The organism is Desulfogranum marinum (assembly GCF_016918565.1).
Taxonomy (GTDB): Bacteria; Desulfobacterota; Desulfobulbia; order Desulfobulbales; family Desulfobulbaceae; genus Desulfogranum; species Desulfogranum marinum.
In genome coordinates, this window is the sequence record NZ_JAFFQD010000012.1 from 1 (window position 1) to 57,671 (window position 57,671).

Here is a 57,671-nt window from a genome sequence, read left to right on the forward strand (position 1 = left end):
TCAGCAAAGCAAGGGGGTAGGTCGGCACTACAAGCCTTTTTTGCATCCTGCTAACGCAACTTCAAGAGGTTACGCTTCAAAACAGGGCGAAAATAGTGAAATCGGAGGTCGAACTGCGAAAGTCGGGTTAATCAAGGCGAGTTGGATGTCTACGAGCTTCTGGTGGAAAATGTTTTCTCGAATGCTGTAAGGCTTGAGCAAGAGAGGATTGCATATCCATGGGTTATGAAAGTGGTAAATGAGTTGGTATGACAATGTGCACAAAACGTGTGCTTCCAGTAAAGTGTTCCTTGCGTTGTCTTACTCTGTTTTTACTGTCCTGATTCCCCTGTAATATGCACTGAACCAATACAGAGAAATATTCCAGGCAAAAGATGATTGAATGCCTATACTTTTAGTAAAGGTTGTTGATAATAATATTCTTTACTAATTGAGGTGCCTGATGGACAAAGCCGAACACTTACGACAGGCCAAGATTCTTTTTGCTTCCGGTCAATTAAAGAAAAGTATAGCTGCCTTTACACGTGCCGAGCAGAGTGGGTGTGACACGATTGATGTTTGGTTGAGCAGAGGTGCTGCTCAAATGGCTCTGGGTAAATATCATGAGGCAAAGGAAGATTTTACCCGTATACTTGAGCAAGATGCCGAACACGAAAGAGCTGCGTATTACCGTGGGGTAGCGCTTGCTGCACTTGGGGAGTACGAAAATGCTATTAAAGACCTGACATCCGCCCTCATCAAAAACAACAACCGGGGAATAGCGCACCTGGTCAGGGGGGTAGCCTATGCTGAGCTGGGGCAAAAGCAGAATGCGATGTTGGATATAAACAGCGCATCGGCCTTTTCAGATGCTGAACTTACTAGTTTTAAGAATCTCTTTGGTGATATTCCTCTCCCATTGCAAAATACGGAAGCACTTTTGGCCGAGGAAAACGCACCCTGGAACAACCTGTTAAGCAAAGAAGCTGCCGGCAAATTGCTTAATTTGCTGCAGTAGACGCTGGCTGACCATTACACAACTCTAACCCAAGGCGCCTTGGGTTAGAGCGAACAACGTTTTTTTAGTTTGATATGGTTGCTGCGTTTTCAGTGGCAGTACGGCCAGCACGTACTTGCCGGCATCCTCAAACAAGAAAAAAAAGAAAAAAGAGGCAACTTCAAAAAAGTAAACAAATTGCTCATTCTACGGCAATCCAGCCACCTGCGACCTATGCCACGGCAAAGCAGTTACCTCTTCCGCATAAGGTTGCTCCCCCCTATCTGAGTTAGCAACGATGAGTGACCACGGGGTATGTTTCGGTTTTTTCTGATGTGGTGGGAATTTAGTGGACACTTTCTTAAGAGTGAAATAACAATTCTTGAGGAGGCCATTCATGACCAAGCAGAAAAGAAATAAGGGCACAAAATAATGTAAAAATGAGCTGTAATGGTTGTGGAGGAGCAGGGGTTCCCAATGGCTGAGGCCTCAGGGTGTCGAGGTATCAATGCAAACCTGAGCAGTCAATGGCTCTTTACAGGTTGGGAAGATATGGGGAGCGCGCGGTTTGTACGCTATTACAAAGGAAATGATATAGAACAATGAGTGATTGTATACAAGTAACCGATGATTTGGGGCAAGAAATTACGGTTCCTTTTCCCCCGCAAAGAATTATTTCGGCTGTTCCATCAACCACCGAGTTTTTATTTGATTTAGGGCTGGGAGACAGGGTGGTTTCGCGTACCCGGTTTTGCAGATATCCTGAACAAAAAATACAACGATTACCCAATATCGGTGGGCCTAAAAGCCTGGACGAAGAGAAAATCGCATGGCTTAAACCAGATTTGATTTTGGCAAACGAGGAGGAGAACGATCAGGCGCAAATCGAAGCTTTAATGGAAAAATATTGTGTGTATGTGTCCAAAATCAGAAACGTGGAAGACGCCTACAACAATATTGTGAAAACGGGTAAGATTACAGGATGCGAAGCAAAAGCGCGTGAAATGGTCAAGACGATTCAAGCCGATTTTACAGTAATCCCGAAAAGAGCAAAAAAGATGAAGGCGTTGTATCTGATTTGGAAAGATCCTTACATGTGTGTGAGTCGGGATACTTTTGTTAACTCGATGCTTGAAGTATGTGGTTTCGAAAACTGCATTACTGATGGAGACGCACGTTATCCTGTTGTAACAGCTGAAACCATAAAGGGGTTGAACCCGGAACTCATTTTGCTTTCGTCAGAACCTTTTCCCTTTGCAGAAAAACATAAAAAAGAGTTTCAGCAGATTGTGCCGGGAGCAAAAATTGAATTGGTAGATGGAGAAATGTTTGCCTGGTACGAATCTCATTTGCTCCAAGCCGGTGGGTATTTTACTGCATTGATAAAGAAAATTCACTGACAGCTACTTACGTGTAGCTCTTGTTCAACGTCTATAAAGGGTAAGACGGGGGATAGGTTGAAAAAAATACTCCTCTTACCGACTACTGGACAGGGCGAAAGAACGTGCCGATAACCAATCACGCTGTTGCTACAAAAGTACAAGCGCCTTTTTCCATTGAAGACTCATCGTGGGATGCGTTTCCCTGGAAAGACCTTTCATCCAACCTGATGCAAAACCACATGGGAAACAAACCCGTTCATTTCCCGGGGGTGGAGGTGAAGGTTGCTTACGACAGTATGGCAATATATCTGCTCTTTCGCGTCGAAGACAGATATGTTCGCGCAGTCGCTCGGTCACATCAGGATGATGTGTATAAAGATAGTTGTGTCGAATTCTTTTTCACACCTGGTCCAGACGTTTCCCAAGGCTACTTTAATATTGAAATGAATTGTGGCGGAACCATGCTTTTTCATTTTCAAAAGGCACCGGGGAAAAAACGAATCATTATGCCTGTAAACGAATGCAACCAAATAGCTGTAGCGCATTCGTTACCCAAAAGAGTTGATCCCGAAATAAAAAATTTTGTGGTGTGGACCGTTGCGTATAGAGTTCCTCTTGTTTTGCTGAAAAAATATTGTGATGTGGTTAAGCCGGCCACGCAATCTTTTTGGCGGGTCAATTTTTATAAGTGTGCTGATAATACCTCACACCCGCACTGGTTGACATGGGCACCGGTTGAGCTTCCGTGCCCGAATTTCCACCACCCTTCTTCATTTGGCTTTTTATATTTCAAATAAAACAGTAAAAAAAGCCGAGTTTTTCAACGTCAGGCAGGCTGGTTGCTGTTGCCGCTTTTCGCGTTGTTTTTACCTCTAAGGGTAAATTTTGAGTATAACTCCGCGATTAGCAGTAAATGCGATTACTCAAGAGGCCATTGAGTGATTTGTTACATTGCTAATGAGTGGCTTTCGAGCAACGTTTTTTTTATAGTCGGTTCTGGTATCAGTTGAACAAAGCGGGATGTGTGTAACTGCAACGTAATATGTGGTATTTTTTTAGATAAAGGAAAATGAATATGATTGAAATACAGGGCGATACAGTTGTTGTTGATAAGGAAACAACACGTTTGGAAGGATTTCGGATGGAGGATACTGTCAAGGCCCCGGTTATTATACTGTTTGTTAATGAAGAGGAACCACAGATGGTGCCATTAGAAAAAGGAAGTACGGTACCTGTCAAGGTAAAGTCAAAAAACAGTGAGGCTGAGATTCAGGTGATTAGTTACGAAGAGATAAAAGCGACGTTGGCAGCACGATAAAGATGCGATGAGTGTAGCGCATCCACCAATTTCAGGCATCGGGTTCCGCGTGGATGCGCTGTGCTATCTCACCCTACGCACTGGACGGATCGTGGTCGAAAATGGGGTCCCGGTTGAGCTGTTCCTCCAAGGAGCCGGCAGAGTGATAAAATCGGTGATCGCCAGCAGGTAACAGCTTTTAATTTTTTTACCCTATAAGGCTGTCTTGTATACTGGCCTGTTCGCCACATTTTGCTGAACAGTTACCAGAAAATATTGATTTTATCCAAAAAACTGTCACTCCTCAGGTAGTTGCTCGAAAGCTTCGCATTTTGCTGAGCAGTTCATCATAAATCGTCGAAAGTTTCTTGCTTGGATTGCTCAGTATTTTTTCCAGCATCTTCTGTCGAGCGCATGGCAGCGGCTCCGGCAGCTTTGGAAATTTGGTGTTGGACTTCCGGGGTGATCTGCTCTCTTTCCTGGGTAAATTCAGGCAGGTCAACAATAACCTTACGATGAGCATAGTGAATTCCCTGGGCATTGAGTGCTTCGCTGATAAGGCGATAGGCTTCTCGTCGGATTACAAAATGGGTGCCGGGCTGGGCGGTGAATTTGACTCTGATCGTCATCACGGAATTGGTTATTGCCCGGACTCCCTGCGATTTGAGCGGTCTGATAAAATCTTTCCCATACTCTTCGTTTTCGAGCATTTTCTGGCCGACTTTTTTAATGATTTTACGAATCTTATCTATCGGCGCATCATAGGGGAAATCAAGGTTGAATTTAACTATAATACCGCCGCGCATATAGTTGGTGATAGCGCCAAGGTCAGAGTGGGGGACAATCTGCAGCATACCTCTGTGGTGCCTTATCATGGCGTTGCGTAAGGTTATCGTTTCCACTGTGCCGGAGACTGTACCCGCTTCAATATACTCTCCCACCCGAAAGGCATCATCAAGCAGATAAAAGAACCCGGAAAACATATCGGCAACCAGTTTTTGGGCACCAAAGCCGATTGCAAGGCCTATCACTCCTGCACCGGCTAGCAGTGGCGCTATATCAACCCCGGAAGAAGAGAGCACTGTCATGCTTACCATAACGACCAGAATGGTGCCGATAAATTTGCGTACCATGGGCAGCAAAGTGTAGGCGCGGCCACGTGAAGCTGCACTCCCCCACTCGTCATCACTGCTTTCCACGTCTTCCTCACCTTCTGGAATAGATTCTTCAATTTTACGCTCAATCCAGCTGCTGATAAACTGCCATAGAAAAATTGCCAGTGCCATGATGATGATTGTATCCAGCATGATAGCGGCCAGTTCTGAAAAAAGAGGGATACGGATGTCCCAGAGGTTTGCTATCCAGACCATCATGAGGATCACCAGGCCACCCCGCGCAACGCTTTGCGTTTTTTGATACAGTTCTCGGCTCTTTTGGCGTTGCAGGCGTTCTCCCTCATTTTTTAACGGAACTGAGGTAGAGCTTTCCTGGTCAATATGAAGAGCTTTCATGGTATAGAGTACCAGCCACTGAACAAGTCTGTCTGCCACTATCCACAATGGAACAATGAAGAAGCTTGGAATAAATGCACCCCTTCGGCTGAAGCTTGGGTCGGCCAGGTCGTTCAGGAGCAGAAACCAGAGAAGGATGAGGTAGGTGATAGCTAAAATGTGCCAGAGAGCAGCGAACTGTTTTCGGCCCCAGGAAGGGGGACCGTTTTGCTGGTTGTTGTTTTTGAGGATATGGTCACGGACTTTTTTTCTGATAACAACAACCGTGATGGCAGTTGTAAGAAGCAGCAGACTGACGCTGAAGAGCTGCAGGAGCCTTACTGTCGCTATATCAGCCTCAAGCCGGCGGAGAGTAACGGCCAGCATCAGGGTGATGGTTATGTAACTGAAGGCTCCCGTCATTAGACGGTGAGCAGTTTTTGCTACCGCACAATCAGCAGGAAAAAGACGAAATATTTTATATTTAGGGGAAAAAATAATGTGAGAAAGAATATTGATTGTCCTGATAATGGTAATCGCAATCAAGGTTGCAAGAAAAAAGAACTGAACGTACGAAGAATCCGTCCAGATGAAGAACATGAAGGAAAAGTAAGCCGAGCCAAAAAAAATAAGGACTCCCAATGCGCTGGGTAATACTTGCAGAGCAGCTGCAAGGAGCTTTTCAACGCCCTTTATGTTTGTAGTGTTCACCTCCGGCGCAGCTATGAAATATTTTGAGAGGAAAAAAAATCTGCATAGGGCTTCCACGATAAATCCTATGGAGATGAAGAAAAGCACCCACAGAGCACTTTGTGTTGCGCCTGCAACGGTTCCAAAGGGACATAGCTTGATAAAGACGTGTTCCAGATCAGGGAGGATTTTTGGAGCTCCGGACCAGAGCGTTCTGAACTGGCTTTCCTCTTGGTCATGCTTTTGCGAAAGTGTTTTCAGGAGGTGATGGAACAGGCTTCCCGGTCCTTTTATGTTTGTCCCTTCAGGCTGCAGAGATTGAGCATCTTTTTGGAGTTCCTGGATGAGCAGTTTCCTTACCTGTTCGTCACTGAGACCGGCCATCATATCCGTGACCGTGCCTGTATCCGTGGTTGTTACTTGCTGAGATGCCGTTTTTGGTGCAGTATTTCCAAGTTGTGCCGCCGCACCTTGCTGGTAAGGGAGTAACAGGATACCAGCGAGCAGGGTAAAAAGAAATATATGAGGGAAATACAATCTTTCAAAGGTGGTCAATGCTTTTGTCCTCTTTGATGGTTCTACCTGAATTTTTCATGAACTTTTTGTTTTTAAACTCAATTAATTGATATTATTGCTTAAAGAGTAACCATTACAATTAGTGGTCTGTTTTTCGTTTTCAATCAAAAACTTCCCTCTTCGAGTCAATAGCTTTTTCCGCAGGGTCTACCTTATAAACCACTTGCGGTAGTTTACTACCGGAGTCTTCGCTGTCTGCTGCGTGGTTTGTGCCTTGCCCTGCAAAAATCTTTATTGATGAGAAATCCGGGTTGATTCCTGTTGGCGGTAATGGCAGTTTCAGCATACACTCTTTTAGTGTTAGCTTTGGTATAAATAGTACAGAGAAAGGCTTTTTACAGTGCAATGAGCTACTCCGGCGGTTCTTCGATCTGTTTAAGCAGCAAACCACCGATCACAAACAGGGCTAAAATACACAATACACCCCATCTGGTGTCGCCTGTTAAGCGTCCAACAAGGCCCATTAAGAAAGGTCCGCTGATTGCGGCAAATTTACCAAAGACATTGTAAAAGCCAAAGAATTCAGCACTTTGTTTTGCCGGGAGCAGCTTTCCGTAATAGCTTCTGCTCAGGGCCTGGATACCACCCATGGAAGAGGCGACTAAAAAGGCAATGCACCAGAAGGTTGCGGTTTTCCAGAAAAGATTGTGTATATCAGGGAGGAAGAAGGCGAGCAGGGTGACCAGGGTATAGACACTGATACCTGTAAGCAACATGGTTTTAGTCGAGAAATATTCGGCAAGTCTACCGTACAGCAAGGTAAAAGGAAAGGCTACAATCTGGATGAACAGTAACATGACAATCAACATTGTTGGGCCGAATCCAAGGTCGCTCCCATAGGCGGTTGACATGCTGATAATGGTACCAACACCGTCTATGTAGAAAAAATAGGCGCTTAAAAAAAGGAAAATTTGTCGATGACGGCGGATTTGGCGAAACGTCCGAGCCAGGCGTCGAAAACTGTCGCTCACAGCTGCCGCTACCGGGGGAAGGTAATGGGTTTGGCGGAGGTTTTTTAAAGCCGGTACAGAAAGCAGCAACCACCATAGGGCGACGATTATAAATCCTATTTTTGTTTCCTGTGTGGGTAAGCCTCCTGTGTCATCAGTAGCATGTAATATCAGGCCGATAATGGCAAGAAAAGGAAGTACGCTTCCGATATACCCCCACGCAAACCCTCTTGCAGAAATACTATCCATTCTCTTGGGAGAGGTGATGTCTGTGAGGAAGGCGTCATAGAAAATGTTTGCCCCGGCCCAACCGACCCGCGCACCTATAAACAGGAGCAGACAAAGGACCCATTGTCCCTGCTGTATAAACGGTAACCCCAGGGTGAAGAGAAGTCCGAAGAACAGAAAGGTGGTGAAAAAGATTTTTTTTCTGTCGCGGTAGTCAGCCAGAGCACCCAGGACTGGAGCGAGCAGGGCGAGTATCAGTGAAGCTGCTGAATTGGCGAAACCCCAGTTTGCTGTGGCCACAGCATCCGGTTGGCCTGCTGCAGCAAACTCTTTAAAGAATAATGGCATGATAGCGGTAACCATCACCAGGACAAAGGCTGAGTTGCCTACATCGTAGAGTATCCAGCTTCTCTCTTCTCGAGTAATTCGCAGTTTGTTTGTCATGAACCGTTTATAGCGTTGATTGCTCTTGACCCGCATTCTCATGAATATTGTATTAAATAGTATGATTACAAACTTCGACTACATTCAGCAACGGTCTGTTTGTCTTCGCCCGGATTTTTCATGAATATTGAGTCATTTTTTAAAAAACAAGTAATTTTAGAGTCATGCAGTTAAAGTTGATGAGAAATAACGGCTGGGGATGGTCAAGTCATCATACGGTCTTGTTTTACCGGTATGGTATATTGGCTCAAAGAAGGGTATTTATAAAGGATTGTAAATCATGTGCGGCATGATTGACTACTACCTGCAATTATTTGCACAACTACCTGTCGGTGGTGATAATGATAAGTGGGCTTTGCCCAGCAACTACCGTGCTCCCCATGCCCCCCTTTTGTTGCTGATCGTCTTGGATATGTTTGCAAAAGGAAAAATAACCCGTAATTTTATTGTTCCTTCACCGGAGCTGGAAGAACGCTTTTACAATGCACTCCTGCTTTTTACCGGTGATATTGGAAAGGATGATTTTGGTGAAACATTTTATGGGCTCAAGCATACCGGATTATGGGATCTGGTGCCAAAGGCTGAGGCCAAAGATGATAGTTTGCTGGAGGAGTATGTAACGAATTGTCTGCGAAAATATTATTGGGGCGCAAAATTACCCGAAGAGCTGTATCCTCTTTTAGTAATGGAGACATCACGGAACAAAGTGCGGCAGGTGCTGCTGGAAACATATTTTGCAGAAAACGTGCAGGGCGGGTTACGGTTATAGGGATGGAGACCAGGCTTTGGTTCGTTTTGCCTGTGCAGAGAAAAAAGAGTACGCTGGATGCGTGATTGTTCTTTATCTATCGGAGATAAACAGTTGAAGAAAAATTGTATTTTTTGTTTTGAGATGCCATGACGCCTTTTCTCTTGTCCCAGATATTGGTCGGGATGGCGATATGTACAGACTTGCTTTCTTTCCAAGGGAAAGGAAGAAAACATATCCTTGTTTGCCTGATTATTTCTTCTTCTCTCATTTCTCTTCATTTTGTTTTGTTGGAGCATTGGACCGCTGCAGGCCTTGGGCTCCTGGCCGGTATTCGTTTTGTGACCAGTTATTTTACGACCTCGAAGAAGGCAATGTCGGTTTTTGTCTGTTGCTCTCTGCTTATTGGGATCGTCACGTATAGCGGCGTGCTGAGTTTACTCAGTTGTACCGGGGCCATTTGCAATACAGTGGGATCGTTTTGCAGCACAGATCGTCGCATGCGTAAAATAATGTTTCTAGGTACCTGTTTCTGGCTTACGCATAATATTTTAGCCCATTCCCCCACTGCAGTATTGCTTGAATGTCTTTTTTTGAGCAGCAATATAGTTGGTTATTATCGTTATTACGTTGTTCGTCCTGCTCAAACCGGGACCTTCTCTCATTGAAATAATTACTGGAATTATGCATGGCACGTTCTGAGGTACATCCTTTTCATGATTTTTTACAGTGGCAGGTCTGGCCGGGTTCGTATAAAAATCCTCCTGTAGACGGTAATTTTCCCTGTCCTGATGGTATAGCTCTTCGGATTGATAAACAAACGGCTATCGTCTCGATGGGCTCCTGCTTTGCTCGTGAGATCAAGAAGGTTTTGGTGCAGCAGGAGTACAATTATATAGTTGAGGAACGTGATAATCCTGCCTCGGCCCATGCAAGTGCGGCCTGGGAACGCACCTATAACTCTTTTTCAATGCGCCAGATTTTTGCCTATACCTTTGACCGTTTTACGCCACAACTCAGGTGGTGGAAAGTGCCTGGAGAAGATAGGGTGCAGGACCCTTACCGGCGGATAATGCTCTACGATTCTCTTGAGGAAGCGCAGGTTGATTTTGCGGCCCATGTTGCAGCATCGCGGCGGGTTTTGAAAAGGGCGGAAGTCCTTATTCTTACCCTTGGGTTGACTGAGATATGGGAGGACACCGAAGATGGCAGTGTCATCTGTCTTCCCTCTGGTCCGTATCCTAACAACGGCGGGGATATGTCACGATATCGTTTCAGGGTATCACGCTACCAGGAAAATTTGGATAATCTGGAGTATATTTATTCTTTGATGGCAGCCCACAATCCGGAATGTAAGATTGTAATTACGGTTTCACCGGTACACCTGTGGGCCACGTTTCGTAAGGATTTGGATGTGATCAGTGCAAGCTGTAATTCCAAGTCGACCCTGCGTGCCGTAGCCGACGAATTTGTCTCAAAATATGACAATGTTTTTTACTTTCCGGCCTTTGAGATGGCAACTATCTACACCATGCTGCAGGGCAAATCCTATTTTGCAGATGGGAAGGAAAATTTTCACGTCAACCGAAAAACAGTTCAGTTTATAATGGATCATTTTTTTAAATATTATAATCCCCAGTAGATCTAGCTAATCGATTGGTAATGCAATTTGCCAGAGCAAGCCTTTCTAACCGGAATTTCTCATGATCATTTTGTCATTTTCCGAAAAGATTAGTAATTTCAAGTTGATGTTATTAAAATCAATCAAATGTAAAATTAACCAAATGCTCATGAGAAATCAGGCAAAGGAGAAATAATGGTTACCTCAATAATTCTCATTAATGCAGAACGATCGAAAATAAATGACTTGGCAGAACAACTTGCGGATGTGGAGGGTATTTCCGAGGTGTATTCTGTCAGCGGTTCCTATGACCTGGTAGCTATTGCCCGCATAGGTACAAACGACGATCTGGCAGAGTTGGTGACAAACAGAATGTATAAGCTGGAGGGGATTGAAAAAACAGAAACAATGCTCGCTTTCAAGGCCTTTTCCCGGCATGACCTGGAGCGTATGTTTTCGCTGGGCATGTGAAAAATCTTAATGCAATAAGAGGGAAGGATGAAGGTCAGGAACAGCAATTATATGCAAGATGTGGAAACGGTGTTTCGAGAAGCGACCTTTATCCGCGAACTGGGGATAAAACTGGTCACTGTGGAGCCTGGAAGATGTCTGGCTGAGGTGGAGGTGATCCCGGCCCATCTGCAGCATTTACATCGCGTACATGGGGGTGTTATTTCGTCCCTTGCCGGCCATGCAGCTCTGGGAGCCGCCATATCCGTTGCTGCGGAAGGTGATGTGCTGGTAGCCCCGGAATTTACCTTTCAGATGTTTCGTGGTGTTGACTCAGGTTTGCTTCAGACAAAAGCTCAGGTGATCAAAGGTGGTGCATTGTTGATTTTTACAGAGGCTGAGGTGTTTTATAACGATGCTGCCGGTGAGCATTTGATCGCTAAAGGAAATTTTACATTCACCCGTGCTCGATAGTGGTGTTCGTTCATGGCATGGAGAGGTTGGTAGGGGACCACCATTTTTAGCTGCGGAGACAAGTATAGGCTTTGAAAGTTAGTTAGAGGTCTGCAACAGGGCCGAGCATTTTTTCCTGACACGTTTTGCAAAGCACCTTTTCTGTTTCCAGTGCATGGAAACAGTTCATACATCGTTTTTTTCTGTTTATACTGGAATTTTTACCTGGTTGTTTTTTGGTGTGGAGCAAGGTGCGAAGAATGTTCATAGGTATGAATGGCAAAGTGTTGTTGTCTCGTTTCATTTATCTGGAAAAAAGAAACGGTGGTGTTTGTCTATGGAGACAAGTATTAAGGGTGTTTTTACTGCCTGTCAACCTGAAACCCTTCTTCTGGAAAGCTAATTTGCGTTTTTCCTGTTTTTGGGATTATTGAATGTGATCCAGAGTGTGGAGAAAGCGAAGACAGCGCTACCAGTAGCGGCGGTTGCTGGTGAGGCAGGGAAAAGGGAAGTGTCATGTGTTGCTTTTTTTAGTTGGCCGCATTAGTCTGAAAAGACAGTTTTTTTTGTCAATAATGGACATGCTTCGCAAGAGGTAATGTGTCAGTAAAAAGGAGAACTCTATGCCGGGATGTAATATATTCAGTCAGGAACATCAGATGTTGCTCGTCCATTTTTTCGGGAACGTGACTGCCAGTGACTTGGAATTGCAAGCTGTGTCAGTTCTCTCTCACCCCGATTTCAGCGAAAGCACCAAAGAGTTGATCAGTTTTGCAGAGGTAGAGAGTTTTGCGCCGGATGTCGATATGGAGCGGCTCGCTGACATTGTGAACATCAATAAGGAGCATATTGAGAAATTTCCGGACATCAAAGTTGCCTTTATCGCCCCAGATGCCCTTTCCTTCAATCTTGCCAGAGTCTACCAGGAAACTACTGAGGGGCACGAGCGTAAAGGCGAAATGAAAATTTTTACCACTAAACAGGAAGCCGTTCAGTGGCTGGGGGGCAAGAGCAGTCAGTGGGATATGCTTCTTGAGCGTGTATCAAAAATGTGTAGCTTGTAATTGGTACTGCTTCTTCTCTTTTCCTCTGTCCGGCTTCGTTCCTCCCGGACAGAGGCTCTCATCTCCTGCCATCAGTTACTTGCATATAACTCTTTTTTCTTTTAGGATGTCCGCTTTTGTATAATAATCGTTGCTGCCGATTGTAAAGCGGCTTTTTTTTGAATTGATATAAAATACCATGAAACCCATAGAAAACGCCCTCAAACCCTCTTCTGCTATTTTATTAATCCACTGCCAAGATAGTAAAGGGATAGTCTCCTCGGTGAGCGAATTTATTTTTAAGAATAACGGTAATATAATGTATCTCGATCAGCACGTAGATACATCCCAGGGCGTTTTTTTTATGCGTATTGAGTGGGAATTGGAAAAATTTTCGATTCCGGATGAGAAAATAGGGGAATATTTTGATACGCTTATTGCCCAAAAGTACAATATGCAGTGGAATCTGCATTTTTCTCAATATGTACCCAAGATGGCATTGTTTGTGTCAAAGCTGCCCCATTGTCTGTACGACCTGCTTTCTCGCTGGAAATCCGGTGAAATTGAAGTCGAGATTCCTCTTATTATCAGCAACCATGAAGATATGCGGCCTGTTGCTGAGCAGTTTGGAATTCCCTACCACCATTTTTCCGTTACTGCCCAGAATAAAAAGGAAAAAGAGCAGGAACAGCTTGAATTGCTCGCAGAGCACGATATAGATTTTATAGTGCTTGCCCGGTACATGCAGATCCTTTCCGGCGATTTTGTTGATCATTACCAGGGAAAAGTAATCAATATTCACCACTCCTTTCTTCCCGCTTTTCCCGGAGCCAAGCCATACCACTCAGCCTACGAGCGAGGGGTAAAAATTATCGGGGCAACCAGTCACTATGTAACCGCAGATCTTGATGGTGGGCCGATTATAGCCCAGGATGTTATTCAGGTTAGTCATGCCGATTCGGTTCAGGACTTGGTGCGCAAGGGGCGTGATCTTGAAAAAGTGATTCTTGCCCGTGCGATCTGGCATCATTTGAAACGGCAAACGCTGATTTATCAGAACCGGACTGTCGTCTTTACCTGAACTACGCGTCATTTCCTTCGTAACTATCAGCAGCAGCATCTGGGCACGATCGAAACGCTTTGCATACTGATTAAAACCAAATCGATTCGCTTATGCCTGCATGGAGCAGTGCTTATCAGTTACAGCCCTCAGAAAAAGGCATTTTTGTGATTTTGGCTGATAAGTGACTTGCCCTTGACGATTCTTATTCTTGATTGTCGGTAGTACCAGATTCAAAGGCGTGAAATTCAAGAGTGCCGTCATAGAGTTGAAAGCTGCCGCAATACCTGCCAGGGGTGTCCGGCATTTCTGTTGCTGTTGCGTAGAGGGTGACGGTGCGTTCTTGGTCATCTAGTTCCGGATCAACAAGTGCCCACAGTACAGGTGAGTCGTCACCTTTTGCCTGGACGCTGAGGATTTCACTGCCTGCAGGTAATTGAACGATTTGCGTTTTGGTTGGCTGGAGGTGGTATCTGCGTATTGTTTTCATTCGTGGATAGAGTGGTTGGAAGAAATTTTTAAGAACATACGATTACAGTACTCTATACCAGAAAGTGGTGGGGAATTGTATTGGTTAATCTACCCTGTGCTGCAAGAGATGGGTAATGATGTATATAACCTGGATCTCACCACCTATCGTAACCTGTGTCCAGCTTGAAACTAATTTTGATGTAACTCTCTTTGAATGTGGACAAAATCCTTGTTGCGGATTTTGACAGTTCTGGTATCAGTGCATAACTATTGTTCAGGAAATTTACTTCCTCTATAAAATTCACTCTATCCCTTTCTTATTTTACGACCCTGTAGGATATTATTATGACTTTTCCAATCGATTTATCAGAGTATACCCCTTTAAAATTTACCCTTACCCAAGAGGGGATGAGTGCTGAGCAGAGAGCAACCCTGGAGAAGAATATCTCTATTGTTCGCGACAGCATCGTGTTTTTTACTGCCTTGGCCAATACCAAAGGACTCGGTGGTCATACCGGTGGCGCTTTTGATATTGTCCCTGAGCTGTTGATTGTTGATGGATTTATGAAAGGCTCTGATTCATGTTACCCCGTGTATTTTGATGAAGCCGGTCACCGGGTGGCAATACAGTACATTATGGCCGTGTTGAATGGGTATGCCGCGCCTGAGTCACTGCTCCATTACCGTGAATTCAACCAAGGTTTATATGGTCACCCGGAACGTAATGAGAAAGACGGTGTCTTTTTTAGTTCAGGCCGCCTTGGTCACCTGTGGAGTTATGTTAATGGAATCGCGGAAGCCAATCCTGGCAAGACCGTATTCATGTTTGGCAGTGACGGTTCGCAACAGGAAGGTGATGATGCCGAGGCAGCCCGTTACGCAGTTGCCCGCAACCTGAATGTTAAATTGCTTATTGATGACAACGATGTCACCATTGCCGGTCACCCTACGGAATATATGAAGGGGTATGACGTGGTAAAAACACTCGGCGGACATGGCTTGGGTATTAGTGATTGTGCCGGAGAAGACATTGATGCCTTGTTTACACATATCCAAAAGGCCATTGCTACCGCTGGGCCGATCGCAGTGGTTGCCAAGCGATTAATGGCGGTAGGAATTGACGGTATCGAGGGCCTTCCCAAGGGACATGATGTCATTCCTGTACCAATGGCCATCGATTATCTGAAAGGCAGGGCACAGGATGCGGCAGTTGCCATTCTGAGTCAGGAGGTCGAGAAAAAAGAGAAAACAGAATATCTTGGCAGTACTCCCGAAACCGGGAAGAACCGAGATGATTTTGGTAAAGTAATCTGCGAACTCCTTGGGGATGTGGAAGACCCGGCAGCAAGCGTGCTGGTGGTCGACTCAGACCTGGAAGGCTCGTGCGGGCTGCACCATATTCGTAAAAATGTTCCCCAGGTATATGTCCATGGGGGCATCATGGAGCGCAACAATTTTTCCGTTGCAGCTGGATTTGGCGCTACCCCAGGCAAGCAGGGGATTTTCGGTACTTTTGCAGCATTTCAGGAAATGGTAATCTCGGAAATTACCATGGCCAGACTCAATCAGGCCAATGTACTTGCCCACTTCTCCCATTCCGGGGTTGATGATATGGCTGATAATACCTGTCATTTTGGGATCAATAACTTTTTTGCGGACAACGGACTGGCTGAACACGATAATACTAGGCTCTATTTCCCGGCTGATCCGCTGCAGCTCAAGGCGGTGCTTAACAAGGTCTTTCATGATAGTGGGCTGCGTTTTGTCTTTTCTACTCGTTCGGCTACTCCGTTTATTTTAGATGAAGCGGGCAATAAGCTGTACGAAGACTATAGCTTTACCCCGGATAAAGATGAGGTTATCCGCGAGGGGGACCAAGGGTATATTGTTTCCTATGGTGAGATGCTCTACCGCTGTCTTGATGTAGTGGAGCGTTTAAAGCAGGAAGGGATTAATGTCGGCCTGATAAACAAGCCGGTACTCAATGTGGTTGATGAGGAAATGGTGGCTAAGCTTGGCAATAGCCCGTTCGTGCTGGTGGTCGAGACCCAGAACGCCAAAACAGGACTTGGCAGTCGGTACGGCAGCTGGCTGCTTGAGCGTGGTTTCGCTCCTGGCTATGGTTATATGGGAACCTGGAAAGATGGTGCAGGCGGCCTGTCTGAGCAGATTCCTTATCAGGGAATGTCCGGTGCGGATATCCGTGAAAAGGTAATGGCGCTGATGAAATAAGTTCCAGCAACCCTGAGGAAAAATAAAAAAAGCGAAGTCTCTTTCAAAGAGGCTTCGCTTTTTTTATTATATCAAGCATGTTTTCCGGTTAGTTACCGGACAACATGCCTGAGGAATTTTACTTAACGCGGCTGGTTGGCTGCCACATATTCAATCATTTGGTCAGGGGTTACAATCGGCCCCACGGTAGCTTTTAAAGCAACAAGGTCCCTTCTCCAGGTCATCAGTACCCGGAAAAAAGCGTCGTTCATCCCTTTTTCTTTGGAGAATTCGGTGATGGACATGTCAACCCGTTCAATCAGATTAACAACATACAGTGAGAACTGTTTAGTGTACACTTCTTTACTGTATTCCTTATTGATAATTTCTGTAAAAAGCCCTTTCAGGTCTTGATATTTTGGGATCCGGCCAATGGGAGTCCATATTGATTCTACCTTTCCCTGGTGCATTAATGCCATGATACGCATCCATACTTTGGTATCGCGCTTCTCGCCGATAAGTCCATCCGACTCACCAGGTGCCAGGCTGCCTCGGCCACTTTTATGGAGCCAATAATTAACCTGGAAGCCGGAGGGTAAATTATCTTTGTTGATGGCAGGGTTTTCACCGAATGCCTTGTAGTGGTTTATGTAATGGGCAAGCGGGCCAGGAAAAAAGGCCTCGTTGGCAAAAGGAGATCGTTTTTCGCTGCCATCGGCTCCAATCTCGGTGGCGGTGGTTGCAGAACGGATAATAGCGCCATGGACAACGGTGCTCATCCAGTCGTGGGCCATGACGATTGTCGGCATGGTCGTGTAATCCCGCCCACCGAAGAGAAGGCCGCTCAGCTTCACGCCTTCGGCTTTTTCTGTTGCTGTATCGTAATTTTCAAGGGTGTCAAGAGTGATGGTAAAACGTGCATTTTTATGGGATGCCGCAGTGCCTGACTGTGAGGACCACTTTCCTAAATAGTTGACACCACTTGCAGGAAGCGGCTCTCCCATGCCGTTCCAGTAAGGTTTCCCTTCGGAGATCAGCAGGTTGGAAAAGATGACTTCATTTTCTTCTCCCTTAAGAACCTTTAATGTTTCCGGATCATCTTGCTGGTTTACTCCCTCAATAATACCAAACATGCCTTTCTCGGGATTGACTGCCCGCACTTCACCGGTTTTGGAGTCAATGAAAATTTTGGCAAGGTCATCACCAACCAGGTGGGTTCCGGTCATAGCTGTACCGGTTTTCCCGCAGCCCGATGGATAGGCACCACCAAAGTAGACAATTTCATCCTCCATTTCAAACCCGGCAATGAACATGTGCTCGTCGAGCCGTTCGCCGAAATAGTTGCGGATATTATTCATATTCGCAAAGCGGTGATTAATTTTTTTCGGGGCAATCGAGTTGCCTGCATACTGATTGTTGGAGCTATAGGATCGAAAACGCTCAACATCCATATAGATACGTCTGTTGTTTAAATCAGCTGAAACATTGGACTCCGTAAGTCTGCCGGCGCTGTGATAGTTAACGAACATGTATCCTTTTTCGGCAACATCCTTTGAAAAAGCAGCAGGCTCCATCATGCGGTAGAGTAAAAATTCGCTGTGGGTAACATAGAAGGAATCTGTTACCTGGAGGGTAGGATCTGAGACCGGACTGCCTAGTGGCCCGCGAGAGATGAAGGAAATAACCATCTCTTTATTTTTCATGATATCGGTTATGATATTACGAGCCTCAACCACTCCCGCTTGAAGTTCTTCTTTTTTTTGCAGAGAACTGATTTCCGTATCTGTATAGGCCAAATATTTAGTGTTGGCTGTATCCCTGCCTTGGTCGTTGGGGCCGTCAAAGTGGCAAGTATGCTTTTCTTTAGCGAGCTGAAACTCTTCACCGATCTGCAGTGCCTTTTTACGGATATAGTCGATATCTTCTGCTGATCCTGTATTGATGAAAATGGAGTTGGGGCTCATCCTGGTAGCACCGTTATAAATCGGTACAAGTACCTCGGAACTGCATGCCCTCATTTTTTCTTGATTGGGTGCATCCATTAAGCTGATGAGGTAGGTCCTCATCATTTCTAACCGTGAGATATCTACATCCATTGTGTGTCTTCTGTAGCTAGTGTCGGCAGTTTTCATATTCATGATTGGCGTAGTGATATGTAGAGTATTATTTCGAGATGCATAACTGAAATCTAATGCAAAAATTACATAAATATTACACTCTACAGAAAAATACTATTCTTTTCACCGATCAATTTATAAAAAGCATGAATTTCCAGATACAAATGCACCGAAGAAGTGTGTTTTTGTGGTTGAGCTGCAAACAATCGAGACCGGTAGGTCAGGTTGGGATCATCTCTTTCTTTTGTTGTGAACAGCAAAGAAGCAGCGAACAGCCTGTTCGGCAGCGAGGGCGAGGAGGGTTTCGCTTCTTTGCATGGCTTGCTCCAGGGAAAGTGGTCCCTGGCATATGGAAAAAACGGCATCCAGTCCCTGTTGGTGCAGGTCTCCCAGATTTTCGCCGATTGATCCGGCCAGGGCAATACAGGGAACGCCCTGTGCTTTCGCTCGTGCTGCAACTCCTGCCGGGGCTTTGCCAAAGGTTGTCTGGATGTCGATTTGCCCCTCACCTGTTATTACCAAATCCGCGTTGGCCAGCTTTCTGTCCAATTCAACCAGATCGAGGATAAGATCTACTCCAGGTCGCAATTCCGCTCCTAAAAAAGCGTATAACCCTGCGCCAAGCCCACCGGCTGCACCGCCGCCGGCAAGAGAACGGACCTCGATTCCCAGATCCCGTTGAATGCAGGCCGCAAGATTTTCCATTCCCTCTTCAAGTTGATCTGTCTGTTCAGGGCTTGCCCCTTTTTGAGGTGCATACATCCTCGCAGCTCCTGTGGGGCCGGTTAGTGGATTGGTCACATCGCAGGCAACGTCCAAACGGATATTTTTCAGGCGAGAATCCCGAGCATTGCAGTCAATATGTGCAATGGATGAAAGCCCCCCGCCGGTGAGTGGAACCGGATTCCCTTTGTGGTCGAGAAATTTAATGCCGAGTGCGGCTGCGGCACCAATACCTCCATCATTGGTGGCACTCCCGCCAATGCCGACCAGAATGTGGGAAGCACCGGTATCCAGGGCTGCTCTGATAAGTTCGCCCGTACCTAAGGTGGTCGTTCGGGTAGGGTCACGTCGCGAGCTCGGAAGAAGAGCAAGGCCACTTGCCTGCGCCATTTCGATGGCCGCTACGTTGCGACCAGGGGCGTGGCAATAGGAGGCAGTAACCGGAACAAAATCAGGGCCGGTTACTGTCACATCCCTTTTTGTTCCCTGAAAAACTTCCAAGGCAACATTAACCAGTCCGTCTCCTCCATCTGCAACTGGAACCTGTACAATTTCCGCATCAACCAAAACCCGGTGGACGCCGCCGGCAATAGAGGCTGCGGCAACTGTTGCAGAAAGAGAACCCTTAAAAGCATTGGGGGCAACGACGATTTTCATGATATTTGAGTGCGCTGTTTGCCGGTTATTGGTGAGGTGAAAGGCCTTGTATTGGCCATTTTATAAAATTTTACTGGGCTATAATGGGGAATATAATCCCGCCTTCAGGGATACGTTTCCATTTCAATTCGACCGGAAATGGCTCAACGTGCCATATACTGCGGCAATACTCTTGGATAGCTCGATCTGAGGAAAATCTGCCCATGCGCGCCACATTAAGAATAGACATGCGAGTCCATATCTGATGATCCTCAAATACGGAACCGATTTTGTCGTGGCAATTAATGTAGGACTCATAATCGGCCATGAGCAGATATCGGTCATTGTAGAGCAATTCGTCAATGACCGGTTTGAAAAGTTGCTGGTCACCATGGGAAAAGTGACCGCTGCTGATGAGGTCAATGGCCTTTTTCAGCTCTGGATTCCGGTTATAGTAGTCCAGGGGGCGGTAACTGTTTTGCACGAGATCCGCTGCCTCTTGCACGTTGAGTCCGAACAGGAAAAATTGGTCGGTGCCGACTTCCTCACGGATTTCTGCATTAGCACCATCAAGGGTACCGATGGTCAGGGCACCGTTCATGGAAAATTTTATATTGCCGGTCCCGGATGCCTCTGTTCCTGCAAGGGATAATTGTTCGGAAAGATCAGCCACAGGAAAAAGGTTGTGTCCTGTTTTGACGTTATAATTGTGGACAAATATGACCTTGAGCCTGCCTCTTACATCCGGGTCGCTATTGATGACGGCAGCAACTGCATTGATCAATTTGATTATCAATTTTGCCATCCAGTATCCCGGTGCAGCTTTACCGCCAAAGATAAAAACCCGTGGTGGAAAGAATTGTTCAGGATGCTCTTTGAGACGGTTATACAGAGTGATTATGTGGAGCAGATTGAGGTGCTGACGTTTGTATTCATGGATCCGTTTGACATGCACGTCAAAGAGGGCATACGGGTTGAGAGTAATCCCCAGTTGTTTTTTGGCAAGCTCGGAAAAAGCTTTTTTATTTTCCAGCCTGACATTGTGCCATGCTTTACGGAAATCGGCATCGTCTGCCAGGGGGGCCAATTGAGCAAGTTGCTCCAGATTTGTTATCCAGCTCTCTCCTATGGTTTTGCTGATCAGGTTGGAGAGTCGATGGTTTGTCACCAACATCCATCTTCTTGGCGTTACGCCGTTGGTGATGCCTATAATTTTTCCAGGCCATAACCGGTTAAAGGAGGCCAGGGTTCTTTCTTTCAGTAACTTGGTATGAAGAGACGAAACCCCATTAATAGTATGGCTGCCAACGCAGGCTAGGTTGGCCATCCGCACATAACGCGGGCCTGTTTCGTCAATGATAGAGAGTTGGGTGACTATTTCCTGGTTACCGGGAAATTTGAGCCGCACAGTGTCAAGGAAACGGCGGTTTATTTCAAAGATAATTTCAAGGTGACGTGGCAGTAATGAAGCAAATAGGGGCAGTTGCCATTTCTCCAGCGATTCGGGAAGTAAAGTATGGTTGGTGTAGGAAAAGGTTCTGGTGGTAACATGCCACGCCTTGTCCCATTCCATGAGGTGGACGTCAACCAATAGGCGCATCAGTTCGGCGACAGCTATGGCCGGGTGGGTATCGTTAAGCTGCACTGCAAAACTTTGGTGAAAACTGTCCAGGTCGTCATGGTTGAACAGGTGGATACGGAGCATATCCTGCAGTGAACAGCTGCTAAAAAAATACTGCTGCTCAAGACGAAGCCGTTTGCCTTCATATTTTTTATCGTTGGGATAGAGGACTTTGGTGATGTTCTCTGCACTAATTTTTTCTGCAACAGCGCCAATATAGTCGCCAACATTAAAATCCTCGAAGTCAAAGGATTTAGGCGCTTCTGCACTCCACAGGCGCAGAGTATTCATCGTGTTGACCTTGTATCCGGGAATAGGGGTATCGTAAGGAATGCCGCTGATAACGCGGGCAGGCAGCCAGCGGATGCGGCGGTTACCGTTTTGATCATGATACGCCTCAGTACGGCCTCCAAATCCTACTTCCTGGGCCAGGTCTGCTTTTTTTATTTCCCAGGGATTGCCCCCCTGCAGCCAGCGGTCGCTGAGTTCCACCTGCCAGCCGTTTTCCAGTTCCTGATCAAACAAGCCGAACTCGTAACGTATCCCATAGCCTATGGCGGGGACTTGGAGAGTCGCCAGTGAGTCCATAAAACAGGCTGCCAGTCTTCCCAGCCCACCGTTGCCCAAACCTGGTTCTTCTTCAATCTGAAAAATGGCATCGAGGTCAAGGCCTGTTTCTGCAACTGCCTGGCGCATTGCATCCAGAAGATCCATGTTTATCAGGTTGTTATGCAGGTGTGGCCCCGGTAAATATTCTGCCGAAAGGTAGGAGACTATACGGGAATCGTCTTCAAAGTAGACTTCCGAGGAGTTGATAAAAAGGGGCTGCATCCGGTCTCTAAGCGTATAGGCTGCCGCCAGGTAGTAATCGTTAAGAGAGACGGAGCGGGTGGTTTTGCCTAGTTGATAAAAGAGTTTATACGCAAGGGCACGCTTGAGTTTGTTGATGCCTGTGTTGTGGTTGTTAGGAGCAGGTAGCAGCTGTAGAGAATGATTTTTGTGTAGATCGTTCATGGGAAACCGCCTCTGGTCGCTTTTTTCGGAAAGTGCATTCTGCCATGGGCTATTGCAACTCTCGAAGGTCGATGATCTCCATCTTATGGTTACGATTCGGGTTTTCCGGGGAAGGGCCTTCGGTTTGAATAATGCAACTCCCCTTTAAACCATACTTAACCGAATAATCACGGGCATAGTCGGTCCAGTCTGTAGGATGATTAAGTTCATAAATGGGGAAAACACCATAGCTGAAAATAAGCTCCTTAATGGTTTTTTTGTTGGAACTGACTGCAAGTATCCATGTCGGCAGCCGAAAGCGGGAGAGTCTTCGTGCAGTCAAACCACTGTCTGTCGGCGATAAAATGGCTGCAACGTCATCGGTTTGACTGATAATGCTTTTGACGCTGCTGGCAATATAGTCCACCTCTTTGATATGGTTGTAAATAGGTTTGTCCGGAACTCTGGCGTAGTTAAGGCTTGTGCGGTGGGGTTCTGTGGCAACGGCAATACGGACCAGCATCTTGGTCGCTTCCAGCGGATAATTACCCATAGCTGATTCTTCCGAAAGCATGACTCCGTCGGTTCCGTCCAGAATTGCATTGGCAACATCGGTAGCCTCGGCCCGCGTTGGGCGACGGTTATTGGTCATGGATTCCAACATCTGGGTAGCGGTGATGACCGGCTTACCAAACAGGTTTCCTCTAACCGTAATTTTCTTTTGAATCATGGCGATTTCTTCAATGGGTATTTCCACCCCAAGATCGCCCCGTGCAACCATGACCCCGTCGGAGGCTTCAAGTATTTCATCGATTTTATGGTAAATCGATGACCGCTCAATTTTAGCAATGATAAAAGGGGCGTAACCCATTTCTGTGGCAGCTTTTCTCACCGCTTCTATGTCGTCGGCATCGTTGACAAAGGATTGGCTGATAGCATCGACTCCATTATCAAGCGCATACTGCATACATGCTCGGTCATGTTCGGTAAATGCGGATACCCCCAGGTCGATTCCAGGCAGGTTCAATCCTTTTTTGGAGCGGAGCTTGCCGCCCACCGATACAATACAGTGCACCTTTTTTCCCTGTATCTCTTCTACCCGCAACTGGATAAGACCATCGTTAAGAAACAGGATATCGCCTTGGGTTACGACCTGGGGCAGCTGTTTAAAGGTAACGGAAACCTCCTCCCAGTTGCCGATGATTTCTTCTGTGGTCAGGGTGAAACGAGCACCTATTTTAACCTCAACCGGTTCTTTGACCAAGTTGCCGATCCGTATTTTAGGGCCAGGGAGATCAGCCATGATGGCAACTCTTCGGCCTGTTTTTTCCGCCGCAGCTCTTATCCTGCGGATAATTTCGCCATGATTTGCAAAATCGCCATGGGAAAAGTTGAGCCTGGCGATGTTCATACCTGCCTTAATCATTTTCTCGAGCATGGCGGGAGAGTCTGATGCAGGGCCAATGGTACAGACGATTTTAGTCTTGTTATTAGGTATAAAGTTATGGCTCATATGTTTCTCCATGTTTCTGAGTCTCTTCGTGAGAGTGCGTAAAATTATAAAATGTGGAGTTGCATCTGCAACAAGGCAATTCTTTCCTGCTTGTCTGCATTTTAGTACAGTGGGATTAGATTGTTGTTATCATTTCGTCATGAGCTAATCATCGATTCTTCAATCGGCGACGGGGGAGAAGGTATGAGCTAGCCATCTCGCACGCAATCTTGATCCAAAGTACACAAACGTACATACCATAATTACCATTGTTGAGAATACCAGCGCAATAGGTCCCAGTTTTTTTAAGGGAATTGAAACGTGCTTTTTTTTATTTCCCCGCAGGCCCATAATTGACTGTGGTTAACGTTTAAGATACGATGGAACATGTTTGAATTCTGGTTTTTTTTTGTAGAAGAATGGCGGGACATGTAATTTATGCGGAGGTGATGGTGCCATCTACTTATAGTAGGTCAATGTTGTTCAAGGCTGGGATGCTGAGCGTACTCTTTTTTTTGACGGCGCATGGCCAGGCATTTTGCCGGCAAGTAAATGTAGTTACAACTGAATACCCACCCTTTAATTATACAGAAAAAGGTGCTGTCAGTGGGATTTCAACCAAAATAGTCAGAGCACTGCTTGATAGCTTGGAGATAGACACGGAAATTTCTTCATACCCTTGGGCAAGGTCCTACAAAAAGGCCTTGGAAGAAAAAAATGTTCTCATTTATCCTCTTGTCAGGACGCCTGAGCGTGAGGGAGCTTTTGAATGGATTGGTGTTGTTGCAACAGGAAAAACCTACCTCTATTCATTGCAGGGAAGGGACGATATCGATATTCAGACTCTGGATGATGCCAAAAAATTTTCCATCGGCGTTTTACGTAATGCCGTTCGTTTTCGTCACTTGAAAAATAAGGGCTTTACCAGGCTGGTAGAAGACACCACTCCACGTGCAATTGCTCAGAAGCTTATCCTTGGCTGGATCGACCTTTGGGCGGCAGATGAAAATACAGCGCATTATACCCTCTCCATGATGGGCCATGATCCTCATAGCCTTGTAGAACGACGTTTTCCTTTGGATATTGAGCTTGATGGTTATTTAGCTATTTCAAAAAATTCAGAGAGAGAGCTGGTTGAGTCATTTAAAAGTGCATTTCTTCGGCTACAGGCATCTGGTGAGTATGAAAAGATGATAAAAAATCTCATTCGTGTAGTGCAAAAGTAAGCAGTAGTGTATTGATTCTCTTGAAATAGCGCCTGGGTTGGTGATGAGGCTTTACCCGACAGTCTTTCTAAGGCCGGTAGGTGGTGTTGTTCAGAGTGGGATGGATTGACAAGTCCATGAATTTTAGGAATTAGCCTACGTATCGTAACCGTGCAGGAAACATGACAGACTTTCACCTGAATCGTCGCCATTGTATTATCATACTCCTTGTTGCAATTTCATTTTGCATAAGTTCGATAGGATATGTCGTGGGCCAAAAGCGCGTTGATAAGGAAGATTTTAAAACACATGCCGTCTTTTTGGCCGATGATATATGGGCGCTCAATGCCAGTGGTGCCACAGCATATTTACAATTGGCACTAAAAGCCCAGCACTACCAGTCGCTTGCTATTTTGATTCCTGGGGAAAAGGATTTTTTGAAGGTGGTTTCCCGACCGCTTGAAGGAGTTTCTAAATGGTTGTTTCAAATAGGCATGATTTGGACCAAGGAACTTGAGCAAAATATTACTCATAGCGGTATGAGCATTGGTAAGTTGCATGGCGTTAAGTATGTGCAAGTGGTCTTTCCACTGTTGAATATTTTGTGTCTACACCTGCTGTTGTTGTTGATTATCATCATTATAGATTCTCTTCTCAGGCGCAGGGCAATCCTTGAACAGTTGGTCCTCGAACGAACAAAGAATTTGCGGGATAGCGAGAGGCGTTTTCACGATTTGGTTAATCTCCTCCCAGAGATGGTTTTTGAAATAGATACTGATGGAAATATAACCTATGCAAACAAAGAGGCACAGTGCCGTCTCGGGTTTAAGTGGGAGAAAACGGAAAACCACAATTTGTTCAGCTATATTGTAGAGAAAGAAGGTACCACTGTCAGGGAAAGGTTTCAAAAAGCGTTGCAGGATGGAAATACCGATTTGAAGGAGTTTAAGGCAAAAGGGGGGGATGGGACCTCGTTCCCTCTTCTATTGTGTGCCGCATCAATCACGGATGGTGAGCATATCGTCGGTGCTCGGGTTATTGGTATCGATATTACCGAAAGGCATCGTTTGGAGGAACAACTGCTTAAAGACCGGAAGATGAAAGCTATTGGTCTGATGGCCGGTGGCGTTGCCCATGATCTCAATAATATTTTGTCCGGTATTGTCAGTTATCCTGAACTGTTGCTGTTGGATCAGGCGAAGGATAGTCCTTTGAAGGGGCCTCTTGAAACTATACGAAAGGCCGGTATGGATGCCAGTGAAGTAGTTGCTGATTTACTGACGGTTGCCAGAGGGGTAATTGCGGAAAGAGAAGTTGTTGCTCCGAATGACTTAATCCGCGAATATCTGGTTTCTCCTGATTTTCAGGAACTGTGTACGCGACATCCTCTGGTATCCATTGAACCTGTTCTTGATTCCGAGTTGTGCAATATCGCTTGTTCTGCAATTTATGTGCGTAAATGTCTGATGAACCTGGTCACCAATGCTGTCGAAGCTATCAGCAGGCACGGGATTTTACGTATCAAAACCGAGAATAGGGTAGTCACAGCGCGAGAACAGGAACAATGGCAGTTGCCCAGCCAAGGCCAATATACAAAGATTACGGTCAGTGATACCGGTGTTGGTATAGCTCAAGCTGAAATTCAGCACATCTTTGAGCCTTTTTATACGAAAAAAGTCATGGGAAGGAGTGGAACCGGCCTTGGTTTGGCGGTTGTTTGGAACATTGTTCGTGATCATGGTGGGACTGTTAATGTGCGGAGTTCGTCGGCGGGAACAACTTTTGACATGTATTTTCCTAGTGTTGCCGAGCCTCGTGTGTCTGCTGCTACTGAGAGAGACTGGCGGGAGTTAAAGGGCAAAGGAGAAGCGATTCTGGTTGTTGACGATGAGCCTCGACAAAGAGATGTAGCGACGAAGTTGTTGCAATCACTCGAGTACGAAACATTTGTTGTAAGTTCGGGAGAAGAAGCCCTGAAATATTTGACAATCAATTCGGTGGATGTGCTGTTACTGGACATGTTAATGGCACCTGGTCAATATAACGGCAGGCAGACCTATGAAGAAGTGCTGAAAATGCATCCGGGGCAAAAAGCGATTATTGCCAGTGGCTATGCAGAGGATGAAGATGTTCGTGTTACCCTTGAGATGGGGGCTGGAGGTTTTATTGCCAAGCCATACACTCTGGAACAGTTGGGCACGACACTGCAAACAGTCCTCTGTGCTTGATATTAGATTGACAATGCAATGGTGCGGGAAAAACAGTGGAGAATGTGGAATATATGCAACGTATAACAAAAATCGTATCATACATATTTTTGATGAGTATCCTGTTAGCTCCGACAACTCTTTTTGCCAAGGAAAAAATGTATTGGATGGAGGCTGTGGCGCCGCCATTTTTTATTCACGAGGGGGAATTGAAAGGGCAGGGATATGAAGATCTCATTACCGACATTCTCAATGAAAATTTGCCCCAGTATGATCATGTTTCTATGCAGGCAAATATTTCCCGTCATTATCAGCAGTGGAAACAAGGTGAGCCTGCCTGTAGTCTCGCTATGTATAAAACAGAGGAAAGGGAAGAATTTGCGCTGTTTTCCATTCCCAGTGTTTTTACTCTGCCACCAGTGCTGATCATAAAAAAAGAGCAGTTTGCTGCCTTTGGTGGCAAGAAGACCGTGAGCCTCAAGGATGTGCTGGCCAGTAATAACTTTATCATTGGTCGGGCAGCCAAGCGTTCATACGGGCCGGCCTTTGATGAAATCCTGAACACCTATGGGAACCAAGACAATCTCTTCTCCTATGAAGGCCCTGAACTGTCGTTAAATCTTTTTAAGATGCTGTTGGCTGGTCGGGTTCAAGCAATGCCGGGGCTCCCGGAAGAGGCCATGTATCTTGCAGAGACAATGGGGCTCAGAGACCAGATTATGACCCTGTCGGTAAAGGAAAACCTTGTTGATCATGAGCCCATGTTGACCTATGTGGCCTGCTCCAAAAATGAGTGGGGAGCAAAGGCGATCGCAGCCATTAATAAAGTGTTAGAAGAGCAACGTCCTACCGAAAGATACAGGGCAGCCTATGAAAGGTGGCTCGATGAAAGCAGTGTTGCAGAGTACCGAAGAATGTATAAGATGATATTTTTACAGGCAGATGAGCAATATGCCACCGAGTAAAAAAACACAGACAGTGTTTATCTGCTCTCAATGTGGATACGAGAGCAGAAAATGGCTTGGTCAGTGTCCGGACTGTTCTGCCTGGGACACCTTGAGCGAACAGCAGCAGGTCCGGCAAAAAGCTTCACGTGCAACATCACGTAAACCGGAGTCCCTGCAGGCGGTAAAGGAAAAAGAAACCACACGTCTGGTGACATCCATTCATGAAATGGACAGAGTGCTTGGCGGCGGTATAGTTCCCGGCTCCATGATTTTAATCGGCGGCGATCCCGGAATAGGTAAATCCACCCTGATTCTTCAGCTGCTTGCTGCCCTTAGCGGACAGGATAAACAATTGCTCTATGTGACCGGTGAGGAGTCAGCGCAGCAGATCCGCATGCGGGCTGAAAGACTCAAGATTGACAGCCCTCACATCTATATATCCACTGAAAATTGCGTGGAATCCATCATTGAGCTGGCTCGTGATATGCAGCCGGTACTCTTAGCTGTTGATTCGATTCAGACGATGTACAGTGAAGAAATCGGCTCTGCTCCGGGGTCCGTCACCCAGGTACGGGAGTCCACAGCTCGGCTTCTGACCCTTGCTAAGAGCCGTGATTTGCCGGTTCTGTTGGTGGGACATGTGACCAAGGATGGCTCTATTGCCGGACCGCGTGTGCTGGAGCATATGGTGGATACGGTTCTCTATTTTGAGGGGGATCGGGGGCAGGTGTTCCGGATTGTGCGTACGGTCAAGAACAGGTTCGGCTCGACCAATGAAATCGGCGTGTTTGAAATGAAGGAAAATGGTTTAGCCGAGGTTACCAATCCTTCCGCTTTATTTCTTGCAGAGCGACCCGTCAATGTGCCGGGTTCCGTTGTGATGCCCTCCATCGAAGGGACGCGGCCGATTCTGGTTGAAGTACAGGCTTTGGTGAGCAGATCGAGTCCCGGCAACGCTCGTAGAACAGCCATTGGTGCTGATCCGCAACGTTTGGCACTCTTGACCGCTGTTTTAGAAAAGAAACTGGGCGTGACCCTGTTCGATCATGATATTTTTTTGAATATTGCCGGTGGAATACGGATTGATGAACCCGCATTGGACCTGGGCATGGTAGTGGCACTGCTGTCTAGTCTCTTTGAAAAGACCATTGATCCTGCAACGGTTGTTTGCGGTGAGGTGGGGCTTGCTGGAGAAATTCGGGCCGTGGGGCAGATGGAAATGCGGCTGCGGGAAGCGGAGCGGCTTGGGTTTTCCACCTTTATCATGCCTGAATCGAGTATGCGCCAGATAAAGGGAGCGGGAAAAAAAAGGATGCGATGTGTTCCGGTGCGTACCGTGGATGGACTCGCCGATCATCTTTTCCAGGGAGAGTAAAAAAAACCATAGTGCTTGCCTCAGATGCCCCTGTTGTTTATGGTATTTCGGACTTTTATAAGTGAAAAAAAGAGGACTGTATGGATTTTAAACAACATTTTGAGAAATCATGGCAGGTCTTTACCGCCTTTCTCCCTTCTCTACTCATTTCCACCGTCATTTTGCTCGGTGCCTCCATGCTTACCCTTGGTATCCTTGCACCGGTTCTGACTGCCGGATACATGCAGTCACTACTCCTGGCAATACGAGAGGGAAGAAAGCCGGAAATCAGGGACCTGTTTGCTGAAATGCATCTTTTCCTCCCGCTGATCGGCTTTGGAATTCTGATCGGGATCGCGGTTTTTTTCGGGTTGGCAATGTTGGTTCTGCCAGGGCTGGTTGTTATTCTCGCTGTGGCTTTTTTCTGCATATACATGCTGCCGCTGATGACTGATCAGCAGTATCGCCTTTTCGACGCATTGCAGGAAAGCTCAAGAATGGCAATGCAGCAACCGATTACGGAACATATAGCTGTTGTTGCCGTATACCTGGTGCTTACCTCCCTTGGAAGCTCCACTGGATTGGGTACTCTGTTTACCACCCCCATGGCAACCCTCTTTGTCTTGTCCGTGTACGAGGCAAAGCGGATACGTTTGCTTCCAGGATCAACAGATAGGGGGAGCGCAGATGCTTCCCCGGAAAAACCGTAGCCCGGATTTCTCATTAGTTCAGGCTGTGCCGTTAAACACAAAAAAACACATTTTTTCTTAAGGACTCCATGGGTTCGCAAATATTTCCGATTATTCTGATCGTAATAGGAACTTTTTTCCTGCTTTCTAATCTCGATTTCCTCCCCATGGGACAGGTCAAGGCCATTTTGCGGGAATGGTGGCCGCTTATTCTGATTGTGGTGGGAGTGCTGCAGCTCCGCAGAAGGTAAGCAGGCCGGCCGCAACATCTGTCATGCTCATTATTGCTCAAGGTCTTTGTACCTGTCCTCGGTAAATCTCGGCGTGCACACGGCAAGGAAAACCAGATCCTCCTTGCCTGTATTGCGAATGCGCTGCCTTGTTCCTGCAGGGATCATTACTGTATCCCCAGACTTCATGGTCGCTGGAGCCCCATTGCCGATTTCTACCTCTCCCTGTCCGTGAAGAAGAAGGTACCGCTCGATGATGCCGTCAAGGCTATGCCATCTGGTTGTTGTCCCTGGCAAAACTCGAGCCTGGGCAACCGAGCACGCCGGATCATGTGTTGTGTTATAGAGTTCGGTGATAAAACACCCTTCGCGGAAATAGAATTCCTTGTTTTCTGTTTGTTCCCTCATCTGTCCCTCTTGTTCAATAACGTTAGCTTGGTATCGGGGCTGGTGCACTGGCTGCCGAATCCTCTTCAGTAAAGATGAACCATGTCTGGGTTCAATCCAGGCAGAGCAAAATGCCAAACAAGGAGAGCATCAGGCCTGATATCTTTTCCAACCCGAAGATCCATTTTTCCAGATAATTTTTAGATCGCCTGTTTCCAATAAGCATAGCTACCCCCATGTCCCAGGTAAAGACTATACCGGCCATCCATAGTCCGTAGAGCGTCCGTATTGCAAGAGGTGTTTCTGCGGATACCATAACGGTGAACAGGGAAAGGTAGAAAATGGCATTTTTAGGATTGAGACATGCCGAGGCAAAGCCTAGACTAAATTGGCGGATAAAGGATTGCTGACGCAGAAATCCTTGTTTTTCATTTTGGGTTAATGGTCTCTTAGGAGCACGGAGGAGCAGGTAACCAATGTAGATGAGGTAACCGCTGCCCAGATACTTGAGCACCGTCATCAAAAGATGCATGTTGCGTACTGCCTCCAGACCGAGAACGGCAATGGTCAGATAGAGTCCATTGGCGGCGGCAATGCCTGCGCAGACAGACAAGGCGTAACGCATCGGCATCCGTAGTGCAGTCTGCATGATGAGAAAAAAGTCCGGTCCAGGGCTGAGCAGGGCCAGAAAGTGGGCTGAGGCAATCAAAATAAATTCCATCGTATACTCCCTTTTTTACGAGCCATGGTACAATGGAGCTGTATACCCATCTTGTATAAAATTGACGAAACCGTGATGCTCCAGTGACATTTTAGGGAGAAAAACCATGCTTCAGGATTATCGATATAAATGGCTTTTTTGGGTGCTAGTCGGATTGTTGCTGGTATCCGGCTGCTCTACTGACCAACAACATAGTCTGGATAGCATCCTGGCCCAGCGGCCTGATCAGCAACAGGTGGTGTTTGACTATGTCGGTACCATGGATGATTTACGCGAGTCTACCACCAAAGCGCTTGCTGATTTTCGTAATCGACACCAGATAGAGATGCTCATCGTTGTTCTACCTTCCCTTGACCGGCAATATACGATTAGTGAAGCGGCGGCCTTGCTTTTCAGCAAGTGGCAGGTTGGCAGGGCGATGGAGGGAGGCGGTGTCTTGCTTTTGTTGGTTGATGAGAGTAAGGAAGTGAAGCTGGAAATCAGCTATGAGCTGGAACCCATCTTTACCGACCTTTTTACCGGGGCTGTTGAACGGCGCCAGCTGCAATCCCGTTTTGTTGCCGGTGAGTTGGAAATTGGCCTTATTGCAGTCATGGAAGAGCTTGAGGCGAGAGCCCAGGTACTCCACGCTGATATTGCGGTTGAAGATGCGATCAACAAGCGTGATGCAAGGTATCTTTCCCAGGGAGCAGGGGCCAGGATTGCCTTGGAGCCGATGGAGGTCATTGATGTCTCTTCTGCCGACAGAATAAACACACGCTACCCCGCTGGAGAAAGTATTGATGACGCCTGGCATACTTTACTGAAGCGATGGAAGGATCAGGAACGTGACCCGTTCCTGCAGGTTTTCTTACCTACAGGTCGTCTGGCCTACCGCGATTTTGCCACCATGCCCAAAGAGCGTCTTACCCAACAGTACCAGACCTACAGCAAACGAGCTTACCAGGTGTTGGAGGATGGTAATCATGGTGTTATTTATTTTGGGAAAAAAGAAGGCTGGAATAATGCTCCTTTCCTTTTTTGCCGTACTGATGAAGGCTGGCAGTTTGATTTGGTTAACCAAAAGAGATTTATTCGCATGGGACCTTCTCCCTCGTGGGGAGTTGAATTTGGTGCACATCCCTATATGCTTCTCTTATGGGATACGTTCAGGTTTTATGGTCAGGATATCCCCTTAAATGGGGAGGCGGTGTACAAAATCGGCAATGATAGAGCCATTGCTGCAACCATAGAGACTTTGGAAAAAGAGGTTGCAGCTGGTAAAGAAGATTTTGCAACATTGCTCAAACTCGGCAGGTTGTATACCCTGACTTCCATGAGCCGTAAGGCAATGCAAACCTTGAAAAAGGCTATTGTCCTTCAGCCGCAAGACCCCCGTCCGTACCGGTACCTTGCCATTGTTCACGTGAACGGATTTTATCAGTACGACAGTGCGTTGAAGGCACTGCAAACCGCGCGTGATAAAGGCGGTAACGATACGTTTCTCGCCAATTTTTCAGGGTATATTTTCTACCAGAAGAAACAGTATCAAGAGGCCGCTGCAGCATTTGAAAAGGCTGCTCAACTCGACCCGGAAAACAGTTACAGCCAGTATTACCTGGCGTATACTTATGCCTGGCTCTACAGCAAAACCAAAGGTGACAGCGAGAAGAAAGAATACAAGCAGCTGTTCAATCATTACGCTGATAAGGCACGATCTTCAGCCACCATCCATCCGGCTCGCATTCGGCGACTTGAGGAGTGGCTGGATAAGTAGGCGGATATGGTTTGATGGTGAGTGTTACTTAACCGTGTCAAATTTCCAGATGCCGGCAATATCGTAAGAGTGCTCCTGCTTGCCACCTGGCTTGTCGGGCGTCGTGTAAATAACACTTTTCAAGGGACAGTCAAATGCAGCTTCATCGTGGTCTTTATGTGCATCGGCATAGACCGCATTGAGTGCTTTTTCCATGGTTGGATAGAAGTGCTGAATACCGATGTCCTTGATCATTCCGGTGCGGATAAGTACGTCGGTCACCGTGCGATGCACACCACTAAAAGAAATAGTAATACCAGCCCGACGCACTCTGTCGACGATCAGTTTCAGTGCTTCTATACCGGAGGCATCAATCATGCTGATTCCGGATGATTCAATGATAATATGGTTCAGGTCGGTTTTACTTTCCATATGATCAAGCACTTTGTCTTCCAGGTAGCCCGCATTGGCAAAAAAGAGAGCCCCCTCAAACCGGACCACGTCGATATATTTGCATTCCTGCAAGCCATGGGAAAGCGCGCCATGCAAGTATTGGTCCTCGCCCCTGGAACAGAGAAACAACCTGGGGGCGCATGCTTTTATAAAGGAAAATGACAATCGAAAGAACCGCCCCAATGAGAATACCTTTGTCTAAATGGGGAGCAAAGTACAGAGTGGAAAAAAAGGTGATAACCACTATTGCCCCGTCATACCATTGTGCCTTCCAGCTGTGAATGAATCCTTTAACATTGATAAGACCAAGTACTGCCAGCATGATGATGGCCGCTAATACGCTCTGTGGAAGATGATAGAGTAACGGAGTGAGAAAAAGGAGCACCACCACTACGGTCAAGCCGGTCAGGACAGATGCCATGCCACTGACAGCACCTGCCTGAAGGTTAACTGCAGAGCGGGAAAAAGACCCTGAGGTTGGGTAGCTTTGCCCCATTGCACCAATGATATTGCCCAGGCCCTGGCCAATGAGTTCCTGGTTTGGATTGAGCCTGTCGCCGGTTTCTACGGCCATGGCCTTGGCAATGGAAATGGCCTCCATGAAACCGATAATGGCAATGATTACCGCATAAGACAATAATTCGCTGATGGTTTGCATATTCAATTGGGGCATGCTGAAACCTGGGAGTCCTTTGGGCACTGTGCCAACAATGCTGCCGCCACCGATCATGGTAAAGTTTTCTGTATCCTCGGGTTGAGGGCTGACTTTTACTCTCCAGGTACGGCTGTCGGTGTGAGCGGATTGGGGGAGTTCATCTCGGAGGTAAAATCCAGCTGCTTCACCATCTTCGACCTTGTGAAACAGCATCGATCTGGCCAGGTTACGATGGGTTGCCGCATGTTTATTCGCCACCCTGATCTTGTGAGACAGCATGTCTATTTTTTGGAGCAGCATAATCCACTCTTTGCTGCCCGATTCAGTCTCTGCCAGCTTTTGGGTAAGGGTGGATCGTTGCTCCACCAGCTTGCTGTGGAGCCTGGACTGGATATGGTAGGTCCACAGGATGTTTTTGGCCTTGGGTGAGCGAATGTTGGCAACCGTTGTGGTCTGATTGTGTTCAAAATCGAGCATGGCAGAGAGCACGATAGCGGCCGTGACGACAATCAGCACATTGGGCAGGCGGGGCGCATATTTTTTGAGAAGGATTATGCCGGTAAAAGCAGCTAGTCCAATCAGCAGGGTGGGCCAGTGGGTGTAGTGGTTGGCTGCTTGTATTACCCGTAGCATGGTTTCATAGTGATGAGGGGCCGTGTCTACGACCACCCCGAAAAACTTTGAAAGCTGCGACGAGGCAATGATAAGGGCCGCAGCATTGGTAAAGCCGATGATAACTGGATGAGAAAGAAAGTTGACTACCAATCCCAGGCGCAATACTCCAAGCAGCAGCTGAAAAAGTCCTATCATAAGGGAAAGAAGAATAGCATACCCGATATACGCTTCACTGCCCGCGGTTGCAAGAGGCGCAAGTGAGGCTGCCGTCATAAGAGAAACCACCGCAACCGGTCCGGTTGCCAGCTGGCGGCTGGAACCAAAAAGCGCCGCTACTATCGGTGGCAGGAAGGAAGCGTAGAGTCCGTAATAGGCAGGGAGTCCGGCAAGCTGGGCGTAGGCCATGCTTTGCGGTATAAGAACCAGGGCCACAGTCAGCCCGGCCATGGCATCCGCTTTCAAGTGAGTAAGGGTGTACCCGCGGAACCAGTCAGTAAAAGGGAAAATTTTTTTCAGCATCGATTACCAGCAGGGAAAGAGTGGTGGGGGCAGGTAAGATCTAACTGATGATACCGCAATTATGCTTAACCACAAATCTAATTTTGAACAAGCAGGTTGGGGTATGTTTTCCTCTCAAATGGTACTGGTTAGTGGTATCTTTATTTTGTCAAGCCACTTACGAATGCTCCTTTTTGTACAATATGTGTGATTTTGTATCCACTCAAACTCCTTTTCGAGTTGTTTGAGGCTGTAAACTCCCTTTTGGTATCCAGACGTATTTTCAAGATAAAAAGTTTGGTGAAGGGCAAAAAAGATGAGAGATACTGAGCAAAGAAATATATCCGATGATTTTTCAAACAAATTGAAGTGCTCGTGGAAATCAATTTTCTGCATCTTGAATTGTATTTACAATTTCAGTGCTAAGCATGCTGAGCGCTTTACTTAGAGTCTTGACGAGAGCCTCATAACTTCCAGCACTGGTTTGAATTCGAATTTCACTCCGCTTTGTAACGGTAATGTCCTTCTCCTTCCCCTTTAAGAGGTTCCAGCGAGCTACCAGCACGACGTCTTTTCCAAGCCGGCCATCAAAACGGATAATATCCATTGTAACTTGGTAATCGATCGGAATAAAAATGCGCCACGGATACACAAATATTGAATCAGTCTTTAAGAGGTAGCCAATGTTTTCTGAGAAAACAGTAATAAGGTTATCCTTAAGGGAACCTGACCACTGGTCGTAATTGGCTTGATTGATACTATTGTCATTGGTACGGGTAATAATGTTCTTTTGGTTGAGGTAATCTGCAATTTTTATAGGGCCTATACCAACAGATATTTTTGCATCTGTTTTGCTGGAGACTTGTTCTCTCTCAACTGCTGAAGCTGGGGTAAGCATATACAAGCGAGGCTCTGGACTTCTTCCTGAGCAACCACAAAGAATGAACAACACACTGCAAATAATAGCTGCTGACAAAAAACACCGCTTACTCTCCAACATAATATTCTCCCCTTACTTGCCTTTTCCCCTGAGCAGCGATTCTGGATGCCGTTCCAAATAATCAGCTAGCTGCTGCAATGAACTCGCCATGCTTGAAATATTTTGAAGTGTTTCTTTCACTTTAATTATAAATGGTGAGTCTTCAGATGCGATGCCTCTGAAGTCAGCTAAACTTTTTTCGATACTCTCTGTCAGTGATGCCAGATCTGCATTTGCCGTCAAAATAAGTTTGTCAAAATCGTCAATAGTTTTTTTGACGTCATCACTAATTGGCTCAAGCTGATGATCCAAATTATTAATAAGCTTTTGAGAATCTGTAAGCGTATCGTCTATTTTTTGAGCGAGTGGGTCCACATGAGTATTAATCTTTCCGGTAACATCCTTCACATTGTCGGCTGCAAGCCTTATGGAATGAAAGATATCAGTCAGTTCCTGATTATTGACGAGACTGTCAATCCCTGACAAAGCATTTTCCAGATTATCCAGCATTCCTTTAAAATCACTTTGTTGTAGAATCTGAAATAACCGTTCGCTGGTAGATTGTATGGTTGGAATTTCCGGTACCCGTTCAGTTGATTGCCTCAGGTTCACCGGCGTATCAGGATGGTAACCTAGTTCAATCATAAGCTGACCTGTAATAAGGCTTTGCAAGGTAAGTACGCCCCTTAATCCTTTGTCAATTAACCTCGGCAGCGTATCCTGTGGGTCCATACGCTCATCCCCATCCATGATCTGCACAATATCGGGCTCAATTGCAATGTAGACGGGAATCATGTACTCATAATTTGTATGATCAGCGATCATGACGATTTTTGTAACAGATCCAATCTTAACGCCATTAAATAATACCGGCGCCCCAACGTTGAGTCCTTTAATAGAGGTGTCGAAATGTAGTACAAACTCTTCGGTTTGTTTGAAGAATTTGCCGGAACCAAACAGCACGATACTGATCGCTAAAAGAAAAACAGCAATCACGACAAAGCCGCCTATCATCATTGTGTTAGCTTGTTTTGCCATTATTTCCACCAAAAAATTAGGTTAGTTTTTCTCCCCGGGTCAAAAACATGTGCAAGGTCGGATCCCGACTTTCAGCAAGCAATTTGTTTGGGTCTCCTGTTGCGGTCATGGTGCGTTGAGAAACATCAAGAAAGACAGAATTGTCACCGATCGCAAAAATACTAGCCAGCTCATGTGTTACAATAACCATCGTCGTTCCCATGCTGTCGCGGAGCTCCAGAATCATGTCATCCAAACGACGCGCACTTACAGGGTCAAGCCCTGCTGATGGTTCGTCAAAGAAGAGGATTTCTGGATCAAGGGCCATTGCGCGGGCAATTCCAGCACGTTTTTGCATGCCACCGCTTATCTCAGAGGGATAGAATTCGCCAAAGCCGGCTAGTCCAACAAGTTCAAGTTTTAAATCCACCACTTCTTTTATTTCTGCTGCGCTCAAGGCTGTATAGCTCTCTAGAGGAAGTGAAACATTTTCTGCCAGGGTCATTGAGCTCCAAAGAGCTCCACTTTGGTACATAACTCCGGCCCGACGAATAATTCGGTCACGAACCTCTGGGCCAGAACCCCAGAAATCGGTTTTGTCGTAGAATACTTTTCCGCCGGCGGGACGTTTCAGGCCTGTTAGAATGGTCATCAAAGTACTTTTTCCACAACCACTGCCACCCATGATGATAAAAATATCCCCATGATTGATCGTAAAATTCAGATCGCGCATAAGGACAAAATCTCCGTACCCCATCGTAAAGTCTTGTACGGTTATGTGCGGTGGTCGGTCAATCATAGTTAATTATAGGACCTTTAACCCAGATAAGTCGGCCATGAAAGATAAGAACCGATTGTATTGAAAGACTATTCTGATGCCGGCAAGGCTTCTGTTTTTTGCGTGTTTTTTTTCTGGCTCGTGCAGCCCCTCTACAGAGTGCACCACGATCAGATACCCAACATATTGCAGATAATAGTAATGACGGCTGTAGAGAGAATGATGCCAACAACTGCGGTTACCACTGCAGAAGTTGCCGCTTCCCCGACAGCAGACGCGCTCCGGCCACATTCCATTCCCCGCATGCACCCTGATAATGAGACGATCACACCGAAAACAATCCCACTGAAAATACCAATTCCAAGATCCCAGAGGCGTACCGCAGCAACTGTTTGATTGTAATATTGTATGAGGCCGATGTCCAGTAAGCTTACGCCGACAACCATGCCGCCAAGAACTCCCATTATATTAGCATAGAGGCAAAGTAAGGGCATCATCAGCGCCAAGGCTAACATTCTTGGGAGGACAAGGAATTCCATGGGAGAAATTCCCATGGTTCGAAGTGCGTCAATCTCCTGGTTTACTTGCATGGTGCCAAGTTGAGCTGCAAAAGCCCCTCCAGTGCGGCCTGCCATTACAATTCCGGTCATAATGGCGGCCATCAAACGAACCATGGCTATACCTACCAGGTCTGCCACATAAATTTCAGCACCAAAAAGTTGTAATTGGATAGCACCTACAAACGCCAGAATGAGGCCGACCAGGAAGCTGATTAGCGATACGATTGGTAATGCCTGTCCACCACAACTTTCCATGGTCATAAGCATATCGCTACGTCGAAATCGGGCCTGTCCATGAAAAAGTCGCAGCAGAGCCAAGGTTGCCTCTCCTATAAATTCGAGCATTTTTCCAATGGAATGGAACAATTCGACCGTGTCGTTTCCCACGACTACCAGAAAAGGTGTTTTGCTTTCTATTTTACGAGCGTCCTTTTTTTCTGGTACGGCAGCCGCTAAGGCTAATAATTGTTGCGCCCCCTGGGGCAATCCACTGCTGTCAAATACATCGTTTTTCGTTTGGCAAACTGTTCGTAACCGCCTGGCAAAAATTAATAAACCAGAGTCCCACTCACTTAGTTGGCTAGAGTCAAATTTGATTTTACTCGGTGTGGGTAAAGATTGCAGGCGCTGATAGACATCTTCGGCTGATGAACCAATTCCTCCAAGCTTCCAAGAACCGGTAAGAACGAGTGTCACAGTGCTATCGTCGCTCTCTTGAAGAATAATTTCACCAGGTTTTGTCATCAGCTATACTCCTTTAGAATTGTGTGAAATAAGCTGGTTTAAAAAGTATACATATACAACGGCAGGTGTTCAAGGTGTTGTCGTAAAAATTCCTGAACACTCTGGATGACTTGACTTCCCGACGTACTGATATAATGCTTTTCCAAGAGTCATTTCCGTCAAAATTTTCAAACCTTCCGCATCAATGCTTAAGTGTAATCTTTTATGCCCGGCAGTCCCGGAATAAGCCCGAATAAAATAAAAATATGATCCAGTGAATTAAATCGTTAGCCTCTAACAACTGTTAAGGCTTCATAATATTGTCCTTTGTGTTTTTCCATGAATCCCCTGCTTGGTTACCCTGGTGGCAGTGTTCCGCCGGACGCCATTGCAACCATAATTTGTACCAGGATAATCTTCAAAACTGTTCCCACTCCAGGGAAAATCATGGCATAGCAGATATCCGGCTTACCTGTGGGTGTAAGTTGATTGCCATATGCTAGAATCGCCGGGTTGCCGGTCGCGCCTGAGGCAATGCCAAGCAAGTCGTCAAAGCTCATCTTAAGAATAAAGTATCCCACCAGAATAATAGTCAATACAACCACCGCTACCTCTATAATTGCGGCCGCAAACAGACTGAGACCTGCCCCGGCAATGTTCTCTATGAACGGTGCACCAGAGGAAATTCCGACGCCGGCAAGAAAGAGCGTAAGCCCAAAGTTACGCAAAATGACGTTGGCAACAGGTGGCATGTTCCAATTAAATGGCCCAAGCCGGCCAAAATAACCCAGGATGAGAGAGATGATCAACACGCCCCCGGCAAGACCAAGCTTAACCATGCCGACTCCAGGGATAGGTATGGGAATCAGTCCGATAAGACCGCCTAAGGCCATCCCAAGTCCCATTGACACGAAGCTATACTGAGATTCCGCGTTTACAGAATCCCCAAAGAAACGACTGACACTCTCCCTTTTACCGGACTCAATGAGTACACCGAGTTGGTCTCCGTACTCAATAAGCAGGTCGGGTTTGGAGATCAGATCTATATCACCACGGCGTACATGAATAATCTCGGCCTCGACGCCTGGCGGAATTTCGAGTTCTGTAAGCTTCATGCCTACAAATTTTTCCTTGGAAACGAAAACACGCACATAGTCCAGGTGACGTCGATCGCTACGAACATCCTCACTGTCCGCCAGATTTACTTCTCCAATCGTTTCTGGATAGCCTGCAACTGAAAGAAGGTCATCATCCTTGAGAACGAGGTCGGCATCTGGGAGCATGTTAACCCCGTCCCGCTTGATCATCAGCAACTTGAGGTCATCAGGTGCCTTTTCCAATACCTGGGCGATAGTCTTGCCCCCAAGACCGCGGTCCCCCACCCGTAATTCGCCTGTTGTCAGACGCTTCGGTGATGGTGCGACCACTTTTGGTTTGAACATCTGAAAGGTGAGATAGAAGAAAAGCATTGGTCCAAAAACCCCAAATGGATAGGCAACAGCATAACCCACTGCCGGGTCTTGATTTGAAGTTGCATCAATGGCCGCCTGAAGGCTGGCGGTACTTGTCAAGGATCCGGCAAACATCCCAGCACCGAAGTCATTCGAGAATCCCATGAGCCGTCCCAGAATAAGAGCCACAGCACAGCCGACTATCACTGCCACCGCTGAAAGAAGGTTGGCCTTTATACCGAACGAGCTTACAAGGCCGGCAAAGAAGTGTTTTCCATATTGAATGCCGATACCATAGAGAAACAGGATGAGGCCGATGAGCCCCAGGAGACCAGGGGGGGCAGACTCCGGTGCAAAAGCTCCGAACGCCAGACCGACAAACAAAACAGCGCCTATACCGAGTGAAAATCCGCCAATATTGATCCGGCCAACAGCGTAACCGATACCGATTACCAGAAAAAGCGTAATAAATGGTTGAGAATTGAGTAATAGCACTATTGCTTCCATTAGTTACTCCTCAAGAAATGTTGAAAAAAAATCAAACTGTTCAAATACTGCAAGCGCCTATCATTTTATACTAGAGAAAGCACGACATGCTGCTATATTTCGTCATCATATTTCTCTTTGTGAGGGCATCTACTCTTGAGCAAGACCGCGAGCATTCCTATGTTTTCAGGCAGGACCTCGGCATGAAACTGTTTTGTTTCTTCATCCGGAAGCAATGCAATTATATTACTTATTCCTTTCATAACATCAGTTCCATTCTCATTCCATCACTGGTAGTTGATATATTGGGGTGGTTCTTTGATTTTGGTATTGCCTACCTGCTCCATTCCCAGAACCTGTTTCGGGCTCATCATTGATGGTTTGTCTTCCTGGAAAAAAAGTTTAAAACCGCCAGCGACCCTTTCTGCAGCAACTTCTGAATAGAGGCCATTGTAAATATCTACCTTCAATTGTGGTGAGCCATGTCCGTCGAGATTCATTATCAAGTCAATATTTTCAAAGTTCTTGACTGTTTCCGGCTCCTTTACCATGCTTTTCCTGAACATATGAACGATCAATATCCTATTCCCAGCAATATTGTTCTCTTTCATGTATTCTGTCATGGCAGATTGTACTTGATTGATATCGTCTCCGGAAATGTGCCCGATTACCTTACCTGGTGGGACGTCGAGGCTTTTAACTTCGAACTCAGGGTCGATCGCCAGATGCACGTTTTCGTGTTTCAGGTAAGGTAGAACAGGCTTGACTGCTTCCAGAGGTGTTAATTTCCCCAATTGCATATCTATGATAACAGCAAACCCTTCATTGTTTGCCGCGTTAATGTATCGCATTACTTTTTCTTTTGATAAAGGAATAACATAATCTTTGTCGCTTCCAGGCTCATAGGTTGCCAGACCGTATATCAAGTGAAATGCTGGGGTTATATTATTATAATCGGTAATTTTGGCGTATTCGTTTGTTTTCGCTCTGATTATAGGCACGAGGTCTTCAATCGAATGCTGACCTAGCACACCTAATGAAGGCGCATCAGGTCGACCGTAGTAACCAACCATGAGGTCGATGTCGGAGAGTATTTTTTGTTGTGCAATTGCAGGGTGGGAAATAGCCATGCTGTTAAGTAAAAGAATGAAAAGAATGAAGTTTTTCATCGTGGTGAACCGCCCTTTGAAAGGTTAATGATATCGAAGAATACAGGTACTCCGTTTGCAGAGTCCGGCATATCTATCCTATTGTCAGGGGTATTGAATAGCATGTCGTTGATTAGGTCGACACACAAATAATCGTCGCCTGATGGTCCGACCAAATAGGTCAGCGTCCTCACCACTGTAGTCGCAACACTTCCCAGAAAAAAGAAATACAATTGAGTGCTGCTATTCATCACTAATATCGCTAGTAGCCTGTCGAGCTTTCACCCTTGCAGATTATGAGCAAGAGTAAGGGGGGGGTTAGCTGACTAATTGTAAATAAATTAAATTTGACAATGCGGCGATTTGGTATTTGTCGACATTTTTGATGTGATTTGATGATTGTAACTAGTTTATGTTCATAACATCCATGAGCACAAACTTTAACCATAGGCAGAAATACTATATTTCTCTTGCCTCCTTTTCTACAGGACTGGTTGCCTGAAGATCATCTTGCCGGGTTTGTAGTTGATATCTCAGGTGCAGATATCCGCCTATAACTGAAGAATATGGTAGCAAGTGCGGTTCCTTCAGCCAATCATCAGAGAGGGTTATTAGTAACTCTTGTAAGACTGCTGAAGAAGTATATTAGCTGGCGTACCCATATGGAACTATTCAATCCTTCTGTTTTTTATGCAAATTTTTAAATGGAAAAGGCGAAATAATGTAATTATCAGCGTTACCCCATTTACTCGTAAACGGGCTTATTATTATTTAATTGTTGTCAGATGACACACTACCATCTCCGACTAACTCATAATCGTTATTACGAAAAAACGTAACTAATTCATTTACACTTTCTTCTTTAACCCCAAGATTTTTAAGCAAAATTCCACCTACAACCATTGTGCTTTCAATATATGAGGTTCGAGCATGGGTTATTCCATTATTAACCAAATAGGATTGATCAGCTAACGTCTGCACCCGGGCATAAATGCTTAATTCAGGATAAAGACGATGTAAGCTAATGGCCAAAGCCTTGGTTTTTGACCGACTGGAAGCATTGACAAAGGCGGCATTTGCCTTACTGAAACCGGCTACGCTCTGGGTCTCAAAACTATTCATATCACCAAAATGAACGTTGTAGCCACTCGCTTTTCCTTGTTGGACAACGGCAAAATCTTTATCAAAAACTACATATGGGATATTGGCCTTTTCAAGCATTTTTGCTATAAGCTGACTGACCTCATCAAAGCCGATAACAACGACATGCCTTTCAAGGCCCTCGGCCGGGCCTTCTACCAGAGTTTGTAATTTGGCTAGAAAAAGATCGGCTATTTTGTTACCTGTTTTGACCATTATTGGAGTCAGAATCATACTAACGGCTATAACAAGCATTGCCAGAGTATGCCCCTCGCTACTCAACAACTCTGTCCCTGCTGCTGCAGCAAAGAGTACAAAGGAAAATTCTCCGACCTGAGATAAATAAAAGCCTGTTCTAATGGCAGGAGCGCGTTTTATACCAAACGCAAGTGCGATTACACTTATCACCATACATTTAAAACCCACAATTATTGGAACATGAACTAAAAGGGTTGACCAGTTGTTGATTAGTGAATTTACATCAATAGACATTCCAACTGTCACAAAAAAAAGACTCATAAGTGTCTCTTTAAAAGGAGCTACCGTTGCTTCGATCTGGTATCTGAAATCAGACGCCGAAAGGAGCATTCCCAGTAAAAAAGCGCCTAATGTGATCGATATTCCTGCATAATCAACCATCCATGCTGCTATGATCACCGCCAGAAATAACACCATCGCAAAGGCATTTATTTGCCGATGTTTGGCACAATAACCGAGAACCCGTGGCAGTAGATAATGGCCTGAGAGTAAAATGACTGCTATTACCCCTGCAACTTTACAAATTGTTTGCCAAAGAGGAATAGCATCAGCCTCCCCAGTACTATGGGCCAAAATAGGCACTAATGCCATAACCGGCACAACCCAGAGATCTTGCGCCATAAGCACGGCGAAAGCTGTTTGTCCGTGTTCAGTGGGGAGTTCACCTTTTTCTCCCAATGTGCCCATAACAATAGCTGTAGATGACATGCTGAGGCCAAGCCCGACAATCACTGCCGATTCCCATGGCGTATGAAAAAATATGATGAGATAACCGGTCATTATTATTGCAGTTAGAATCATCTGAGCTGAGCCTAGTCCAAATATCAATCGCCGTAGCGCCCAAACTTTCTGGGGACGAAGTTCCAGGCCGACTGTAAATAAAAAAAGCATAACACCAAGCTCTGCAATATTCTGTAACTCTGATACTGATGAGGAGAGAATAGGACCTGGGGTATTGGGTCCTATGATGATGCCTGCAGCAATGCAACCGAGTATCACTCCAAAACCAAGCCTCTCAAATACAAGAACACAAGTTGTGGCTGCTCCGAGATAAATGATTATTGCAATAAGCATTGATGAAATATCCATATATTAATCACCTAATATTGAAACAACGTCTCAAAAAAATTATAATTTATTCGCTTGAAAATTAATTATGACTCCCAAAGTGCAACAGTTTGTTTATAAAATGCAAAGTTTTGGACTTTTAGACCTAGATGTAACTTACCAGGAATACAACATTCCTATTCCATATATCCATTGGTCTTTTGAACCGCGTTCGTCTACAATGGGACTGTCGGCAGCATCACCTAGCATTCTGGAATAAAGAAGGCCTGCCCCTGCATGCCATTTTTTACTCAGATGCAATATTCCTACAGCCCATATACGAATATCACGCATGCCGCTTCCAGCGTCAAAGGCGGGTAGTCCACTGACCATTGCCCCTTTTTGAGAAACACCAAAATATGTGCTGGTATAATCATCGTTGCCCCAGGTTGTACCGGCTCCAAAACCAAGTGATACAGGAGTCGCAACTGGTACGAGACCCCATGCATTGGCACCCACTGTCCAGCCATTATCGGTGGCATCACTCACATCCCAGTAAGTCCAGCCACTAACACCAAACTGCAAGCGTGAATTATCAGGGTCCCTCCACGTGTAGCCTCCCCAAGCTCCAAGATTAAGTGCTCCGTCAATTTCTTCGAGCATCGCAACCTGTTCATCATCAACGTCTTCATCACGGCCAAATCGATAAAACAGACCTGGGCCAAATCGCCAGTTTTTATGATCTATAAGATTGACCTTAACATCATTGACCACAATTTTAATAAACCGCTCATCGCCGATCATGATTTTTCCAATTGGGGCACCGCCAAAAGTATAATCATCAGAGCCAAAATAGTCCGGGTACCCACCAATTCCTACCCCAAAGAAATTAGGCTCGCCCAACTCCAGTGGTATTGCAAGATCACTGGCATGGCTTGGAGAAGCTGCACACAATATCACAATTGTTGCGATAGCAAACAAACAGTTTGCTGTCTTGACGTTCATGGTATTGTTATTGCCCTTTTTTTGATCCATCTTCTCTCCATAGATATAGACATTTATCGTTTAAATATAAAAACAATCCGTTACTGTTTAATCTTTTTTAACTACCTGTTATGGCTTCTGCGTATGCCACCAAACAAGGCACTGCCAATAGCCCCTGCGGCCGCACCTTTACCCGCATCACCGGCAATACCACCAATAATGGCCCCTTTGGCAGCACCTGATACGGCATCTCCGGCAAGAGTGGTTTGAGACCCGGGACGTCTGGTCACATCACCGAAAAGAGCCCCTCCTGCCGCTCCTGCAGCCGCACCCTTGCCGGCATCGCCGGCAATACCGCCGATAATAGCCCCTTTTGCAGCACCACGGATGGTGTTATCCAAAACTTGACTACCAAAAACAGCCTCCAGCGATGTAATGAATAACAGTGATGAAATCACCATACTGAATACAATAATTTTAAATAAATGCTTCACCGATTTACCTCCCAAGTTGGGTGCACAGGTAACTACCCGTTGTTTTGAAGCCAAACGATATTTTTCCCTCATAGCCCAGGTTGTTACTTTTCAGAATAGAGAACACAAGCTCCGAAAATAGTAAATCCCTCTCCCGGGGCTGTGATCCCAAGAGTCATCAAACCAGTCCGGTCATTGATTAACATACTCCAACCAGTATCTACGTCCGTGCCCTGAACAATTTTATAGCCATCCATACTTTGAACATTTGTAATCGGCGAGGTACGTTTTTCTCCGGCTTCGGTCAAGCTATTTACAACCTTGTTGCCAAAGTCGACTTCAAAGAATAATGGTAAATTAACCAGATCAACGGGTCCTCTGATGCATTCCTGCTGCTTATCGCAGGCTATCGCTTCAGCAGAAGAACAAATCAACTTTGGGGCTGCTGCCACTGCGTGATGACCGTAACCAGTCATTAGAACAAAAGCAGTGATCACAATGGTAAGTGCATTTACTCGTAATATTTGTTTTTTCATTACATACTCCTTTGCTTGTAACACTATAAAAAAACTCATCTATATGATATATACCCTGCAGACAAACAGTATTTTCAGCTACGATTTGTAATGGTTACAACGTTCAACAATTTTGTTTTGCAAACCTGGGTATATATCAACGCATTACATTGAAATTGCTTGAAAATTATTGCTCACTATTTGAGCTTAATTTTCAGCCCTTGACCAGCCATAGTAAGACGAACACCTTTCTGGGTTGATTTTAATTTAAGAACAACGCCATTACCATTTTTAAGAGCCATTACAGATCCACCGCCAATCAAGGTGGCTCCGGCTTCACCTGCAACAAACATACCTTCGATATCTTTTGCTTCAACCAGTTTATAGACATCTCCAGTTGCCTCGATGGCAGTAATACCGACGTCAATAACGCTCAGGCCGCTGATTGAGATTTCATGGGTTGATCCATCATACATGGTCAGACTACCATCGCCCCAGGTTACGCCGACACCAACGGCAACCGATTTGGACTTTATTTCTACTGTTCCTGAAACTTTTGGGGCCGGCTCAACAGCTATGGCATAGGCTGCCGCATACAGTGCCTCTACTTCCTGCCCCTTTTCAATACGGTTAATATCAATCTGGTCTCCAACCTTTAAGGCCAGTAAATGATCGGATTCCTCCAAAACCACAACCTTATTTTTCTTGTCGATTTTGGCTACAACTGCAGCCACATAGGTACTGGCCATGAACTTCATACCGGGTTTTTTACCCTCCTTTGCCCTTTCTACAGATATAACTGAACCACGTTCCTCCAACTCGCTGCCCTTAGGCTCAAGAGCTATGGCCAGGCCGGTATAATAACTGACAATGACCAAGTCGCCTCGTTTGAGCTGGTCAAAATTTTTCACCTCTGGGCCAGCGGTAAATTTGTACTCTTCATCCGCCGAGTTCTTGAGGGTGACCACTCTCGTTTCTTTGTCAATGCCTACAATAACATCTACCGCCACTGCTCCATCTGAAACAGCAACGATCCCGGTGTCCTCTGCCAGGACTTCTCCAGTATGAACAGCGAGTTGAAAAATAAAAATAAATCCAAGTATGATACCAATATGTTTAAAGTGAAATTTCATGGTGTTTATCCTTGTTGAAAGTTTGTTGTTAAAAATAAGTGAGGAAGATTTATTCTTGTCATGACCTAAAAACAAAAATGTTTACCAGATAAGTGGCTGAACCAATTCAAGCAAAAAATAAATATGTTTTACTGTTTTTTCACTAGCGTTCATCATTTCGTTCTCAAACATTAAAGCCTCAGAATTAACCCAAGAAAGTAAGACAATTACCACCACATAAAATATGCCCAAAGACACATTGGCCCTTCTTGAAAATGGCGAACGTAGAAGGGTGATAATTGGACCAACATACATGGCCAGAAACCAGGCAGTAGCGCCACAAAAGAGAATAGTTTTCTGAAAAATTATTACTTGAGTAACTTGGGACGGGAGATCGTCGCCGAACAAATTAAAAGAGACAAACAAAGGTGCAAAGAAACCGGTTATTGTATAGGCCAGGCCTAGGTACATCAGTAGATCACCTGCAATAAAAGACCAGTGATCACAATAACCGACCTCGTCATGAGAACTGGAAGCTAGAAAAGCAACGAGGGCAATAAGAGAAAGGGATAAAGCTAAATACAGAGCAATGTCAGCTCGTACGTGTACCTGATGATCTACACCTGGCAGGTTAACTCCCCCAGACATACTATATAACTGACTAATTTGAAATGAAACAATAGCGATGTTCAAGCCAATTACTGTCAGACGTGTACGCATTACGTTAACAGCAATACGCACTACTTGTTTGTTATCTGACATATAACCTCTTCATGTAAATGATCTGGTATAAAGAATATGGATGGATATTATTCACATAAAGGGAAACCGTTGATCAAATTTCCAGCGATTCCCCTTATGAGATTGTGCGAAAACCTTGAAGCGACTATGAAAATACCATGGCTATGTACCCTAGAATAAGAACAATAGCAGAGGTAAGTGCATAAGGGACAGGGTAAGCTACAGCAGAAATGGCACTCCCAGATATATCCTGTACTCCGTTTAATGCTGGGGTACTGTTTCGTCCACCGGCGCATCCGCCAGCCAGAATAATTGGGTTCATTTTTCTGATGTAATAGCCATAGCACCAGGCCAGAAAAGGAGGAACCAACGCTCCAAGCAAACCAATTATAGCAATCCAGATTACAGTAGTTCCCTGGAAAGAAGACATAATCTTAGGACCAACTCCTGCACCTAAAACCGCGACAAAAAGACTCAAGCCGATATCATTTAAAAATGCTCGTGCGCCCTCACTTGTTGGACCACCAAAATCAGGGTTACGTGTTCGCAACCATGAAACCAGGATACCCATCAACATACAGCCTGCAGAAGTTCCTAGAGCAAAGGGTATACCACCAAGTTCTAAACTGGCATGACCAATAATAAAGCCCATCACCAGTGCGGCAGACATGAAGGAAATCTCGGTATAGGCGCTCTCAACTATTGGTACACTTTTGAGTGCTTTAGCAGCCTGATTCACACACCAGGAAGGTCCTGCCAAACGAAGCACATCCCCTTTTTCAACTACAGTTTTTGGAAGATGAGGAATAGCGACCCCAGCACGAAACATTGATTTAAGGTGAACACCAAACCCAATTTCAGCTCCAAGCTCCTGTAAGGTCATTCCAGCATAATCTGATTTACCTACGTGAATGTCTGCCACCTCTATATCGACCATCCTTGCTCTGGGTTCGGCAACTTCATTTCCGACTTTTTCCGAACCTGAGAGTAGAACCGAATATTCGCCCATGACCCCAATAATGTCACCCATTTGAATGGTCGGGTTATCTTGCGCATCAAGAACTTCATCACCGCGCACGACTTTCAATATTGCTGCATGGGGATATTTTTTAAACAGATCGTGCACTGATTGACCTGCCAACTCTTCATGTTCAACCAGGTAGGAGCGAATCTGTTTATCAGTAAACCCGAGAATGGAAGCCCCAGCTGTACCCGGCAACGCACCACCATCTTCACCACCACTAAACTCCTCTTCAGCCTGCTTGGCTGCTTCCACTGGATCATGACCAAACATCTTGGGTAAATATTTGATGAGCAAAATTATAAATATTGACGAAAGGACATAGCTGATAGCATATCCTGCAGCCATATTGGCGCCAACCATATCAGCAGTGATCCCTTCAGGAATTTTAAAAGCCCCGCTACTTACAGCTGATTGTGCAACACCCATAACAGCAGTAACCGTATAACTTCCTGAGATAATACCTGCAGCGTACCCCGGTCCAAGATCGATAAGTTTTACGCCGAAAAAAACTATTAGAAAATTTGAAAAGACCACTATCAAGCCGATAACAACAAAATCAAGCCCACCACGAGCCAATCCGGAAAAGAACTGTGGGCCAACTTTCATTCCCAAAGCATACATGAAGAGCATCAGAAAAATATCTTCTACTAACCCTGGAATATCATAAGTAATGCCAAATAGGGCACTCGCAGCAAGAGCAATACCAATACTAACAACGAGCGTCCCTGCAGTTGCACCAAGATTAATACCTTTCACCGTAACGCGACCCAGTGGGTAGCCTATTGCCAGCGCTAAAAATAGATAAGCAAAAGGATTTTGGGCTAAATAGTTCAACATCCAGCCAACAGGGCCAAAAGATTTTTCGGCAACAGCCTCAGCTGCTAAACCACTTCCTATAGCTACAAGTAATAGCAGGCAGACGCTAGCGAGGACGGAGCTGCAGCGACGCAAAGTAAACATCTTTTTCATAGAAGTTTTTCTAGGAAATTTCATATTTCATCCACCATAACTCAGTTAAAAAACGATCACGTTAAAATAACGTGATCGTTTAAGGGGTAAACCAATGTAATAGATTCAGACTAATCTAGCACTTTGCTGGTGAAGTCTTAAGGGGATCATGAAGTTCTGGTGGTGTTGCATTTCCACCATGTATTTCTAAAAATTCACATGCTCTTTCAATATCACTTGCTAGAATTTCTGCAGCATCTCTGTTTAAGTGAGGACGTACAACAATTCTCAAACTATTTACCTCTTGTGCATTTGGTGGCATTGAGTAAGCAGAAAGGATCCAGCCGCGTTCTCGAACTTTGTTGGAGATATCAAACTCATTATATTTGGTAATGGATTCATCTAAAGTAAGAGCAACCACAGGAATACGTTGGGTTTCATTCATGATCTTGAATTTACCAGTTTTTACAAGCCGTTCTCTTAAATACTCGGCATTCTCAACCGTTTGCTTCATGATACGGGTATAGCCTTCTCTCCCCAAGCGTAATATGTTGTAATACTGAGCCAAAACCGTTGCTGAGCTTTTGCTGAAGTTTAAGGTTGCGGTCGCGGCTTCTCCGCCAAGGTAATTCACATAAAAGACCAGGTCCTCATTAAACACCTTGCGATCCTTGAAAACCACCCAACCTAATCCTGGAGGAACGAGACCAAATTTATGACCAGAGGCATTGATAGATTGAACTCTGGGAAGACGAAAATCCCATTTATATTCGGGGTAGAGGAAAGGATTCACAAAACCGCCAGAAGCACCATCAATGTGCATGGGGATGGAAATACCTGTTTTTTCTTCATAGGCATCCAGCCAGTCATGGATTTCCTGGAACGCATCATCTTCGCCTGTAAAAGTCTGTCCCGCGATGGCTACAACACAAATTGTATTTTCATCAACATACTCATCCAGGTGTTCAGCAGTCAGTATATAATTTCCTGGTTTCAGCGGTACAATGCGTGGTTCTACATCAAAATATTTAAGAAACTTTTTCCACACAATTTGCACATTACCGCCAGTGACCATATTTGGTTTACTCGCATCAAGGCCAGCTTTTTCACGAGCTTCACGCCAGTTCCACTTGTGAGCAAGCCCTGCAAGCATACAAGCCTCCGATGAACCAATCGTTGCCGAACCATACGGTTCAGCATCTTTTGGACCATTCCAGAGATCATGCAGCCACCTTACACATTTATTCTCTGTATCCTTTGTATGCGGATACATATCAGGATCAGCAAAATTCCTAAATGAACCATCTTTGAAAATTTCAAGAGCTTCAGGTTCCATAAAAGTTGTTACAAAAGAAGACAGGTTGAGCATTGGATTTGCATCGGTCCAACATTCACTCCTTACCAGTGCCGCAGCAGCCCTTGCTGACATGCTCTCACTTGGAAAGTTTTCTGGTACTTCAGCGTTGAATTGTTCGTAGGGGGTCTTTTGGTGATTTTCGCTCATTTCAATTCTCCTTGGTTAAGATCAGAGGTCTGTTTACGCTAAATGGTTTTGGCTTTAAGGCCGCTAATAGTGTTTCAAAATTTATATAAACAACTTATCAGCATGCTCTATAAAAGGGGACTTCCCTTGCACCGTGGGGGGGAATGATGAAATGACAAAGGCTCTATTTGTTAATAGTATTGGCCTATTGACAGTATAAAGAAATATTATCCTAAACATGGGGCTGGTCGCAATCACCTGGAAAGGGTGATATTTAGGGGAAGAAATTTTGCAATGTGCAGAAATTGTTAAATAACTGTTACGATCATTGCCCGTAAAAAATTTAATGTGCCAAGTAGTTCCGGCAGGTAGGGGTAGGGGGAGTTAATCTTACTAGTAATGACAATAGGGGAAAGGGCTTATCGTAAATGAATTGGACTCTTTAGGTAATAATGCTGTCTAGGGGTTATGCGAAAAGCATACTCTTTCTTTGGTGCAGAGATGAATATTTTTTTACAGAAACGACAAAGAACATTAAAATTCGTTAATATAAATAAAAATTTACCATGCTAAGGGCTACCGATAGATATTGCGGGATGAGTTCTTTCGCCGCCTTTCAGGTATTAGATTGCATTTTCTTGCCGTGTTGACCGCTTGGCGGCGGTTCGGGGCTTTTAGTTTTCGGTAGAGACTGGAAAGGTGCGTTTTCACGGTTTCTGCAGAAATGAACAACTTTTGAGCTATCTCCTTATTGGAAAGACGTTCTTGGAGCAAAATCAAAACATCCAGCTCGCGATTGCTCAAATCAATAAATGTGCTATCAGCCGCTCCCGGAGCAGGAACCAATTGGTCGTTATCAACTGATGCTATGCCAATGCGATTTATTCCGCTTTTTTCTAACATAAACGCATCCATGAGGCGGTGCAGGTAAGGATTGTCAGGACTTTTTTCCAAAAGCACCTTCAGTAGCTCGCCGATTATTGGTCCCCGGTCTAAAAAAGATCGAACCAACCCACGTGGTTCAGCCAGATGAATTGCATCCTCAAGCAACTCGAACGACTCGTCCACTCTACCTACTAATTTTAAGGCCACAGCTTTGGCAGCCTGAAATTGGACATACAAGCGGATGTGGTATTGATTTAACCTTTGCAAGGTTTTATCGATAAAGATAAGAGCGTCACTGCTATGTTTATGATCGTCCATATGTGATAAAATATCGGCATGCAACAAAAGGGGAAACGTCAGCCAATAGAAAACATTTTCGCCCACCGAAGTATATTTCGGCAGGTCAGCTGACACCTTTCCAGTATGCAGGGCCAGCTTGCTCTTTACCGAATCAGATATTTGCACTGAAAAGGAATCCTTCATCTCAATTGCAAATAAAAATGCCTCGCCGATATATTTTTCGGTTGTTTTCACATCCCCTTTAGCCCAAGTGATAAGCGCCAGGCTAATCATTGAATCGTGGCAAATTCGTGTGGTAACATGATCTCGCATTTTTATTACACGGCTGAAGTGGTCGGCAGCAGTACCCAACAGGTTTCGTTCATAAGCCGCGCATCCAAGAAAATAATAAGCGTATCCTAACCAGTAATTATCCTGAGGAACAGTTTCGTTAATGAGTAATAATTTCTGCGCATTTTCCTGCACCGCATTCCAATCCGCAGCAAAGGTCAAGATTGCCATTTTCGTCACCAGCAGCTGACCGGCGTTCAAACTGTCTTCTGAATGGTTGGCATTTAAGGCTAGGTCCAGCTGGAACAAGGCTTCATCCTGTCTTCCGCATAAGAATTTGGCAGCTGAGTTATACATTAATCCCATATTATGTGAATAGCGATGTTTCTTCGGTACAACTTTCAGTCCCCACTCTGACCGACGGAGGCTACCCTCAAAGTCTCCTTGATAACATAAAAAGGATGCGCGCTGTATGGCAACATCTCCCAGAAGGCTTTGGCGTCTGGTTTCGGGAATCGGATAGTCATAATTTTTAAGTAACAGTTCTGCCTGGTCCATCAGCGAGGCCCAACTTATAAAATCCAAGTTAACCGCTTTAATAAAAGTGTGTGCGATCAAAAGTTCCGGGTGCGATTCTTCAGCGCCATTTGGGAACATGTCCAGCAATCGTTTCAGAGCGCGGCGGGAAATATCCTGGTCGATGATGGGGTGCATAATATCACCTACCAGTTCAGCTGCAGCATCAATATTTTCTGCGGCAATCAAATGTTTGAGAGCATCCTCGAAGTGCCCATGATCGGCATACCACTCTCCGGCCATTTGGTGGGTCTTGGTTTGTCGGATACTGGGTATCGCTGATCTGATATTCAGACGCAACATCTCTTGGAATTGATGGTGATACCGATACCATCTGTTTTCATTGTCAAGCGGTACAATAAATAGATTGTTTTTAATTAAGTAGTTGATGATTCGTCGGCTATTTGTACTGTTGCCCTCCTTGGCCAGCAAGTAGTCGCAAAGCGATACACAAAAACTATCTGGAATTGCGGATATGCTGAGAAAAAGTTTGACATCGTCCGGCTGACAGGCAATGACTTCTTCAAAAATGTATTCAATGACCATGTCGTTTTCAGTGCATAGCTTTTCTGCAAAAGCTTGAGGACTGTCAACTTTTAATAGATCTAATAGTATCAACTGCAGGCCGACGGCCCATCCTTCAGTTCGTGTAACTATTTGTTCCATAGTATGGAGGATGGTCAGCAGTTCACTCTTGACAGGATTAAAGAAGGCTTTGGCCTCTTCGTCGACAAAACGTAAATCGGCTGCATTAAGTTTAGACAGCCATTGTTTGATTTGCCATTGAATTATTGGCAGTGGTGGGTCTATACGGGTTGCGATGATGAGGTGCAATCCTTTTGGCATATACTGAACCACGCGTTTAATCATCTTATGAACATCTTCAGAGGTAATAAGATGAAAGTCATCGATAGCTAGAACCAGAGGGGTATTCAGTGCAGCTAGGTGATGTATGAAAACATCGACCAAATATTCGGGAGGTGGCAGTGTCTGAGCTGACAGAAGCCTGCCTGTTTGGCTGTCGAAGTGTGGAAATATGCCACGGATCGTAGCAATCAGAGAGTAGAGGAACCGATCTGGAGTACTGTCGCTCTTATCCAGGGACAACCAAGCGGAGTGACAAGAGATATGGTTCAGCCATTGTAATACCAATGTGGTTTTACCATAGCCGGCCGGGGCTGATATGAGGGTCAGTTTGCCTCCCAGTGATTCGTCCAGAGCCTCAAGCAGGCGGGGCCGTTCAATCCACTGTCTGCCGATAGGGGGGCGATTCAATTTGGCGGGAGGGAAAAATAAATTATTATTATCAACGCTCATTAATCAGGATTTGCTGAATAAAGATTAAGCCCTTGAACTGGTTTCAAGGGCATCCACCAAACATTAACAAATCGAGTTATTAATCGGTGAAATAGTGAAGTAATGGCGATAGCCGGCTATCCACTTCAGGTTCGTTACCAGAAAACCGGCCATAATTTTGATTTCACAGGTAAATGGCAGCTGGGCATTATCCTGGGGCACATTTGATGAGCGACCAATCTGTGCTGTCTCATAAAAACACGGGCAGGTGAATACAAACAAATAAAGGCTCGGGGCTCTTTTGCTTATCATGAAGTTGTAAAAATAAATTAACACCAGCTATAGGGCAAATCCTCTTAAGCTAAGGAGTGGTGGTAACCAGATATTTATTTTAATATTCCTTGCCACGCGCTTGTTCTTTCACGCATTTCTTTTTTTATTGCAGGCGGAAGTAAATCGACGGGATCCCTGTCTTGGCGAATTTGCCATCCCCCGCCCAAGGCTCTGTAAACCTGGACAAGATTTATCGCAGTATTTCCCCTAGTAGCGGCAACAAGATCCTGTTGCTGCACGTTGGAGCCTAAATTTGTAAGAAGAGTATTAAAAGGGATCTCGCCCTGCAAATATTGAATTTTAGATGCATTAACAGCACGTTGTGAAGCTTCCGCTGCCAACTGGTATGCAGCTAATTGCTCATGAGTTTTGAGATAGGCAATAATAGAATTTTCAACATCACCCTGTGCCTGAAGAATTATATCCATATAATCAACGAGTAGTTGCTGGAATAATGCATCTTGTAATCGAACATTACTTTTAAGGCGGCCATAGTTAAAAATATTCCACTCAAAAATACCCGCTAAACTCCAGGTTTGGCTGGCACTTTTAAAGAGGTCGTTGGTATTGAATGCGCTTGTTCCTATAGAGCCGCCAATAGCAAAATGTGGGTACAATTCACTTACTGCAAAACCAATACGAGCACTTTGAGCAGCAAGCTGCCTTTCTGAAAAACGTATATCCGGGCGTTGGCGAATAAGGTTCTGCGGTATCCCAAGGGCGATCGTAGGATTTACATCAGGAATACCATTTTGTTTTTTAAACAGATAGTTAAAACCCTGTGGAGGTGTACCCAGAAGAACGGCTAATGCGTTTTTTGCTTGTTGTAATGATATTTCCAGAGAGTACACAGAAGCCTTTGTATTGTTCAACAGACTTTCTGCCTGATCCACATCAAGTTTACTTACTTCACCAGCATTAAATTTAGCCTTAGCGATATTCAGACTGGCGACCTGGAGCTCTATGTTATATTTTGCTACCTTTAAACGGTCAGCATAGGATCGAAATAAGATATAATTTTCTGCTATTTGTGAAATCAACGTAACCACCGCACCATCGTAGCTGGCCACACTAGCATCTAATTCAGCTGAGGCAGATTCAATTTGCCTTCTAAATCTTCCCCAAAAATCAATTTCCCAACTGACGTTAAAGCCTAGATTGTAATTGTTAAAGGTAATACCGCTTTCTTTTTGCCTTGAAGCTGAACCGGCTACTTGCTGCTGCTGCGGGTATTGATTACCGATGGCAATGGCTAGCTGTTGTTGAGCCTGCAGAACTCGCAGGCCTGCTGAGCGAACAGTCAAGTTTTGCTGGAGGGCTTCTTCAATTAATTGATCAAGATCAGGGTCAAGGAAAGCTGCATGCCACCATTTAGGATCTGCAGGTAATTCATTCGTCAATGTTGGAGCGTCTATTTGAAGCCAATCAGACCCTAAAGTGGCTGGAGGTTGTTTATAATCAGGGCCAACGGCAGAACAGCTGCTCAGCATGAAAAGAAAAAGAAAGCCAAGAGCTATTGTGCAAAAATTTTCCTTCCGTGATATTTGGTTCTGTATCTTCGTCGGCATCGAGATTGTCTCGTTTAACAGCTTCATTGTTGGATGCCTGCATGGCTGGAACCCGTCTGGACCAACACAGAGGCTGTTGTGCCTACACGAAGTTTTACTGATTCCGGCATCTTTGTTATATGAATTCGAACCGGAATTCGTTGTGCTAATCTAATCCATTCAAAGGTTGGACTTATGGATGGAAGCAGTTCAAACCCAGGGCTTCCAT

At 45.4% G+C, this 57,671-nt stretch carries 52 protein-coding genes (1 of these 52 running past the window's edge); 22 read left to right on the forward strand and 30 right to left on the reverse strand.

The genetic code is table 11. The features are described from left to right. From JWH17_RS23725 to JWH17_RS08445, 7 genes are all read left to right on the forward strand, one after another. The coding region (locus JWH17_RS23725; RefSeq protein ID WP_232370990.1) for a hypothetical protein at positions 1–190 on the forward strand (190 nt) is incomplete at its 5' end. After that, the gene (locus JWH17_RS24590; RefSeq protein WP_369125050.1) at positions 163–252 is read left to right on the forward strand and encodes a hypothetical protein; all 90 of its coding nucleotides are present in this window, start codon (positions 163–165) and stop codon (positions 250–252) included. The genes JWH17_RS23725 and JWH17_RS24590, both read left to right, overlap by 28 nt. 190 nt (positions 253–442) lie before the next feature. Continuing rightward, positions 443–997 (forward strand): tetratricopeptide repeat protein, encoded by a 555-nt coding sequence (locus JWH17_RS08430; protein WP_205222158.1) that lies wholly within the window; start codon positions 443–445, stop codon positions 995–997. Between the two features lie 456 nt (positions 998–1,453). After that, positions 1,454–1,582, forward strand: a complete 129-nt coding sequence (locus tag JWH17_RS24055; RefSeq protein ID WP_269755833.1) for a hypothetical protein — start codon at positions 1,454–1,456, stop codon at positions 1,580–1,582. After that, positions 1,579–2,376, forward strand: a complete 798-nt coding sequence (locus JWH17_RS08435) for a helical backbone metal receptor (protein ID WP_205222159.1) — start codon at positions 1,579–1,581, stop codon at positions 2,374–2,376. The genes JWH17_RS24055 and JWH17_RS08435 overlap by 4 nt, the downstream gene beginning before the upstream one ends. 104 nt (positions 2,377–2,480) lie before the next feature. Further along, complete coding sequence (locus tag JWH17_RS08440; RefSeq protein WP_332468392.1) at positions 2,481–3,155, forward strand: carbohydrate-binding family 9-like protein; 675 nt, start codon at positions 2,481–2,483, stop codon at positions 3,153–3,155. Positions 3,156–3,433: 278 nt separating this feature from the next. Beyond that, positions 3,434–3,676 carry a hypothetical protein gene (locus JWH17_RS08445; RefSeq protein WP_205222160.1) on the forward strand — a complete coding sequence of 81 codons (243 nt, stop codon included), beginning with the start codon at positions 3,434–3,436 and terminating at the stop codon, positions 3,674–3,676. 326 nt (positions 3,677–4,002) lie between these two features. Here the strand turns inward: JWH17_RS08445 and JWH17_RS08450 are convergent, their stop codons facing one another. The 3 genes from JWH17_RS08450 to JWH17_RS08460 all read right to left on the reverse strand — a co-directional run bounded on the left by JWH17_RS08450 (position 4,003) and on the right by JWH17_RS08460 (position 8,033). Beyond that, the gene (locus tag JWH17_RS08450) at positions 4,003–6,390 is read right to left on the reverse strand and encodes a mechanosensitive ion channel family protein (protein WP_205222161.1); all 2,388 of its coding nucleotides are present in this window, start codon (positions 6,388–6,390) and stop codon (positions 4,003–4,005) included. A gap of 121 nt (positions 6,391–6,511) precedes the next feature. Next, positions 6,512–6,697: a hypothetical protein gene (locus tag JWH17_RS08455; protein ID WP_205222162.1), complete on the reverse strand. Its 186-nt coding sequence runs from the start codon at positions 6,695–6,697 to the stop codon at positions 6,512–6,514. A 64-nt stretch (positions 6,698–6,761) separates the two neighbouring features. After that, positions 6,762–8,033, reverse strand: a complete 1,272-nt coding sequence (locus JWH17_RS08460; protein ID WP_232370991.1) for an MFS transporter — start codon at positions 8,031–8,033, stop codon at positions 6,762–6,764. Positions 8,034–8,313: 280 nt separating this feature from the next. Here JWH17_RS08460 and JWH17_RS08465 point away from each other — a divergent pair, with 280 nt between their 5' ends. From JWH17_RS08465 to purU, 7 genes are all read left to right on the forward strand, one after another. Beyond that, complete coding sequence (locus JWH17_RS08465; protein ID WP_205222163.1) at positions 8,314–8,802, forward strand: hypothetical protein; 489 nt, start codon at positions 8,314–8,316, stop codon at positions 8,800–8,802. Between the two features lie 128 nt (positions 8,803–8,930). After that, complete coding sequence (locus JWH17_RS08470) at positions 8,931–9,449, forward strand: YgjV family protein (protein WP_205222164.1); 519 nt, start codon at positions 8,931–8,933, stop codon at positions 9,447–9,449. A gap of 20 nt (positions 9,450–9,469) precedes the next feature. Next, positions 9,470–10,423 (forward strand): GSCFA domain-containing protein, encoded by a 954-nt coding sequence (locus JWH17_RS08475; protein ID WP_205222165.1) that lies wholly within the window; start codon positions 9,470–9,472, stop codon positions 10,421–10,423. 174 nt (positions 10,424–10,597) lie between these two features. Next, complete coding sequence (locus JWH17_RS08480) at positions 10,598–10,873, forward strand: Lrp/AsnC family transcriptional regulator (protein ID WP_205222166.1); 276 nt, start codon at positions 10,598–10,600, stop codon at positions 10,871–10,873. Between the two features lie 27 nt (positions 10,874–10,900). Beyond that, on the forward strand, positions 10,901–11,326 hold the full coding sequence (locus tag JWH17_RS08485) for a PaaI family thioesterase (protein WP_205222167.1): 426 nt from the start codon (positions 10,901–10,903) through the stop codon (positions 11,324–11,326). A gap of 602 nt (positions 11,327–11,928) precedes the next feature. After that, positions 11,929–12,369, forward strand: coding sequence for a hypothetical protein (locus JWH17_RS08490; protein WP_205222168.1), 441 nt, complete (start codon positions 11,929–11,931; stop codon positions 12,367–12,369). 178 nt (positions 12,370–12,547) lie between these two features. Next, positions 12,548–13,429, forward strand: coding sequence for a formyltetrahydrofolate deformylase (gene purU, locus JWH17_RS08495; RefSeq protein ID WP_205222169.1), 882 nt, complete (start codon positions 12,548–12,550; stop codon positions 13,427–13,429). Between the two features lie 184 nt (positions 13,430–13,613). Here the strand turns inward: purU and JWH17_RS08500 are convergent, their stop codons facing one another. After that, positions 13,614–13,898, reverse strand: a complete 285-nt coding sequence (locus tag JWH17_RS08500) for a DUF7352 domain-containing protein (protein WP_205222170.1) — start codon at positions 13,896–13,898, stop codon at positions 13,614–13,616. A gap of 326 nt (positions 13,899–14,224) precedes the next feature. Between JWH17_RS08500 and JWH17_RS08505 the strand changes: the two genes are divergently transcribed. After that, a complete protein-coding gene (locus JWH17_RS08505; RefSeq protein WP_205222171.1) occupies positions 14,225–16,111 on the forward strand; it encodes a transketolase C-terminal domain-containing protein in 1,887 nt (628 codons plus the stop codon). Positions 16,112–16,233: 122 nt separating this feature from the next. Here the strand turns inward: JWH17_RS08505 and JWH17_RS08510 are convergent, their stop codons facing one another. The 4 genes from JWH17_RS08510 to pyk form a co-directional block, all read right to left on the reverse strand. Beyond that, positions 16,234–18,186, reverse strand: coding sequence for a phosphoenolpyruvate carboxykinase domain-containing protein (locus JWH17_RS08510; protein ID WP_205222172.1), 1,953 nt, complete (start codon positions 18,184–18,186; stop codon positions 16,234–16,236). Between the two features lie 252 nt (positions 18,187–18,438). Next, positions 18,439–19,587, reverse strand: a complete 1,149-nt coding sequence (locus tag JWH17_RS08515; protein ID WP_205222173.1) for a glycerate kinase — start codon at positions 19,585–19,587, stop codon at positions 18,439–18,441. Positions 19,588–19,657: 70 nt separating this feature from the next. Then, a complete protein-coding gene (locus tag JWH17_RS08520) occupies positions 19,658–22,201 on the reverse strand; it encodes a glycogen/starch/alpha-glucan phosphorylase (RefSeq protein WP_205222174.1) in 2,544 nt (847 codons plus the stop codon). A 49-nt stretch (positions 22,202–22,250) separates the two neighbouring features. Continuing rightward, on the reverse strand, positions 22,251–23,693 hold the full coding sequence (pyk, locus tag JWH17_RS08525; RefSeq protein ID WP_205222175.1) for a pyruvate kinase: 1,443 nt from the start codon (positions 23,691–23,693) through the stop codon (positions 22,251–22,253). 428 nt (positions 23,694–24,121) lie between these two features. Here pyk and JWH17_RS08530 point away from each other — a divergent pair, with 428 nt between their 5' ends. The 6 genes from JWH17_RS08530 to JWH17_RS08555 all read left to right on the forward strand — a co-directional run bounded on the left by JWH17_RS08530 (position 24,122) and on the right by JWH17_RS08555 (position 30,325). Further along, positions 24,122–24,898 carry a substrate-binding periplasmic protein gene (locus tag JWH17_RS08530; protein WP_205222176.1) on the forward strand — a complete coding sequence of 259 codons (777 nt, stop codon included), beginning with the start codon at positions 24,122–24,124 and terminating at the stop codon, positions 24,896–24,898. A 248-nt stretch (positions 24,899–25,146) separates the two neighbouring features. Next, positions 25,147–27,105 carry a hybrid sensor histidine kinase/response regulator gene (locus JWH17_RS08535; protein ID WP_205222177.1) on the forward strand — a complete coding sequence of 653 codons (1,959 nt, stop codon included), beginning with the start codon at positions 25,147–25,149 and terminating at the stop codon, positions 27,103–27,105. Positions 27,106–27,158: 53 nt separating this feature from the next. Next, positions 27,159–28,049 (forward strand): TIGR02285 family protein, encoded by an 891-nt coding sequence (locus tag JWH17_RS08540; protein WP_205222178.1) that lies wholly within the window; start codon positions 27,159–27,161, stop codon positions 28,047–28,049. After that, a complete protein-coding gene (gene radA / locus JWH17_RS08545; protein ID WP_205222179.1) occupies positions 28,036–29,406 on the forward strand; it encodes a DNA repair protein RadA in 1,371 nt (456 codons plus the stop codon). Before JWH17_RS08540 ends, radA begins: the two co-directional genes overlap by 14 nt. Before the next feature lie 80 nt (positions 29,407–29,486). Continuing rightward, entirely contained in the window at positions 29,487–30,095 is a 609-nt protein-coding gene (locus JWH17_RS08550) for a hypothetical protein (RefSeq protein WP_205222180.1), read from the forward strand. A 68-nt stretch (positions 30,096–30,163) separates the two neighbouring features. Continuing rightward, positions 30,164–30,325 carry a LiaI-LiaF-like domain-containing protein gene (locus JWH17_RS08555; protein WP_205222181.1) on the forward strand — a complete coding sequence of 54 codons (162 nt, stop codon included), beginning with the start codon at positions 30,164–30,166 and terminating at the stop codon, positions 30,323–30,325. Between the two features lie 30 nt (positions 30,326–30,355). Here the strand turns inward: JWH17_RS08555 and JWH17_RS08560 are convergent, their stop codons facing one another. Together JWH17_RS08560 and JWH17_RS08565 are read right to left on the reverse strand one after the other, a co-directional pair. Then, entirely contained in the window at positions 30,356–30,712 is a 357-nt protein-coding gene (locus JWH17_RS08560; RefSeq protein WP_205222182.1) for a cupin domain-containing protein, read from the reverse strand. Positions 30,713–30,803: 91 nt separating this feature from the next. After that, positions 30,804–31,412: a LysE family translocator gene (locus JWH17_RS08565; protein WP_205222183.1), complete on the reverse strand. Its 609-nt coding sequence runs from the start codon at positions 31,410–31,412 to the stop codon at positions 30,804–30,806. 106 nt (positions 31,413–31,518) lie between these two features. Here JWH17_RS08565 and JWH17_RS08570 point away from each other — a divergent pair, with 106 nt between their 5' ends. After that, positions 31,519–33,168 carry a TPM domain-containing protein gene (locus JWH17_RS08570; protein ID WP_205222184.1) on the forward strand — a complete coding sequence of 550 codons (1,650 nt, stop codon included), beginning with the start codon at positions 31,519–31,521 and terminating at the stop codon, positions 33,166–33,168. 24 nt (positions 33,169–33,192) lie between these two features. Here JWH17_RS08570 and JWH17_RS23730 read toward each other — a convergent pair whose 3' ends face one another. The 20 genes from JWH17_RS23730 to JWH17_RS08665 all read right to left on the reverse strand — a co-directional run. Beyond that, positions 33,193–33,696: a sodium-independent anion transporter gene (locus tag JWH17_RS23730; RefSeq protein ID WP_232370992.1), complete on the reverse strand. Its 504-nt coding sequence runs from the start codon at positions 33,694–33,696 to the stop codon at positions 33,193–33,195. After that, positions 33,635–35,389: a SulP family inorganic anion transporter gene (locus tag JWH17_RS08575; protein WP_232370993.1), complete on the reverse strand. Its 1,755-nt coding sequence runs from the start codon at positions 35,387–35,389 to the stop codon at positions 33,635–33,637. The genes JWH17_RS23730 and JWH17_RS08575 overlap by 62 nt, the downstream gene beginning before the upstream one ends. A gap of 361 nt (positions 35,390–35,750) precedes the next feature. Continuing rightward, positions 35,751–36,344 (reverse strand): PqiC family protein, encoded by a 594-nt coding sequence (locus JWH17_RS08580; RefSeq protein ID WP_205222185.1) that lies wholly within the window; start codon positions 36,342–36,344, stop codon positions 35,751–35,753. Between the two features lie 36 nt (positions 36,345–36,380). Further along, positions 36,381–37,385 carry an MlaD family protein gene (locus JWH17_RS08585; protein ID WP_205222186.1) on the reverse strand — a complete coding sequence of 335 codons (1,005 nt, stop codon included), beginning with the start codon at positions 37,383–37,385 and terminating at the stop codon, positions 36,381–36,383. A gap of 16 nt (positions 37,386–37,401) precedes the next feature. Beyond that, on the reverse strand, positions 37,402–38,163 hold the full coding sequence (locus JWH17_RS08590; protein WP_205222187.1) for an ABC transporter ATP-binding protein: 762 nt from the start codon (positions 38,161–38,163) through the stop codon (positions 37,402–37,404). 149 nt (positions 38,164–38,312) lie between these two features. Next, complete coding sequence (locus tag JWH17_RS08595; protein ID WP_205222188.1) at positions 38,313–39,446, reverse strand: MlaE family ABC transporter permease; 1,134 nt, start codon at positions 39,444–39,446, stop codon at positions 38,313–38,315. 335 nt (positions 39,447–39,781) lie between these two features. Next, entirely contained in the window at positions 39,782–41,383 is a 1,602-nt protein-coding gene (locus JWH17_RS08600) for an aspartate:alanine exchanger family transporter (protein WP_205222189.1), read from the reverse strand. Between the two features lie 92 nt (positions 41,384–41,475). Beyond that, positions 41,476–41,625: a hypothetical protein gene (locus JWH17_RS08605; protein ID WP_205222190.1), complete on the reverse strand. Its 150-nt coding sequence runs from the start codon at positions 41,623–41,625 to the stop codon at positions 41,476–41,478. A 24-nt stretch (positions 41,626–41,649) separates the two neighbouring features. Continuing rightward, complete coding sequence (locus JWH17_RS08610) at positions 41,650–42,531, reverse strand: hypothetical protein (protein WP_205222191.1); 882 nt, start codon at positions 42,529–42,531, stop codon at positions 41,650–41,652. Between the two features lie 750 nt (positions 42,532–43,281). Next, positions 43,282–44,997, reverse strand: coding sequence for a cation:proton antiporter domain-containing protein (locus JWH17_RS08615; RefSeq protein ID WP_205222192.1), 1,716 nt, complete (start codon positions 44,995–44,997; stop codon positions 43,282–43,284). Positions 44,998–45,132: 135 nt separating this feature from the next. After that, positions 45,133–45,990 (reverse strand): MipA/OmpV family protein, encoded by an 858-nt coding sequence (locus tag JWH17_RS08620; protein ID WP_205222193.1) that lies wholly within the window; start codon positions 45,988–45,990, stop codon positions 45,133–45,135. A 71-nt stretch (positions 45,991–46,061) separates the two neighbouring features. Continuing rightward, complete coding sequence (locus tag JWH17_RS08625; protein ID WP_205222194.1) at positions 46,062–46,433, reverse strand: glycine zipper family protein; 372 nt, start codon at positions 46,431–46,433, stop codon at positions 46,062–46,064. Between the two features lie 83 nt (positions 46,434–46,516). Beyond that, positions 46,517–46,948, reverse strand: a complete 432-nt coding sequence (locus tag JWH17_RS08630; RefSeq protein ID WP_205222195.1) for a hypothetical protein — start codon at positions 46,946–46,948, stop codon at positions 46,517–46,519. Positions 46,949–47,124: 176 nt separating this feature from the next. After that, the gene (locus JWH17_RS08635; RefSeq protein ID WP_205222196.1) at positions 47,125–48,060 is read right to left on the reverse strand and encodes an EipA family protein; all 936 of its coding nucleotides are present in this window, start codon (positions 48,058–48,060) and stop codon (positions 47,125–47,127) included. An 81-nt stretch (positions 48,061–48,141) separates the two neighbouring features. After that, positions 48,142–48,801: a hypothetical protein gene (locus JWH17_RS08640; RefSeq protein ID WP_205222197.1), complete on the reverse strand. Its 660-nt coding sequence runs from the start codon at positions 48,799–48,801 to the stop codon at positions 48,142–48,144. Between the two features lie 124 nt (positions 48,802–48,925). After that, on the reverse strand, positions 48,926–50,641 hold the full coding sequence (locus tag JWH17_RS08645; RefSeq protein WP_369125051.1) for an aspartate:alanine exchanger family transporter: 1,716 nt from the start codon (positions 50,639–50,641) through the stop codon (positions 48,926–48,928). Between the two features lie 247 nt (positions 50,642–50,888). Beyond that, positions 50,889–52,256, reverse strand: coding sequence for a glutamate decarboxylase (gene gad / locus JWH17_RS08650; protein ID WP_205222199.1), 1,368 nt, complete (start codon positions 52,254–52,256; stop codon positions 50,889–50,891). A 555-nt stretch (positions 52,257–52,811) separates the two neighbouring features. Next, positions 52,812–55,583, reverse strand: a complete 2,772-nt coding sequence (locus JWH17_RS08655; RefSeq protein WP_205222200.1) for a winged helix-turn-helix domain-containing protein — start codon at positions 55,581–55,583, stop codon at positions 52,812–52,814. A 365-nt stretch (positions 55,584–55,948) separates the two neighbouring features. Then, positions 55,949–57,463, reverse strand: coding sequence for an efflux transporter outer membrane subunit (locus JWH17_RS08660; RefSeq protein ID WP_205222201.1), 1,515 nt, complete (start codon positions 57,461–57,463; stop codon positions 55,949–55,951). 23 nt (positions 57,464–57,486) lie between these two features. After that, positions 57,487–57,671: the end of an HlyD family secretion protein gene (locus tag JWH17_RS08665; protein ID WP_205222202.1), read on the reverse strand. Its footprint extends 922 nt past the window's final position; 185 of the gene's 1,107 nt are visible here — the last part of the coding sequence; its start codon lies off the right edge, out of view — the gene reads right to left on this strand; its stop codon occupies positions 57,487–57,489.

Bases quoted from the DNA above. Each gene is read 5' to 3' on its own strand.
- JWH17_RS08430 (WP_205222158.1), top strand. From the start codon at position 443: ATGGACAAAGCCGAACACTTACGACAGGCCAAGATTCTTTTTGCTTCC.
- JWH17_RS24055 (WP_269755833.1), top strand. From the start codon at position 1,454: ATGGCTGAGGCCTCAGGGTGTCGAGGTATCAATGCAAACCTGAGCAGT.
- JWH17_RS08435 (WP_205222159.1), top strand. From the start codon at position 1,579: ATGAGTGATTGTATACAAGTAACCGATGATTTGGGGCAAGAAATTACG.
- JWH17_RS08445 (WP_205222160.1), top strand. From the start codon at position 3,434: ATGATTGAAATACAGGGCGATACAGTTGTTGTTGATAAGGAAACAACA.
- JWH17_RS08455 (WP_205222162.1), bottom strand. From the start codon at position 6,697: ATGCTGAAACTGCCATTACCGCCAACAGGAATCAACCCGGATTTCTCA.
- JWH17_RS08460 (WP_232370991.1), bottom strand. From the start codon at position 8,033: ATGACAAACAAACTGCGAATTACTCGAGAAGAGAGAAGCTGGATACTC.
- JWH17_RS08465 (WP_205222163.1), top strand. From the start codon at position 8,314: ATGTGCGGCATGATTGACTACTACCTGCAATTATTTGCACAACTACCT.
- JWH17_RS08470 (WP_205222164.1), top strand. From the start codon at position 8,931: ATGACGCCTTTTCTCTTGTCCCAGATATTGGTCGGGATGGCGATATGT.
- JWH17_RS08475 (WP_205222165.1), top strand. From the start codon at position 9,470: ATGGCACGTTCTGAGGTACATCCTTTTCATGATTTTTTACAGTGGCAG.
- JWH17_RS08480 (WP_205222166.1), top strand. From the start codon at position 10,598: ATGGTTACCTCAATAATTCTCATTAATGCAGAACGATCGAAAATAAAT.
- JWH17_RS08485 (WP_205222167.1), top strand. From the start codon at position 10,901: ATGAAGGTCAGGAACAGCAATTATATGCAAGATGTGGAAACGGTGTTT.
- JWH17_RS08490 (WP_205222168.1), top strand. From the start codon at position 11,929: ATGCCGGGATGTAATATATTCAGTCAGGAACATCAGATGTTGCTCGTC.
- purU (WP_205222169.1), top strand. From the start codon at position 12,548: ATGAAACCCATAGAAAACGCCCTCAAACCCTCTTCTGCTATTTTATTA.
- JWH17_RS08500 (WP_205222170.1), bottom strand. From the start codon at position 13,898: ATGAAAACAATACGCAGATACCACCTCCAGCCAACCAAAACGCAAATC.
- JWH17_RS08505 (WP_205222171.1), top strand. From the start codon at position 14,225: ATGACTTTTCCAATCGATTTATCAGAGTATACCCCTTTAAAATTTACC.
- JWH17_RS08510 (WP_205222172.1), bottom strand. From the start codon at position 18,186: ATGGATGTAGATATCTCACGGTTAGAAATGATGAGGACCTACCTCATC.
- JWH17_RS08515 (WP_205222173.1), bottom strand. From the start codon at position 19,587: ATGAAAATCGTCGTTGCCCCCAATGCTTTTAAGGGTTCTCTTTCTGCA.
- JWH17_RS08520 (WP_205222174.1), bottom strand. From the start codon at position 22,201: ATGAACGATCTACACAAAAATCATTCTCTACAGCTGCTACCTGCTCCT.
- pyk (WP_205222175.1), bottom strand. From the start codon at position 23,693: ATGAGCCATAACTTTATACCTAATAACAAGACTAAAATCGTCTGTACC.
- JWH17_RS08530 (WP_205222176.1), top strand. From the start codon at position 24,122: ATGGTGCCATCTACTTATAGTAGGTCAATGTTGTTCAAGGCTGGGATG.
- JWH17_RS08540 (WP_205222178.1), top strand. From the start codon at position 27,159: ATGCAACGTATAACAAAAATCGTATCATACATATTTTTGATGAGTATC.
- radA (WP_205222179.1), top strand. From the start codon at position 28,036: ATGCCACCGAGTAAAAAAACACAGACAGTGTTTATCTGCTCTCAATGT.
- JWH17_RS08550 (WP_205222180.1), top strand. From the start codon at position 29,487: ATGGATTTTAAACAACATTTTGAGAAATCATGGCAGGTCTTTACCGCC.
- JWH17_RS08555 (WP_205222181.1), top strand. From the start codon at position 30,164: ATGGGTTCGCAAATATTTCCGATTATTCTGATCGTAATAGGAACTTTT.
- JWH17_RS08560 (WP_205222182.1), bottom strand. From the start codon at position 30,712: ATGAGGGAACAAACAGAAAACAAGGAATTCTATTTCCGCGAAGGGTGT.
- JWH17_RS08565 (WP_205222183.1), bottom strand. From the start codon at position 31,412: ATGGAATTTATTTTGATTGCCTCAGCCCACTTTCTGGCCCTGCTCAGC.
- JWH17_RS08570 (WP_205222184.1), top strand. From the start codon at position 31,519: ATGCTTCAGGATTATCGATATAAATGGCTTTTTTGGGTGCTAGTCGGA.
- JWH17_RS08575 (WP_232370993.1), bottom strand. From the start codon at position 35,389: ATGCTGAAAAAAATTTTCCCTTTTACTGACTGGTTCCGCGGGTACACC.
- JWH17_RS08585 (WP_205222186.1), bottom strand. From the start codon at position 37,385: ATGGCAAAACAAGCTAACACAATGATGATAGGCGGCTTTGTCGTGATT.
- JWH17_RS08590 (WP_205222187.1), bottom strand. From the start codon at position 38,163: ATGATTGACCGACCACCGCACATAACCGTACAAGACTTTACGATGGGG.
- JWH17_RS08595 (WP_205222188.1), bottom strand. From the start codon at position 39,446: ATGACAAAACCTGGTGAAATTATTCTTCAAGAGAGCGACGATAGCACT.
- JWH17_RS08600 (WP_205222189.1), bottom strand. From the start codon at position 41,383: ATGGAAGCAATAGTGCTATTACTCAATTCTCAACCATTTATTACGCTT.
- JWH17_RS08605 (WP_205222190.1), bottom strand. From the start codon at position 41,625: ATGAAAGGAATAAGTAATATAATTGCATTGCTTCCGGATGAAGAAACA.
- JWH17_RS08610 (WP_205222191.1), bottom strand. From the start codon at position 42,531: ATGAAAAACTTCATTCTTTTCATTCTTTTACTTAACAGCATGGCTATT.
- JWH17_RS08615 (WP_205222192.1), bottom strand. From the start codon at position 44,997: ATGGATATTTCATCAATGCTTATTGCAATAATCATTTATCTCGGAGCA.
- JWH17_RS08620 (WP_205222193.1), bottom strand. From the start codon at position 45,990: ATGGATCAAAAAAAGGGCAATAACAATACCATGAACGTCAAGACAGCA.
- JWH17_RS08630 (WP_205222195.1), bottom strand. From the start codon at position 46,948: ATGAAAAAACAAATATTACGAGTAAATGCACTTACCATTGTGATCACT.
- JWH17_RS08635 (WP_205222196.1), bottom strand. From the start codon at position 48,060: ATGAAATTTCACTTTAAACATATTGGTATCATACTTGGATTTATTTTT.
- JWH17_RS08640 (WP_205222197.1), bottom strand. From the start codon at position 48,801: ATGTCAGATAACAAACAAGTAGTGCGTATTGCTGTTAACGTAATGCGT.
- JWH17_RS08645 (WP_369125051.1), bottom strand. From the start codon at position 50,641: ATGTTGAACTATTTAGCCCAAAATCCTTTTGCTTATCTATTTTTAGCG.
- gad (WP_205222199.1), bottom strand. From the start codon at position 52,256: ATGAGCGAAAATCACCAAAAGACCCCCTACGAACAATTCAACGCTGAA.
- JWH17_RS08655 (WP_205222200.1), bottom strand. From the start codon at position 55,583: ATGAGCGTTGATAATAATAATTTATTTTTCCCTCCCGCCAAATTGAAT.
- JWH17_RS08660 (WP_205222201.1), bottom strand. From the start codon at position 57,463: ATGCCGACGAAGATACAGAACCAAATATCACGGAAGGAAAATTTTTGC.